Annotated in this window: 57 protein-coding genes and 1 tRNA gene (2 of these 58 running past the window's edge); 43 read left to right on the top strand and 15 right to left on the bottom strand. The window is 64.3% G+C overall.

Annotated features, from left to right (window positions below):
• On the top strand, window positions 1-979 hold the 3' portion of the coding sequence (locus tag JL811_RS09270) for a sensor histidine kinase (protein ID WP_202688324.1). 446 nt of this gene lie to the left of the window's left edge; only the last 979 of its 1425 coding nucleotides appear in the window; the start codon falls outside the window, past its left edge; it ends in the stop codon at window positions 977-979.
• A complete protein-coding gene (locus JL811_RS09265) occupies window positions 933-1565 on the top strand; it encodes a response regulator transcription factor (RefSeq protein WP_202688323.1) in 633 nt (210 codons plus the stop codon). Before JL811_RS09270 ends, JL811_RS09265 begins: the two co-directional genes overlap by 47 nt.
• Window positions 1566-1653: 88 nt before the next feature.
• Here the strand turns inward: JL811_RS09265 and JL811_RS09260 are convergent, their stop codons facing one another.
• From JL811_RS09260 to JL811_RS09245, 4 genes are all read right to left on the bottom strand, one after another.
• On the bottom strand, window positions 1654-3045 hold the full coding sequence (locus tag JL811_RS09260) for a TRAP transporter large permease (protein ID WP_202688520.1): 1392 nt from the start codon (window positions 3043-3045) through the stop codon (window positions 1654-1656).
• 5 nt (window positions 3046-3050) lie between these two features.
• Window positions 3051-3602, bottom strand: a complete 552-nt coding sequence (locus JL811_RS09255; RefSeq protein WP_337924737.1) for a TRAP transporter small permease subunit — start codon at window positions 3600-3602, stop codon at window positions 3051-3053.
• Window positions 3603-3738: 136 nt separating this feature from the next.
• Complete coding sequence (locus JL811_RS09250; RefSeq protein ID WP_202688322.1) at window positions 3739-5250, bottom strand: xylulokinase; 1512 nt, start codon at window positions 5248-5250, stop codon at window positions 3739-3741.
• Entirely contained in the window at window positions 5247-6041 is a 795-nt protein-coding gene (locus JL811_RS09245) for an HpcH/HpaI aldolase family protein (protein WP_202688321.1), read from the bottom strand. Before JL811_RS09245 ends, JL811_RS09250 begins: the two co-directional genes overlap by 4 nt.
• Window positions 6042-6382: 341 nt before the next feature.
• Between JL811_RS09245 and JL811_RS09240 the strand changes: the two genes are divergently transcribed.
• Together JL811_RS09240 and JL811_RS09235 are read left to right on the top strand one after the other, a co-directional pair.
• Complete coding sequence (locus JL811_RS09240; RefSeq protein ID WP_202688320.1) at window positions 6383-7480, top strand: TRAP transporter substrate-binding protein; 1098 nt, start codon at window positions 6383-6385, stop codon at window positions 7478-7480.
• A 178-nt stretch (window positions 7481-7658) separates the two neighbouring features.
• Entirely contained in the window at window positions 7659-8336 is a 678-nt protein-coding gene (locus JL811_RS09235) for a hypothetical protein (RefSeq protein ID WP_202688319.1), read from the top strand.
• On the opposite strand, the gene JL811_RS09230 is transcribed toward JL811_RS09235, so the two are convergent.
• The gene (locus JL811_RS09230; RefSeq protein WP_202688318.1) at window positions 8308-9153 is read right to left on the bottom strand and encodes an alpha/beta fold hydrolase; all 846 of its coding nucleotides are present in this window, start codon (window positions 9151-9153) and stop codon (window positions 8308-8310) included. The genes JL811_RS09235 and JL811_RS09230 overlap by 29 nt on opposite strands.
• The gene (locus JL811_RS09225) at window positions 9150-9836 is read right to left on the bottom strand and encodes a haloacid dehalogenase type II (protein ID WP_202688317.1); all 687 of its coding nucleotides are present in this window, start codon (window positions 9834-9836) and stop codon (window positions 9150-9152) included. The genes JL811_RS09230 and JL811_RS09225 overlap by 4 nt, the downstream gene beginning before the upstream one ends.
• Before the next feature lie 117 nt (window positions 9837-9953).
• Here JL811_RS09225 and JL811_RS09220 point away from each other — a divergent pair, with 117 nt between their 5' ends.
• Both JL811_RS09220 and lysM read left to right on the top strand, forming a co-directional pair.
• On the top strand, window positions 9954-11732 hold the full coding sequence (locus JL811_RS09220; protein ID WP_202688316.1) for an ABC transporter transmembrane domain-containing protein: 1779 nt from the start codon (window positions 9954-9956) through the stop codon (window positions 11730-11732).
• 119 nt (window positions 11733-11851) lie between these two features.
• A complete protein-coding gene (gene lysM / locus JL811_RS09215; protein ID WP_202688315.1) occupies window positions 11852-12292 on the top strand; it encodes a peptidoglycan-binding protein LysM in 441 nt (146 codons plus the stop codon).
• 116 nt (window positions 12293-12408) lie between these two features.
• On the opposite strand, the gene JL811_RS09210 is transcribed toward lysM, so the two are convergent.
• A complete protein-coding gene (locus tag JL811_RS09210) occupies window positions 12409-13305 on the bottom strand; it encodes an alpha/beta fold hydrolase (protein WP_337924736.1) in 897 nt (298 codons plus the stop codon).
• 23 nt (window positions 13306-13328) lie between these two features.
• On the opposite strand from JL811_RS09210, the gene JL811_RS09205 reads away from it, so the two are divergent.
• Window positions 13329-13781 carry an NUDIX domain-containing protein gene (locus JL811_RS09205; protein WP_202688314.1) on the top strand — a complete coding sequence of 151 codons (453 nt, stop codon included), beginning with the start codon at window positions 13329-13331 and terminating at the stop codon, window positions 13779-13781.
• 119 nt (window positions 13782-13900) lie between these two features.
• On the opposite strand, the gene JL811_RS09200 is transcribed toward JL811_RS09205, so the two are convergent.
• The 6 genes from JL811_RS09200 to proS all read right to left on the bottom strand — a co-directional run bounded on the left by JL811_RS09200 (window position 13901) and on the right by proS (window position 20590).
• Entirely contained in the window at window positions 13901-14635 is a 735-nt protein-coding gene (locus JL811_RS09200; protein ID WP_202688313.1) for a DUF4145 domain-containing protein, read from the bottom strand.
• A 216-nt stretch (window positions 14636-14851) separates the two neighbouring features.
• Window positions 14852-16807: a DNA topoisomerase IV subunit B gene (gene parE / locus JL811_RS09195; RefSeq protein WP_202688312.1), complete on the bottom strand. Its 1956-nt coding sequence runs from the start codon at window positions 16805-16807 to the stop codon at window positions 14852-14854.
• A 114-nt stretch (window positions 16808-16921) separates the two neighbouring features.
• Window positions 16922-17350 (bottom strand): AAA+ family ATPase, encoded by a 429-nt coding sequence (locus JL811_RS09190; protein WP_237684889.1) that lies wholly within the window; start codon window positions 17348-17350, stop codon window positions 16922-16924.
• A 60-nt stretch (window positions 17351-17410) separates the two neighbouring features.
• Window positions 17411-18478, bottom strand: a complete 1068-nt coding sequence (locus JL811_RS09185; RefSeq protein WP_202688311.1) for an endonuclease/exonuclease/phosphatase family protein — start codon at window positions 18476-18478, stop codon at window positions 17411-17413.
• On the bottom strand, window positions 18459-19157 hold the full coding sequence (locus JL811_RS09180) for a molecular chaperone DjiA (RefSeq protein WP_202688310.1): 699 nt from the start codon (window positions 19155-19157) through the stop codon (window positions 18459-18461). The genes JL811_RS09185 and JL811_RS09180 overlap by 20 nt, the downstream gene beginning before the upstream one ends.
• Before the next feature lie 92 nt (window positions 19158-19249).
• Window positions 19250-20590, bottom strand: coding sequence for a proline--tRNA ligase (proS, locus tag JL811_RS09175; RefSeq protein ID WP_202688309.1), 1341 nt, complete (start codon window positions 20588-20590; stop codon window positions 19250-19252).
• Window positions 20591-20826: 236 nt separating this feature from the next.
• On the opposite strand from proS, the gene JL811_RS09170 reads away from it, so the two are divergent.
• The 17 genes from JL811_RS09170 to JL811_RS09090 all read left to right on the top strand — a co-directional run bounded on the left by JL811_RS09170 (window position 20827) and on the right by JL811_RS09090 (window position 36319).
• Window positions 20827-21234 (top strand): ketosteroid isomerase-related protein, encoded by a 408-nt coding sequence (locus JL811_RS09170; RefSeq protein ID WP_202688308.1) that lies wholly within the window; start codon window positions 20827-20829, stop codon window positions 21232-21234.
• Window positions 21231-21830 carry a GNAT family N-acetyltransferase gene (locus tag JL811_RS09165; protein WP_202688307.1) on the top strand — a complete coding sequence of 200 codons (600 nt, stop codon included), beginning with the start codon at window positions 21231-21233 and terminating at the stop codon, window positions 21828-21830. The genes JL811_RS09170 and JL811_RS09165 overlap by 4 nt, the downstream gene beginning before the upstream one ends.
• A gap of 23 nt (window positions 21831-21853) precedes the next feature.
• Window positions 21854-22729, top strand: a complete 876-nt coding sequence (locus tag JL811_RS09160; protein WP_202688516.1) for a nitrilase-related carbon-nitrogen hydrolase — start codon at window positions 21854-21856, stop codon at window positions 22727-22729.
• A gap of 122 nt (window positions 22730-22851) precedes the next feature.
• Entirely contained in the window at window positions 22852-23070 is a 219-nt protein-coding gene (infA, locus tag JL811_RS09155; RefSeq protein ID WP_202688306.1) for a translation initiation factor IF-1, read from the top strand.
• Between the two features lie 18 nt (window positions 23071-23088).
• Complete coding sequence (locus tag JL811_RS09150) at window positions 23089-23664, top strand: Maf family protein (protein WP_202688305.1); 576 nt, start codon at window positions 23089-23091, stop codon at window positions 23662-23664.
• Between the two features lie 8 nt (window positions 23665-23672).
• Window positions 23673-24713 carry a ribonuclease E/G gene (locus JL811_RS09145; protein WP_202688515.1) on the top strand — a complete coding sequence of 347 codons (1041 nt, stop codon included), beginning with the start codon at window positions 23673-23675 and terminating at the stop codon, window positions 24711-24713.
• Window positions 24710-24898: a DNA gyrase inhibitor YacG gene (locus JL811_RS09140; protein WP_202688304.1), complete on the top strand. Its 189-nt coding sequence runs from the start codon at window positions 24710-24712 to the stop codon at window positions 24896-24898. The genes JL811_RS09145 and JL811_RS09140 overlap by 4 nt, the downstream gene beginning before the upstream one ends.
• A gap of 130 nt (window positions 24899-25028) precedes the next feature.
• On the top strand, window positions 25029-26108 hold the full coding sequence (locus JL811_RS09135) for an AI-2E family transporter (protein ID WP_202688303.1): 1080 nt from the start codon (window positions 25029-25031) through the stop codon (window positions 26106-26108).
• Window positions 26105-26776, top strand: coding sequence for a P-loop NTPase family protein (locus JL811_RS09130; protein ID WP_202688302.1), 672 nt, complete (start codon window positions 26105-26107; stop codon window positions 26774-26776). Before JL811_RS09135 ends, JL811_RS09130 begins: the two co-directional genes overlap by 4 nt.
• Before the next feature lie 88 nt (window positions 26777-26864).
• Window positions 26865-29051, top strand: coding sequence for an RNA degradosome polyphosphate kinase (locus JL811_RS09125; protein WP_202688301.1), 2187 nt, complete (start codon window positions 26865-26867; stop codon window positions 29049-29051).
• A gap of 72 nt (window positions 29052-29123) precedes the next feature.
• Window positions 29124-30704 (top strand): Ppx/GppA family phosphatase, encoded by a 1581-nt coding sequence (locus JL811_RS09120; RefSeq protein WP_202688300.1) that lies wholly within the window; start codon window positions 29124-29126, stop codon window positions 30702-30704.
• 46 nt (window positions 30705-30750) lie between these two features.
• A complete protein-coding gene (locus JL811_RS09115; RefSeq protein ID WP_202688298.1) occupies window positions 30751-31242 on the top strand; it encodes a GNAT family N-acetyltransferase in 492 nt (163 codons plus the stop codon).
• A gap of 243 nt (window positions 31243-31485) precedes the next feature.
• The gene (gene nrdR, locus JL811_RS09110) at window positions 31486-31953 is read left to right on the top strand and encodes a transcriptional regulator NrdR (RefSeq protein ID WP_202688295.1); all 468 of its coding nucleotides are present in this window, start codon (window positions 31486-31488) and stop codon (window positions 31951-31953) included.
• On the top strand, window positions 31950-33032 hold the full coding sequence (gene ribD / locus JL811_RS09105) for a bifunctional diaminohydroxyphosphoribosylaminopyrimidine deaminase/5-amino-6-(5-phosphoribosylamino)uracil reductase RibD (protein WP_202688294.1): 1083 nt from the start codon (window positions 31950-31952) through the stop codon (window positions 33030-33032). The genes nrdR and ribD overlap by 4 nt, the downstream gene beginning before the upstream one ends.
• 102 nt (window positions 33033-33134) lie before the next feature.
• Window positions 33135-34469: an 8-oxoguanine deaminase gene (locus JL811_RS09100; RefSeq protein WP_202688292.1), complete on the top strand. Its 1335-nt coding sequence runs from the start codon at window positions 33135-33137 to the stop codon at window positions 34467-34469.
• 77 nt (window positions 34470-34546) lie between these two features.
• Window positions 34547-34867, top strand: coding sequence for a ribonuclease E inhibitor RraB (locus tag JL811_RS09095; RefSeq protein WP_202688291.1), 321 nt, complete (start codon window positions 34547-34549; stop codon window positions 34865-34867).
• Window positions 34868-35089: 222 nt separating this feature from the next.
• The gene (locus JL811_RS09090) at window positions 35090-36319 is read left to right on the top strand and encodes an MFS transporter (protein ID WP_202688289.1); all 1230 of its coding nucleotides are present in this window, start codon (window positions 35090-35092) and stop codon (window positions 36317-36319) included.
• Window positions 36320-36395: 76 nt separating this feature from the next.
• Here the strand turns inward: JL811_RS09090 and JL811_RS09085 are convergent.
• Window positions 36396-36470 (bottom strand) — tRNA-Thr (locus JL811_RS09085).
• Window positions 36471-36592: 122 nt separating this feature from the next.
• On the opposite strand from JL811_RS09085, the gene JL811_RS09080 reads away from it, so the two are divergent.
• The 3 genes from JL811_RS09080 to JL811_RS09070 are packed head-to-tail and all read left to right on the top strand — an operon-like array spanning window position 36593 to window position 38553.
• Window positions 36593-36802, top strand: coding sequence for a hypothetical protein (locus JL811_RS09080; RefSeq protein WP_202688287.1), 210 nt, complete (start codon window positions 36593-36595; stop codon window positions 36800-36802).
• 9 nt (window positions 36803-36811) lie between these two features.
• A complete protein-coding gene (murA, locus tag JL811_RS09075) occupies window positions 36812-38080 on the top strand; it encodes a UDP-N-acetylglucosamine 1-carboxyvinyltransferase (RefSeq protein WP_202688285.1) in 1269 nt (422 codons plus the stop codon).
• Window positions 38077-38553: a DUF2948 family protein gene (locus tag JL811_RS09070; RefSeq protein ID WP_202688283.1), complete on the top strand. Its 477-nt coding sequence runs from the start codon at window positions 38077-38079 to the stop codon at window positions 38551-38553. The genes murA and JL811_RS09070 overlap by 4 nt, the downstream gene beginning before the upstream one ends.
• A gap of 112 nt (window positions 38554-38665) precedes the next feature.
• Here the strand turns inward: JL811_RS09070 and kdsA are convergent, their stop codons facing one another.
• Entirely contained in the window at window positions 38666-39499 is an 834-nt protein-coding gene (gene kdsA, locus JL811_RS09065; RefSeq protein WP_202688282.1) for a 3-deoxy-8-phosphooctulonate synthase, read from the bottom strand.
• 176 nt (window positions 39500-39675) lie between these two features.
• Here kdsA and JL811_RS09060 point away from each other — a divergent pair, with 176 nt between their 5' ends.
• The 16 genes from JL811_RS09060 to nuoG form a co-directional block, all read left to right on the top strand.
• Window positions 39676-40836 (top strand): isovaleryl-CoA dehydrogenase, encoded by a 1161-nt coding sequence (locus tag JL811_RS09060; RefSeq protein WP_202688280.1) that lies wholly within the window; start codon window positions 39676-39678, stop codon window positions 40834-40836.
• Between the two features lie 49 nt (window positions 40837-40885).
• Window positions 40886-42490, top strand: coding sequence for a carboxyl transferase domain-containing protein (locus JL811_RS09055; RefSeq protein ID WP_202688278.1), 1605 nt, complete (start codon window positions 40886-40888; stop codon window positions 42488-42490).
• Between the two features lie 113 nt (window positions 42491-42603).
• On the top strand, window positions 42604-44586 hold the full coding sequence (locus tag JL811_RS09050) for an ATP-binding protein (RefSeq protein WP_202688277.1): 1983 nt from the start codon (window positions 42604-42606) through the stop codon (window positions 44584-44586).
• A 3-nt stretch (window positions 44587-44589) separates the two neighbouring features.
• Entirely contained in the window at window positions 44590-45477 is an 888-nt protein-coding gene (locus tag JL811_RS09045; protein WP_202688276.1) for a hydroxymethylglutaryl-CoA lyase, read from the top strand.
• Window positions 45455-46237 carry a crotonase/enoyl-CoA hydratase family protein gene (locus tag JL811_RS09040; RefSeq protein WP_202688275.1) on the top strand — a complete coding sequence of 261 codons (783 nt, stop codon included), beginning with the start codon at window positions 45455-45457 and terminating at the stop codon, window positions 46235-46237. Before JL811_RS09045 ends, JL811_RS09040 begins: the two co-directional genes overlap by 23 nt.
• 189 nt (window positions 46238-46426) lie before the next feature.
• Complete coding sequence (locus JL811_RS09035; protein WP_202688273.1) at window positions 46427-46792, top strand: NADH-quinone oxidoreductase subunit A; 366 nt, start codon at window positions 46427-46429, stop codon at window positions 46790-46792.
• Complete coding sequence (locus tag JL811_RS09030; protein ID WP_202688271.1) at window positions 46783-47331, top strand: NuoB/complex I 20 kDa subunit family protein; 549 nt, start codon at window positions 46783-46785, stop codon at window positions 47329-47331. Before JL811_RS09035 ends, JL811_RS09030 begins: the two co-directional genes overlap by 10 nt.
• Before the next feature lie 12 nt (window positions 47332-47343).
• A complete protein-coding gene (locus tag JL811_RS09025; protein WP_202688269.1) occupies window positions 47344-47946 on the top strand; it encodes an NADH-quinone oxidoreductase subunit C in 603 nt (200 codons plus the stop codon).
• Complete coding sequence (locus JL811_RS09020) at window positions 47912-48841, top strand: sulfotransferase (protein ID WP_202688267.1); 930 nt, start codon at window positions 47912-47914, stop codon at window positions 48839-48841. Before JL811_RS09025 ends, JL811_RS09020 begins: the two co-directional genes overlap by 35 nt.
• Window positions 48841-50049, top strand: a complete 1209-nt coding sequence (locus JL811_RS09015; protein WP_202688514.1) for an NADH-quinone oxidoreductase subunit D — start codon at window positions 48841-48843, stop codon at window positions 50047-50049. Before JL811_RS09020 ends, JL811_RS09015 begins: the two co-directional genes overlap by 1 nt.
• A complete protein-coding gene (locus JL811_RS09010) occupies window positions 50049-51176 on the top strand; it encodes an NADH-quinone oxidoreductase subunit E (protein ID WP_202688265.1) in 1128 nt (375 codons plus the stop codon). Before JL811_RS09015 ends, JL811_RS09010 begins: the two co-directional genes overlap by 1 nt.
• Before the next feature lie 3 nt (window positions 51177-51179).
• Window positions 51180-51401: a DUF5337 family protein gene (locus JL811_RS09005; RefSeq protein ID WP_202688263.1), complete on the top strand. Its 222-nt coding sequence runs from the start codon at window positions 51180-51182 to the stop codon at window positions 51399-51401.
• Window positions 51402-51413: 12 nt separating this feature from the next.
• Window positions 51414-52709: an NADH-quinone oxidoreductase subunit NuoF gene (gene nuoF, locus JL811_RS09000; RefSeq protein ID WP_202688261.1), complete on the top strand. Its 1296-nt coding sequence runs from the start codon at window positions 51414-51416 to the stop codon at window positions 52707-52709.
• A complete protein-coding gene (locus tag JL811_RS08995; protein WP_202688259.1) occupies window positions 52706-52996 on the top strand; it encodes a hypothetical protein in 291 nt (96 codons plus the stop codon). The genes nuoF and JL811_RS08995 overlap by 4 nt, the downstream gene beginning before the upstream one ends.
• Window positions 52993-53403, top strand: coding sequence for a DUF5333 family protein (locus tag JL811_RS08990; protein WP_202688257.1), 411 nt, complete (start codon window positions 52993-52995; stop codon window positions 53401-53403). Before JL811_RS08995 ends, JL811_RS08990 begins: the two co-directional genes overlap by 4 nt.
• Before the next feature lie 2 nt (window positions 53404-53405).
• Window positions 53406-55342, top strand: the 5' portion of a protein-coding gene (nuoG, locus tag JL811_RS08985) for an NADH-quinone oxidoreductase subunit NuoG (RefSeq protein ID WP_202688255.1). 73 nt of this gene lie beyond the right edge of the window; only the first 1937 of its 2010 coding nucleotides appear in the window; its start codon is at window positions 53406-53408; the stop codon falls past the right edge of the window.

Below are 55342 nucleotides of genomic sequence, written 5' to 3'. Positions count from 1 at the left end.
CAACCTTCAGGAACGCACCGAACGTCTGGAACGCCGCGACGGGCAAAGCGATGCGATGCGGCTTTTGCTGGTCGCGGTGGTGGGGATCTTCGTGACCGGGGCACTGATGGCGGGCCTGTTGCTGAGCAATATCCGCAGACTGGTGCAGGCGCGCACAGAATTGCAGCGTCATCAGGCGACTTTGGAAGAGAAGATCGAACAGCGCACGCATGCGTTGAAGGAAGCACTGGAGGTCGAGCGCCGCGCCAAGGATGTCTATCGCAGTTTCATCGTGACGGTCTCGCATCAGTTCCGCACGCCGGTTTCGATCATTCATATGATCGCGCAGCGCCAGATCCGGAACGGCGGCGCGGGAATGACCGACGATCTGCGCCGTCGCTTCGTGCGGATATTCGAGGCGGCCGAGCGGCTGGAAAAGCTGATGGGGGCGTTTCTGGATTCCGCCCGGATCGACGGTCGCGCCGGAGAGGCGTCACGCCGCGATCTGGATCTTGGCCGGTTGGTCGAGGATGCGCTGGATCAGATCCGCGCCGCCCATCCCGACCGGGTGATTCTGGCCGAACTCGACCCGGGGCCCCTGAAGGTCGAGGGCGATCCGGTCCTTCTGGAACAGGTCCTGCTGAACCTTCTGACCAATGCCGTGAAATATTCTTCCGCCCCGGCCCCGATCCATGTTTCAACCCGAAGTCAGGGCCGGATTCTGCGTTTCTGCGTCCGCGATCAGGGGGTTGGCGTCCCCTCAGATGCCCAGCTTGCCATCTTTGATCGGTTCTACCGCGCCCCGAATGTTCACCGTCTGCCCGGAGTAGGGGTAGGATTGAGCCTTGCGCGTGATATCGTTGTCCAGCATGGAGGGGTCATAAGTCTGACTTCTCAGGAAGGAGTCGGATCGACATTCACCGTCGCATTGCCGGGGGCTGGAGGCCGCATATATGACGAAGGAGAGCCAGCCGGCGACAATTCTCTGTGTCGAGGATGAGGAAGTCCTGCTTGAGGAATTCGAGGAGGAACTTCTGTCGCGTGGCTATCGGGTTCTGACCGCGACAACCAGCGATGAGGCCGAACAGATCCTGTCGACAACCGCGCCCGATATCGTGCTTTGTGATGTCATGCTGCCGGGGCGCAACGGGTTTGAACTGCTGACCGATCTGCGCCGCGCGGGCCGTCTGTCGGACCGGACCGCCTTTATCTTCGTAACCGCCCTGTCCGATCGCGAACCGCATCTGGAAGGCTTGCGCGCCGGGGCGCATGATTACATCACCAAACCGGTGGATCTGGATCTGCTGCATCTGAAGCTGGAAAACACGCTGGCCTTTGCCAAGGCGCTGCGTGACGGCACAGCCGTCAGTCCGCGCCCCGATGTCCATCTTTCCCCGCGTGAGGAACAGGTGCTGTCCCTGCTGGGGGCGGGGGAGCGGACCGTGGGCATCGCCCATGTGCTTGATATCTCGGAACACACGGTCAATCAGTATATCAAGGAACTCTATCGCAAACTGGGCCTTGGCAACCGCGCCGATGCGGCGCGGGCGGCGATTGCAATGGGTCTGGTCAAACCCTTCCGCTAGGCAGGAAATCGCGCCGAATGCAAAGGGCCGCCCCTGTCGGGACGGCCCCTGACGCCGGATCTGCGCAGGCAGTGTTCAGGGACAGCGATCAGCGATAGACCACCGAAGGCAGCCATGTGACCAGCCCCGGAAAGATGAACAGCAGCGCGATGGCAAGGATCTGCAGCAGCACGAAGGGGATCGCGCCGCGATAGATTTCCATCGTGCTGACCGAATTGGGTGCCACGCCCCGCAGATAGAACAGCGCGAAACCGAAAGGCGGCGTCAGGAACGAGGTCTGCAGGTTCACCCCCACCATCACGCCCAGCCAGATCGGCTCGACCCCCAGTGCCAGCAGGACAGGCGCGGCAATCGGGATCACGATGAAGATGATCTCGAACGTGTCCAGAATGAAGCCCAGCACGAACATGATCATCATGACCACGATCATGGCCCCCATGGCCCCGCCGGGAAGGCCGGTCAGGAATTCCTCAACCAGATTGTCGCCGCCCATCTGGCGGAAGACGATGGCAAAGATCGAGGCCCCGAACAGGATGATGAACACCATCGAGGTGATCGTCGCGGTGCTGATCGCGGTTTCACGCAGGATCGAGAACCGCAACCGACCCCGCAGAAGCGCCAGCAGCGTCGCCCCCACCGCGCCGACCGAGGCAGCCTCGGTTGGGGTGGCGATACCACCAAGGATCGAGCCCAGAACCATCATGATCAGCAAGAGCGGCGGCACCAATGCGGTGATCACCTCGCGCCACAGATGCTTGCGGTCTTCGGGCGCGACCGGGGTCGCGGGGCAGCTTTCAGGATCGGTGATGGCCTTGAAGACGATGAACAGCAGATATAGACCGACCAGCAGCAACCCCGGAATGAAGGCCCCCGCGAACAGGTCGCCGACTGAAACCGAGGTCGGGGCGAAATTGCCCTTGGCCATCTGCACCTGTGCATGGATCCCCGCGATCATGTCGCCCATGAAGATCAGCACGGTCGAGGGCGGGATGATCTGGCCCAGCGTGCCGCTGGCACAGATTACCCCGGTGGCCAGCGTCGGCTTGTATCCGGCCTTGAGCATGGCCGGAAGCGAGATCAGGCCCATGGTGACCACGGTCGCGCCGACAACGCCGGTCGAGGCCGCGAGGAGCGCGCCCACCAGCACGACCGAAATGCCCAGCCCCCCGTTCATATTGCCGAACATCTTGCCCATCGTGGTCAGAAGCTGTTCGGCAATGCGGGATTTCTCCAGCATCACGCCCATGAAGATGAACAGCGGCACCGCGACCAGCACCTCATTCGTCATATAGCCGATATAGCGGCCCGCCAGCGCGCCGAAATTCGACGGATCGAACACCCCGAACCAGATGCCTGCCAGCGCGAAAAGCAGCGAAGTTCCGGCCAGTGTGAAGGCCACTGGAAAGCCCAGCATCAGCATGCCGATGACGCCGAAGAACATGAGACCGGCGAGGATCTCGCCCAGCAGAACGGGGTCCATCACGGTCACTCCTGATCGTATTTGTAGCGGAAATCCTCGGGCACCAGATCCTCGCGTCTCACAAGGATCAGCACCGACCGGATCAGCATCGAAATGCCCTGCAGCGCGATCAGAACGGCAAAGCCAAGGATGAAGCTGCGCAGGATGTAAAGCCCCGGCATCCCGCCAACATTGGCTGAAGGCTCGAACCGAGCCCAGGACCGCATCACATTCGGATAGGCATAGATCCAGATCACGACCATGAAGGGCAGCAGGAACAGACAGACCCCGATTAGATCCATCACCGCACGGCGCCGGTCCGACGCGGTGCGGAAAAAGATATCCACCCGCACATGGTCATTGCGATAAAGCGCGAAGGCGGCCACAGCGGTGAACATCGCGCCATTCAGCCAGACATAAAGATCCTGCATCCAGAGCCGGGTCTGCCCGAAGAAATACCGTTCGATCACCACCCAGAAACAGACCACGAAAATCGCGATGGCCAGCCATGAAAAGGCATGGCCGATGATGATGTTGATGCGGTTGATCGTCCGCATCACCAGTGCAAGTAGCTCCACCTCGGCCCTCCCGTCGCGCGTCCCGTTGGCCGGGCGCGATCTGTGCATTCGCGCTGGCTAGTAAGGCGTCGGCCCCCTGTTTGTCCAGTAATGATTGAGGGGCCGCGCGGGCGGCGGGCCTGTCGGGGGCAGGGGCTCAGCCCTGCGGGGCGTTGCGGCTGCTGCGATCAATCTGTCCGGCCAGATTCCGATAGCGCGCGAAGGCCGCATCATGGATCGCGGTACGGTCAGGATCGGGGCGGAAGGTCGCGCGGATCGTCACCTGCGGAAGCGCCGTGTCGCCCTGCAGTGCCGCGATGGCCAGAAAAGCCGCCCCAAGAGCGGATTCGCCGTGATCGACCAGTTCCAGCGGGCGGTTCAGCACATCCGACAGGATCTGTGGCCAGATGCTGCCGCGTGTCACCCCGCCCGCAAGGCGCATGGCCCTGCCGGGCGGCAGCGGCAGGTCCAGCCGCGCGATACAATCGCGCAGGGAATAGGCGACCCCTTCCATCACCGCGCGCAGGAAATGCCCGCGCCCATGCCCGCCATGCAGCCCCGAGAAAGACCCCCGCATATCGGGGTTCCAATAGGGCGCGCGTTCGCCCTGCAGATAGGGGTGGAACAGCATGCCATCGGCCCCGGGCGGGGTTGCGGCCACCTCGGTATCGGTTTCGGCATGGGAAAGCCCGCCCCAAAGCGCGCGCGCCCATTGCAGCGCCACCGCGCCGGAATTGGTGCCAGCCTGATGGAAATGTCCCGGGCCGGGCGCTTGCGGATAGCACAAAAGCCCCGGACGCGCCGCCGCCGGACCGGGCACAAGGATCGCGGCCGAGGATCCGATCCGCAGAATCGGCGGGGTTGCCTCGGCCCGGCCCGCGCAGGCGGTGATCTCGGCGGCACTGTCCAGCCCGCCGCTGACCACCGGCACGCCCCGGGGCAGGCCGAAGAGGTCGCGACCCCCGCCCGTCTTGCCGACGATGGTGGAGGGCGCGGTTACGGGGGGCAGGGCTTGGGGGGGCAGTCCCGCCAGCGCGGCAAGATCGTGGTCCCAGCCCGCCCCCGATCTGTCACCGGAGCCGGCACCGGTGACAGGCCCGCAATGCAGGTCGCCGCGATGCATCAGCGTGGCCACCGCCGAGGTCAGATCCATCTGCATCTGCCCGGTCAGAAGCCAGATCAGATAATCCTTGCTGCTCAGCAGCATTGTCACCCGGGAAATCGCCTCGGGTTCATGGCGGCGAACCCACATCAGTTGCGGCAGCGTCCATGTGCAGGAGGGCGCGTTGCAGGTGACGCGGCGGATATGGTCGCCATGGCGGGCCTGAAGCTCTGCCACCTCATCGCTGCTGCGCTGGTCGCTCCACAGGATCGCGGGGCGGATCACCGCCCCCGCATCATCCAGCAGAACCGGCAGATGCGCCGCTGAACAAAACCCGATTGCGGCCAACCGGTCCAGCGCATCGGGCGCGCTGGCCTGCAAGTCAGCGATGCAGTCGCGCAGCGCGCGGCACCATTCGGCGGGGTCCTGTTCGCTCCAGCCGATTGCGGGGCGCAGCGTGGGATAGGGGGCCGACGCCTCGGCCAGCACCTGCCCCGCGCTGTCGGTCAGCACGGCCTTCAGGCTGCTTGTCCCCAGATCGAGGCCCAGCCATGTGGGGGCGGTCATTGGTCTTGTCCCCCGGTCCGGTCGGGCAACGCGGCCAGCGCGGCCTTCAGCCCCGATTGCAGCGCGGCAAGGTCGGTTGTCGCCGAAACCAGATGCAGCCCCTGCGGCACCAGCGCGCGGGCCGTGGCCCAGTCAGTGGTCTGGAGACCTGCATATTTGCCATGCCTGCGACAGGCGGCAAGGATTGCCGCGACATGGCCCGCCATTTCGGGCGCGGTCAGATCGGGGTCGATACCGCAGCTGACGCTCAGATCCGAAGGGCCGATAAAGGCCATGTCCACGCCTTCAACCGACAGAATGTCGTCCAGCGCACCCAAGGCGGTGGCGGTTTCGATCTGCACCGCGATCAGGATCTCGGCATTGGCCCGGGCGGTGTATTCGGCGGCGCGCACGCGGGTAAATCCGCTATGGGCGCGCGACAGGCTGACCCCGCGCGACCCCGCGGGCGGGTAATGGCAATACTCCACAATGGCGCGGGCCTGATCGCCGCTTTCGACACGCGGCACGACGACGCCCGCCGCGCCCATCTCAAGCGGGGTCAGAAAGGCATCGCGGCGGATCTCGGGCACGCGGACCAAGGGCTGACAGCGCCCGCCCCGGAACCCGGCGACCATCCCGGCCAGAAGATCGGCACCGTAACTGCCATGCTCCTGATCGAGGATCGCGAAATCCATGCCCGAGGCATCAAGGATCGCGCCCAGAAAGGGGGTCTTGAGTTCCGAGACCATCAGCCCGCGCAACAATGTCCCCGAGGCAAGGGCGGGTTTCATCCAGGGGACGGTGATGGGCATGGGCAGGGTCTTTCGCATCAGGGTCAGCGCGGCGCGGTTGGGTATTTGCGGTCACGGGTTGCGCAGCCATAGCAGGGCAGGGCGCGCAAATCAGCAGCAAATGCCCGCAGAACCGGCAAAAATGCCCGTTGCGACTGCAGACCGCCGCCCGCCTGAGCATGCGGCACCGCCATCAGGGCTTGATCCGGCGGCATCGGCTCGCATAGATGGGGCGGCGAAACAGAAAGCACAGAAAGCCTTGTCACGGGGGGCTGCCGGTCCTCGGGATCGCAGCGCCGGGCGGGGTGGACGGTAACCGGTTCTGCGGGCAGGGTTCCGCAGCTTTTGGGAGGAAGACCAAGATGGACAGACGCTCGTTTCTGAGAACCTCGGCCCTTGGCGGCACCGCCGCTGCGGCCAGCACCCTTGCCGCCCCGGCCGTGGCGCAGGGCCGCATGACCTGGCGCATGGTCACGACCTGGCCGAAAAACTTTCCGGGTCTGGGCGTGGGCGCGCAGCGTCTGGCCGACCGGATCACGGCCGCCAGCGACGGGGCGCTGACCGTTCAGGTCTTTGCCGCCGGTGAGATGGTGCCGCCCTTGCAGGCGCTGGATGCGGTGATCGACCAATCCGCCGAGATGAGCCATGGCGCCGCCTATTACTGGCAGAACAAATCCGTGGGCCTGTCCTTCTTCACCGGCGTTCCCTTCGGCATGACCTCGCGCGAACTGACCGCCTGGGTGCGCCATATGGGCGGGCAGGAAATCTGGGACGAGATCTATGACCAGTTCGGTCTGCAGGGCTTCCTGTCGGGCGATACCGGCACGCAGGCGGGCGGCTGGTTCCGCAACGAACTGACCGGTCTGCAGGATGTGCAGGGCCTGCGCTTCCGCACCCCCGGTCTGGGCGGGCAGGTCTGGCAGAAGATCGGCGCGTCAGTCACCAACCTTGCCGCTGGCGAAATCTTTGCCGCGCTGCAATCGGGCGCGCTGGATGCGGCCGAATTCGTGGGGCCGTATAATGACCTGGCACTTGGTTTCCATCAGGTCTGCAAGCATTACTACACCTCCTCCTTCATCGAGCCCGGCCTTGCGACCGAATGCGTTGTGGACAAGGCGAAGTTTCAGGCGCTGCCTGCGAACCTGCAGGCCATCGTGCGCGATGCCTGTGCTGCGGAATATGACAATGTCGCCGCCGATTTCGCGGCCAATGACCCGCGGGCGCTGCAGACGCTGGTCAATGACCATGGCGTGACGCTGCATTCGGAATTCCCCGAGGATATCCTCGAGGCCGCAGCGAAAGGCGCGCAGGAACTGGTGACGGAACTTCTGGACAGCAGCGATGCGCTGACCAAGAAGACCGCCGAAAGCTTTGTCGAGGCGCTGCGCATCGTGCGTCAGAAGACCGAAGGCACCGATCGCGGCTTTGTCGAGGCGCGCCAGAAATACATCAGCTACTGATCGCAGGCCATCGCGTGACAGTCAGAAGGCCCGGGCATCTGCCCGGGCCTTTTCCATTTCCCGGGTCTTTTCCATCCGGAGTGCCGGAGCGGATGGCACCACCGGTTTGAGTCATGCCTTGTTAAATTCACGCCTTGTTAACCAGACCTGCCGCAGATTTGGCCGGAAGGTGGTGACGATGCGGATGGTTGTGGCAGTTCTGGTCTGGATCGGTCTGGCCACCGCAGGTCAGGCCGGTCCATGGCCCCGGGATCGCGGCGATGGTTTCATCGCGCTGACCACTGACGGCATGCGCCGACAGGTCTATGCCGAGTACGGGATTGGCTTTGATCTGACGCTGGGGGTCGAGGTCACGCAGATCCGCGGCCATGCCTATCCGGTCATTGCGGGCTTTGTCCGCCGCCCGCTCTGGCGGGGAAAGGGGGGCTGGATCCTGTCGATGGAAACCGGTCTGGAATCGCGCGAAAGCCATGCCGCGCGAAGCTGGGCACATATGGCGGGCACGCGCGAACTTGCCGCGCGGGCGGGGCTGTCCTGGGGACGTGGGTTTGAAAGCCGCTGGGGCGATGGCTGGATGGTGGTCGATGCGCAGGTTGAGCGTGTCCTGACCATAGACTGGATTGCCGCGCGCCACAGCGCCAAACTGGACGCGACCATCGGCATTGCGTGGGGGGAACGTCTGAAACTGATGCTTCAGGCGCAGGGATGGATGCGTCAGGGCGGCAGCCCCCTTGTCAGGATCGAACCGGCGGTGGCTTTTCGCCTTGGTCCGGCGCATCTGCTTGCCGCGCCCTCGGTCGGGGTGGTGGGGCCGCGCGATCCGCGGTTCAAGCTGGGTCTGTGGCTTGAGTTCTGACCCGGTCCAGAAAACTTCGCAGCACTGCCAGTGATTCCGGTTCATCCAGAAACGGAATATGCGCGCGGTCCGGCACATCGGCAAAAATCATGTCGGGGCGGCGGTGGCGCATTTCCGCCGCGGTGGCAGGCGTCAGAAGATCCGAATTCGCGCCCCGGATCAGCGCCAGCGGCAGGCCAGCGCAGGCATCAAACAAAGGCCAGAGATCGGCCTCGGGGCCTTTGAAAGCGGCCAGAAACGCCTCGCGCAGTGCCGGGTCATAAGTGATGCGCAGCCCCTTGTCGCTGGCGGTGTAATGCAGCCGTGCCTCGGCCAGCCAGCGATCAAGCGGCACATTGGCAAATCCCGGCATGTTGCGCGGCAGCGCTGCGGCCAGTTCCGCATGGGAACCGGCGCGCGGATTGCGCCCGACATAATCCATGATGCGCTCCAGCCCCGACCGGGCGATCTCGGGGCCGATATCGTTCAGGCAGATGCCTGCCAGACGGTCCTTTGCAGTGGCGGCCAGCAGCATCGCGATCAACCCCCCGCGCGATGTGCCCAGCACCGCCGCCCGCGCCACCCCCAGATGGTCCAGCAGATCCAGCGCGTCGCGCGCCTCTTGCGGCACCGTGTAGCTGGCGGCACCCGTCCGGTCACTTTGCCCGCGCCCGCGATAATCCATGCGGATCAGGCGGCAGGGCGGCAGATGCGGGATCATGTAGTCGAAATCGCCCATCGTCCGCGTCAGCCCTGCCAGACACAGCAGGGGAATGCCCTCCCCCTCATCACGATAGGCAAGGAGGGCACCATCGGCAGCGGTGAAAAAACGGGTCATTGCAACTCCGGCAGGTCGGGGATGGAGGAGAGGTCAGGCAGGATGCGCCCCGGGCGGCCCGGCAGGCGGTCAACGGGCAGGCCCGCGCGCTTGACCCAGACCGTGTTGAAACCAAAGGCGGCCGCCCCGGCGATATCCCAGCCGTTGGAGGAGATGAACAGCCCCGCAGCCGGGGGCAGGCCGAACCGCGCCTCGACCAGCCCGTAAACCTCGGGCGCGGGTTTGAACCGGCCCACACTTTCCACAGAAAGCACCGCATCCAGCCGGTCGCCGATCCCTGCCGAGGCAATGGCGGCCTTCAGCATGGCCGGGCTGCCATTCGACAGGATCGCCGTGGTCAGCCCGCGCGCCTTCAGCCGGGTCAGCATTCCGGGCACTTCGGGATAGGCGGGCAGATGGTCATACAGCGCCAGCAGCCTTGCGCGCAGCCCGTCATCGGCAAGACCCGCCGCCTCCATCGCCCAGTCCAATGCATCGGCGGTCACCTGCGCGAAATCGCAATGGGGGCCGGTGATGGCGCGCTGCCATGTGTATTCCAGCTGCTTGGCCCGCCAGTCCTGCGCCAGACGCGGCCAGCAGGCGGTCAGCGCCGCGCCCCCGGGTTCGGCTGCGGCAAGCCGTGCAGCACCCGCCACATCGAACAGCGTGCCATAGGCATCGAATATGCACAGATCCGGTTTCATGGCCGCAGCCTGTCACAGCGCCGCCATTTGGAAAAGGGGGAGGCGCGGCAATAGCGTCGCTTGCGACAGCGCCCGCCAGCGCCTAAACCCGAACCCGGTCCGCAAGCAGGGGGTGGCATGGCAGACGGGATGAATGAGCAACGCGACAGCTCAAAGCGCGTTGGCGCGTTGCGGGGGCTTCTGCCCTATCTGGCACCCTATCGCGGCCAGACGCTGGCCGCCTTTGGCGCGCTGGTGCTGACGGCCGTGGTGGCCCTTGCCCTGCCTTTGGCCGTGCGCCGTGTGGTCGACGGGTTCAACGAGGATCGCGCGGCGCTGCTGGATCAGTATTTTCTGGCCTCGCTGGCGATTGCGGCGCTGCTGGCCGTGGGAACGGGGCTGCGCTATTTCCTTGTGACCCGGCTGGGGGAACGGGTTGTCGCCGATATCCGCCGCGCGCTGTTCGACCGGGTCATCGGGATGAGTCCTGCCTTCTTTGAACGCATCCTGACCGGAGAGGTCCTGTCGCGCATCACCACGGATACGACGCTGATCCTGTCGGTGATCGGGTCCTCGGTCTCGGTTGCTCTGCGCAATGTGCTTATCCTGCTGGGCGGGCTGGTGGCGCTTATGTTCACCTCGGCAAAACTGACCGGGCTGGTCCTGCTGATCGTTCCGGCGGTCGTGGTGCCGATCATCGTTCTGGGGCGCCGTCTGCGCGCGCTCAGCCGTGAGAATCAGGACTGGATCGCGGTCAGTTCCGGCAATGCCTCCGAGGCGCTTTTGTCGGTGCAGGCGGTGCAGTCCTTCACCCATGAAGCCCCCTCGCGTCGGACCTTCGGCGATGTGACCGAGAAAAGTTTCATTTCGGCCCGCAAGCGCATCGGCACCCGGGCGGTGATGACCGCGATCGTGATCTTTCTGGTCTTCACCGGTGTGGTCGGTGTGTTGTGGATCGGCGCGCGGGATGTGCGCGCGGGGGTGATGTCGCCGGGGGAACTGGTGCAGTTCCTGATCTATGCGGTGATGGTTGCAGGCTCGGTCGGCGCCTTGTCGGAAATCTGGGGCGAATTGCAGCGCGCGGCGGGGGCGACCGAACGGCTGGTCGAATTGCTGACGACGGATGATCCGGTGCAGGATCCGACCCAGCCACTGGCCCTGATCCGTCCTTTGCGCGGTGAGATCCGTCTGGAAGGGCTGCGCTTCCGCTATCCCGCGCGGCCCGAGGTTTCGGCGCTGGACGGGGTGGATCTGCATGTGAAACCCGGTGAGACGGTGGCTCTGGTCGGACCGTCCGGGGCAGGCAAGACCACGATCCTGCAGCTGCTGCTGCGGTTCTATGACCCGCAACAGGGCCGGATCCTGCTGGACGGGCAGGATATCGCGACGCTGGCCCGGTCGGATTTCCGGCGCGAGATCGCACTGGTGCCGCAGGATCCGGTGATCTTTGCCACCACCGCGCGGGAAAACATCCGTTTTGGCCGCCCCGATGCGACGGATGCCGAGGTTGAAACCGCCGCCCGGGCCGCGGCCGCGCATGACTTCCTGACCGCGCTGCCGCAGGGCTATGACAGCTATGTCGGCGAACGCGGGGTCATGCTGTCGGGCGGGCAGAAACAGCGCATCGCCATTGCACGCGCGATCCTGCGCGATGCCCCGGTGCTGCTGCTGGATGAGGCGACAAGCGCGCTGGATGCCGAATCTGAACGCGCGGTGCAGCAGGCGGTTGAGGATTTGTCGAAGGACCGCACGACGCTGGTGGTCGCGCATCGACTGGCCACCGTGAAGAAGGCCGACCGCATCGTGGTTTTCGATCAGGGGCGGATCGTCGCGACCGGCACGCATGAGGAACTGGTCGCCGAAGACGGGCTTTATGCGCGACTGGCACGGCTGCAATTCACCGATGGCGGGATGTGACGGGGGGAAATCGCAGGCTTTCCCCCGTGCCGCGCCAATTGGGTGATTGATCCCGCGCGCATCCCGTCCATACTGCCCCTGTCCGGGCCGTTGCGCCCGTCATTATGTGGGGAATCGATATGGGTATCTGGAGTTTCGTCAAGGATGCGGGCAAGTCGCTGTTCGGCTCAAAGGCCGAGGCGTCCGAATTGCCGCAGGAAACGGTGTTGCAGCAGGAGGTCAAGGATCTGGGGCTGGATGCCAGCGGGCTGGACATCAAGGTGGCCGAGGATGGCAAGGTTGTCGTCTCGGGCAAGGCGGTCAGTCAGGAAATGAAGGAAAAGGTCATTCTTGCCGTCGGCAATGTCGCGGGCGTGGCCGAGGTGCAGGACGACGTGCCCGATACCGAGGCTGCACCGGTCTTTCATACCGTTGTGAAGGGCGACACGCTGTCGGCCATCGCGAAGAAAACGCTGGGTAATGCCAATCGCTATCCCGAGATTTTCGAGGCCAACAAGCCGATGCTGACCCATCCCGACAAGATCTATCCGGGGCAGGTGCTGCGCATCCCGAAATCCTGATCGCAGGTACAGCCAGACCAAAGGCCGGGGCATGGCGGCTCCGGCCTTTTGCGTCATTGGCCTTTTGCGTCAGGGAAGGACCGCGGCGCCGGGGCTACGCAGCCAGAGCCCTTCACCTAGGGCAGTTTGCCCAGCGTGATTTCCACCGATTCCAGAAAGGGCAATCCGGGGTCGAACCGGCCTGATTTCAGGAAATGCAGGATTTGCGCGATCACGGTGGGGTTGTTCATCATGAAAGTGTGGGTGACCGGCAGGACCAGATGATCGGTCATGCCTTCGGCCTTCGTGTTTTCAACCGAAACCTTGCCATCATCCGCGCCGGGGATCAGCGCCGAGGCGGCGGGATTCATCGTGCGGTCGCCCGCGATCACCCCAAGGCTGAAATCCACCGGCGGCAGGCTGGCGGGGAAACTGCCCGGCCCGGTGCCCAGCTGTTCCCCCGCAGGTCCATGCACCCATTCGAAGGGCGCGAAATCGGACAGAAGATCAACCAGTTCGGACCCGCCATTGGGCGGGGCCAGCATGACGACATGGCCCAGTTCCGAGCCGCGTTCCTGCGTATCGTGATGCACCAGCCAGGCGCGGACCAGAATCCCGCCCATGGAATGCGTCACGAAATGGACCGGCAGCCCGTTGCATTCGGCGATGGCCCGGCCGACATGGTTTTCCGCCAGATCCGCGATATCATTGCTGGTCGAGGGATAGCCCCGGTTTACGACGCGGTAGCCCTGCGCTGTCAGTGCGGCCTCCATCCCGAGGAAGGAATTTTCGGTCCGGGCCAGCCCGTGCAGCAGCACGACACAGGCGGTGGGGGCGGGGGCATCAGATGCGTGGTCCTTGCCCACCAGCGCCTCACCCCGTTCCATCACGCCGGTCAGGATGTCGCCCAGATCGGTTTGCGCCGCCAGCGGCAAGGCGGCAAGGGTCAGCGCCAGAGGAAGCAGCAGGTTTTTCATGGTGCAAATATAGGCCGCGCGCGCCGATCCGCAAAGCGGGTGCTGGACAAACGTCACGTCACTTGCCAGCGTGTCACCCCATGACCGCCCGAAGCCCCTCCCCGCGCCTTGCCGTCCGCGCCCTGATCCTGCATCAGGACCGGCTGTTGCTGGTCAATGCCTATGCGGGGGGCGTGTCGGACCTGTGGTGCGCGCCGGGGGGCGGGGTGGAGATGCATTCAAGCCTGCCCGAGAACCTGATCCGTGAGGTGGCCGAGGAAACCGGGCTGCAGATTGAGGTGGGCGATCCTGCGCTGGTCAATGAATTCCACGCGCCGGGGCGGCCCTTTCATCAGGTCGATCTCTACTTCCGCGCCCGGATCGTTGCGGGGGAGTTGTCTGACGACTGGCGCGACCCCGAGGGGGTGGTGACCGAGAGGCGGTTTTTCAGCCGGGAGGAAATGCGGGGGATAAGGTTCAAGCCGGACAGCCTGATTGAGGCGGCCTGGGGGGAGGGGGTGTTGTATGATCCGCTGGAGGTGATTGTGCGGTGAGGGGGGGAAATTTGACCATTGTTATCGCGCCCGGGGGCGATCCGGTCCTGTCAGGTAGCTGTGCGGGACGAAGGGCGCGGTCAGTTCATAAATGCTTATGAGGCGGCGGCGATTCGTATTTATGCTCCATCGGGTGCTGAAATGCTCTTACGAAGTGTCTCTTTGGATGTGGCGACCTCCTTTAATGCCGAGAGACGGTGTTCCCGCCTAGCTCTGGCGATATACCACTCATCAAAAAGCATTTCCGTCAGATTTATTAATAGCCTCGCTTCTTCGGCGTCTACGGGGATGATGACACTGATGTCCTTTTCCATATGTGCGCCAATGTTTCCTATTGATCTAATGCTATCAATGGCTTCAATGCTTTCATCTGATACACCCTTTGGGGCAATGTCTTGATCTAGAAGCCGCTTTAGTTCTGCAATTTCAGCATACAGAGTTGGCTTCGCGATCTGGCAGAAGTCACGGATCATGCCTTGAAGACATCTGCGTATTAAGGTGGCAGCGGCCTTAGGGCTGAGGTCTGCAATCAAACATGCTTCGGTATAGTCTTCTCGAATTGATAAAGGAATATAGTCAGGTAATGGACGTGCGGTCCCCCGAGGTAGCAGATTCCAAGTATAGAGTTTACCCACTATTTTGTAGGTCTGGCTTGGGGTCGTGGCCACTTTTACCAAACTAGCGCTAAGTGAGGTTTTCCTGCAGGGCGGATTGACGCAGCAGATCGCTTGATAATCGAGGCCAATTGATCCCTCGGCGTTATCTCCGATGTGAAATTTACTAAGGATACGATGGATCTGATCACGTTGAATGATCTGTGCTGTCTGGCAGTATGGGCAGGTGAAATTCATCATTGCCTCGCAGGCTGCGTTAAAGTCTGGGTGCCACCACGATTTACGGCGCGGCGGTGCTGCTAACAAGTGGTGGGATATACAGCCTACACGGCCTCTTCGCGGATTGCCATTTTCACCTCTTCAGCTTGCTTGGATGCAAGCTGGCATACATTGCTACCGTCTGCTCTGGCCGCCAATCCGTCCTTCAAACACCTTGTGCCAGCTACCACCCCCCCCTCACAAATCCACATCCTCCACAAACCGCGCATTCTCCTGAATATACTGGAACCGCAATTCCGGTTTCTTGCCCATCAGCCGTTCCACCAGATCGCCGGTTTCGCCGGGTTCATCCTCATCAATGCTGACGCGGATCAGCTTGCGGGTGGCGGGGTCCATCGTGGTTTCCTTCAGGTCCTTGGCATCCATTTCGCCAAGCCCCTTGAAGCGCTGCACGTCGATCTTGCCCTTGCCGCCCAGACCCTTGGCCAGCCACAATTCCTTTTCCGCCTCATCGGGCACATACATGCGCCGCGCGCCTTGTGTCAGGCGGTACAGCGGCGGGCAGGCCAGATAAAGATGCCCCTTGTCGATCAGGGGCCGCATCTGGGTGTAGAAAAACGTCATCAGCAGCGCCGCGATATGCGCGCCATCGACATCGGCATCGGTCATGATGATGATCTTTTCATAGCGCAGATCATCCAGCTTGAACCTTGTGCCCATACCGACGCCAAGCGCCTCACAGATATCGCGGATCTCGGCATTGTCGCCCAGTTTCGACGAGGCCGCGCCCAGCACGTTCAGGATCTTGCCCTTGAGCGGCAGCAGCGCCTGTGTTTCGCGGCGGCGTGCGCCCTTGGCCGATCCGCCTGCGGAATCGCCTTCCACGATGAAAAGTTCAGTGCCCTCGCGGTTCTTTGCCGTGCAATCGGTCAGTTTTCCGGGCAGGCGCAGCTTTTTCGTCGCTGACTTGCGCGCGGTTTCCTTTTCCTGACGGCGGCGCAGGCGTTCCTCGGCGCGCAGCACCAGAAAATCAAGGATAGCACCCGCCGATTTCGTATCCGCCGCCAGCCAGTTGTCGAAATGGTCGCGCACAGCGCCCTCGACATATTTCGCGGCTTCCTCGGTCGACAGCCGGTCCTTGGTCTGGCCCACGAATTGCGGCTCGCGGATGAAGCAGGAGACCAGCGCGCAGCCCCCGGTCAGCAGATCCTCGCGCGTGATCTGCTCGGCCTTGCGGTTCTTGACCAGATCGCCATAGGCCCGGATGCCTTTCAGGATCGCGGCCCAGAAACCGGCCTCATGCGTGCCGCCCTCGGGCGTGGGCACGGTGTTGCAATAGGACTGGATGAACCCGTCGCGCGAGGGCGTCCAGTTGATCGCCCATTCGACCGAGCCGGGAACGCCGAACTTTTCCTGAAACTGCACCTTTCCGGCAAAGGGGCGGTCGGCATAGGTCGTGGCCTTTTCCATCGTGTCCGACAGGTAATCGGCCAGACCGCCGGGAAAGTGGAACACCGCCTCAAGCGGGGTTTCGCCATCATTGACGGCGGATTTCCAGCGGATTTCCACGCCCGAGAACAGATAGGCCTTGGAGCGCACCATCTTCAGCAGCCGCGCGGGCTTCAGTTGCAGCGAGCCGAAAATCTCGGCATCGGGATGGAACAGCACCGTGGTTCCGCGCCGGTTGGGGGCGGGGCCGACCTTTTCGACCGGGCCCTGCGGGATGCCACGCGAAAAGCTTTGCCGGTAAAGTTCGCGGTTGCGCGCGACCTCAACCACCATCACATCCGACAGCGCATTGACGACCGAGGCGCCGACGCCGTGCAACCCGCCCGAGGTTTCATAGGACTTGCCCGAAAACTTGCCGCCCGAATGCAGCGTGCACAGGATCACCTCAAGCGCGGATTTGCCGGGGAATTTCGGATGCGGGTCAATCGGGATGCCGCGTCCGTTATCGCGGACCGTCACCGAATGGTCGGCGTGAAGTTCAATCTCGATGCGGTTGGCATGGCCTGCCACGGCCTCATCCATCGAGTTGTCCAGCACTTCCGCGACCAGATGATGCAGCGCGCGTTCATCCGTGCCGCCGATATACATGCCCGGACGTTTGCGGACAGGTTCCAGCCCTTCCAGCACCTCGATAGAGGAGGCGTCATAGCTGTCTTGCGCCGCGGAAAGAAGGTCATGGGCCATGCGGATTGCTCGATTCTTGTTTTTGGTCTGTCAGGGCAGGATTAGACCATCCGCACCGCCAAGGCGCAAGCGGTGGTAGGGGCAAAGCCGGAAACGCCGTGTTGCGGGTCGCGCCTAAAGGTCGATCTGGGGTGGTTCCAGTGGTGCGGGATCGGCCGGTGCGGGGCGCTGCGGCGCGGACGGAACATCGGGCGGCGGCGGGGCGCCGGGTTTGCGCCGGATGATGATATCGCCATTGGGCAGCCGTTCGGGCGGGTCGTAATGGCGCACATCGCCCAGAAGTTCCGCAAGGTCGCGCGCGATGGGTTCCAGTTCCTGCAACGCGCGGCCCATTTCATCCAGCGCCGGTTCCATGTCGCGCAAGAGACCTTCGAACAGTCGCCGCAGCCCTTGCCCGATCAGGCCGGGGTCGGGTTCCTGTTCCACCTCGGGCGTGGGCAGGATCGGGCCGTCCTGCGCCATGACAGGGGCGGCGGGCAGGGCGAGTGCCGCACAGAGCAGCAGAGAGGGCAGGGGCAGCAGGGAGGGCAGCGGGTGTTTCATTCCCGGAATATGGGAAGCGCCGCGCCGCATTTCCAGACAGCGGGGCCGCATCACTGCCGATCAAAGGTCAATGCTGACCGGGAAATGGTCGGAGGCCGTCAGCAGCGCCTCGCGAAGATCGGGGTTCTGCCAGCAATCCGGATCATTCAGCGGATGCCAGATGCGCCAGCGCGGGCCGGTCGCGGCCAGATCGGCGCTGACCAGAATGAAATCCAGAAGCGCCTCGAAATAGCGTTTTTCGCGATCCAGCCAGAACCGCGCCGTGCTGGCCGACAGCCCGATCCGTGATTGCAGTGCCAGTTCCGCATGGGGTTCGCGCAGGCGCAGGCCGGGATCTTCGTGCAGTCCCATGACGATCTCGACGCCCGACTGGCCGAACAGCTTTTCATATTCATCAAGCCCCGGCCCGTCATTGAAATCGCCCAGCACGATCAGGCTGTCACCGCTTTCCAGATGGCGGCGCGCGCGCTGGCGCAGCCACAGGCATTGCGCCAGTTGCTTGCGTCGGTTCTCGATGCCGATGCGCATGGCCTCATCGGGGCTGCGGGCACCATGCGGGGCCTTGGATTTGGCATGCACCCCGATCAGGCGGATAGCGCGCCCCCCGGCCTGCAAAGCCAGTTCCAGGGGTGGTTTGGAAAAGCTGATCCGCTCGGGCTGTGCATCGGCATTCAGGTCATGGCGGAACACCCCGTCGAAACGCGGAATATCCGATGGGTCGGCATGCAGCGGATCGGTGCCTTGCGGGTCATGCCGGACGCCTATGCGGTCAGGATCGAACAGAAAGGCAATCTCCTGTTCCGTGTCGCTTTGAAACCCGATCAGCGCGCGGCGGGCGCGCAGGCCGAAATGCCGTGCGAATCCGTCCAGCGCGCGGGTCGTGCTGCGTTTGCGGCTTTGGTCCGGGGCCTCGACAATCAGGATGCCATCGGCATCCAGCGCGGTGAAGACGATCCCCAGCGCGCCCAGTTGCTCGCCCCGGCTGATCCCGTGCCGGGCCGAGCGTTGGCTGTCGGGCAGCATCAGCCCGTCATCATCGAACAGCGCATTGAACCATTCGACATTATAGGTGGCGATGCGCAGACGGGGCGGGGCCTTCGCCCCGGCCTCAGGCCGCTTGCTGGCCATTGATTTCGGCCCAGGCTGCATTGACCGCGATCAGGCGGCGTGAGGCAAGCTGCACAGCCTCGGGCGGCACGCCCCGCGCAATCAGGCGGTCGGGATGGCTGTCCAGAACCGCCTGTTTCCACGCCGCGCGTGCCTGATCGCGGCTGGCGCCTGCCGGCAAGCCCAGAATTTCATAAGGATCGCGGGGCGCGCCCTCGACAAAGCGCGCGCGCATGGCGCGGAAACAGGGTTCCCCCAGCCCGAAGATCATCGCGACCTCATGCAGAAAGGCGTCTTCGGCGGGATGGAAATTGTCATCGGCCATGGCGATGTGGAACAGCGCCTCAAGCACGTCGATCAGCACGCGATTGTCATCGGTACCGAACATGGCGCGGATCTTGCGGGCATAGGCGTCAAAGCCCGCCACATCCTGCCGGGCAAGATCGAAGACGCGGGCGGCATTGGCCTCTTCGTCAGGCGGAATCACGAACAGACGGCGGAACATCGCGACCTCGCCGCGTGTCACCTGACCGTCGGCCTTGGCCATCTTGGCCCCCAGCGCGATGACGGCGATGGTGAACCCGACCGAACGTTCGGCGCAAACCCCGCCTTCGCCGCGCAGGCGGTCGAACACCGCAGCCAGCCCTTCACCGGCGGCAAGGGCAGACAGGGCAGCGGCAATGCGGGACCAAAGCGACATGGACCAATCTTATCCGCTCATTCCGGTGCTGTCAGGCGGGGAAATGGTCGCATGACCCGCCTGTGATGCGGGCCATGCGGCAGGGTGCCGGATCAGGGGTGATCGGCATAGATCGCGCCAATCCGCGCGATGGCCTCTTCGGGCGTCATTTCCTCGCTGATGCCGCTGCGGCGCGAGGTCAGTTCGACCTTGCCCGCTGCCAGTCCGCGCGGCCCGACCGTGATGCGCCAGGGCAGGCCGATCAGGTCCATCGTGGCGAATTTCGCGCCTGCTCGTTCGTCGCGGTCATCATAAAGCGGATCAAGTCCGCCCAGTTTCAGTGCCTTGTAAAGCGCTTCACAGGCGGCATCCGTGCCGGCATCGCCCTGTTTCAGGTTCACGATACCGCAATGGAAAGGGGTCACGCCTTCGGGCCAGATGATGCCCTTGTCATCATGGCTGGCCTCGATGATGGCACCCAGAAGGCGGGACACACCGATGCCGTGGCTGCCCATCTCGACCGGAACGCGGCTGCCATCGGCGGTGACGACCGTGGCGCCCATCGCCTCGGAATATTTGGTGCCGAAATAGAAGATCTGGCCAACTTCGATACCCCGGCCCACCTTGCGGTGTTCCTCGGGGATCTGGTCGAAGACATCTGCGTCATGCGTCTCATCGGTGCGGGCGTAAAGCGTGGTGAACTCGTTGCAGACAGCTTCCACCTCGGCGCGGTTGTCGAAATCGACCTCACGGCTGCCCAGTTTCAGCGCCGTCACGCGGTCATCATAGAAGACTTCCGATTCGCCGGTCTGCGCCAGCACCAGAAATTCATGGGTATTGTCGCCCCCGATGGGTCCCGAGGCCGCGCGCATCGGAATCGCGGTCAGGCCCATGCGCTCATAGGTGCGCAGATAGCTGACCATATGGCGGTTATAGGCATGAAGGGCGGCATCGCGGTCGACGTCGAAGTTGTAGCCGTCCTTCATCAGGAATTCGCGGCCCCGCATCACGCCGAAACGCGGACGCACCTCATCGCGGAATTTCCACTGGATGTGATACAGCGTCAGCGGCAGATCCTTGTAGCTGTTCACATGACTGCGGAAGATGTCGGTGATCATCTCCTCATTCGTGGGACCATACAGCAGGTCGCGCTTGTGGCGGTCCTGGATTCGCAGCATTTCCTGCCCGTAATCGTCATAGCGCCCGGATTCGCGCCAGAGGTCCGCCGGTTGCAGCGTCGGCATCAGAAGCGGGATATGCCCAGCGCGGATCTGTTCCTCATGCACGATCTGTTCGATCCGGCGCAGCACCTTGAACCCCAGCGGCAGCCAGGAATAGATCCCCGCCGCCTGCTGCTTGATCATGCCCGCGCGCAGCATGTAGCGGTGGCTGACGATCTGGGCTTCGGCAGGGTTTTCCTTGAGGACGGGCAGAAAGTAGCGCGACAGACGCATGGGCGGGCCTCGTTTTCAGGCGTTTCGGGCAGGTCGTTTCGCCCGTTCCTAGCGGGTTGCCCCCTGGCAGGCAAGCCGCGCCGCCACCCTGCACGGGCGCATAAGGGTGGTGCGCCGTGTCGCAAGGACGGTGCAGGCGGTCGGGCCGGGGCTGGACAGCGTCGCCGCCCTGTCGCCATATGCGGCCAAACCGGCCCGCATGAAGGGGCCGCGACCGCGATGAAAGGAAACCCGCCATGTCCGCCGATGACGCCAGCAAGACCATCGCCGCCTATTACGCCGCCTTCAACGCCGCCGATCCTGACGCCATGCTGGCGCTGGTCACCGAAGATGTGGAACACCGCGTCAATGAGGGCGGGATCCGCCTTGGCCGCGCGAAATTCGCCGAGTTCTGCGCGCATATGGGGGTCAGCTATCACGAGGAACTGAAGGATATCATGATCTTCGCCAATGAGGACGGCACGCGGGGGGCGGCGGAATTCACTGTGCATGGCGAATATCTGCAGACCGACCCGGGCTTGCCCGAGGCGAAAGGGCAGACATATATCCTGCCCGCCGGGGCGTTTTTCGATCTGCGCGGTGACCGGATTTCACGGGTGACGACCTTCTACAATCTCAATGACTGGATCGCGCAGGTCAAATGACCGGGTCCGGGGAGATATCGGTCCGCACCCTGACCGGTTCGGCGCTTGAGGCCGCATTGGACGATGTGGCGGTGCTGCGCATCGCGGTGTTCCGCGACTGGCCTTATCTTTACGACGGGTCACTGGACTATGAGCGCCGCTATATGGAAAGCTATCGCAACAGCGCGGGTGCGATCGTCGTGGGGGCCTTTGACGGGGCACGGCTGGTCGGGGCGGCAACCGGCACCCCGATGGAAGATCACGCCGGTGAATTCGCGGCGGCCTTTGCGCCCATGGGGATCGCGTTGCAAGACATCTTCTATTGCGCGGAATCGGTTTTGATGCCGCAATATCGGAGCCGGGGGATCGGGCATCGCTTTTTTGATGAGCGCGAGGCCCATGCCGCCGCGCTGGGGCGGCGCCATGTCGCCTTCTGCTCGGTCCTGCGCCCTGATGATCATCCGATGCGCCCCAAGGGGGCGCGCAGCAATGATGCCTTCTGGCGCAAGCGCGGCTATGCGCCCTTGCCGGGTGTGATGGCGGAATTTTCATGGACCGATCTGGGCAAGGCGGCAGAGACGAAAAAGCTGCTGCAATTCTGGATGCGCACATTGTAAGGGGCCTGCCGATGACATCGAAGATCCGCATTGCCACCGCTGCCTATCCGCTGACCGAATTCGGCAACTTTGCCGATTACACCGCCAAGATGGACCAATGGGTTGCCGATGCGGCGGGGCAGGGGGCGGATCTGCTGGTCTTTCCCGAATATGGCGCCATGGAACTGGCCAGCCTTGGCGGCCGCGCGGTGTCAGAGGATATCGAGGCCGCCCTGCACGAGGCCGCGCGCCACGGACCTGCGGTGACGGCACATCTGGCGGGGCTCGCGTCACGGCACGAGGTGCATATCCTTGGCCCCTCTGCGCCGGTCTTTGCCGATCCTTCTCCGGGCAGTCGTCCGGTGAACCGTTCGGTACTTTATGGTCCTGACGGGGTGATCGGCCATCAGGACAAGCAGATCATGACGCGGTTCGAACGCGAAATCTGGACTGTCGTGCCGGGAACCGGGGGGCTGCGCGTGTTCGACACTCCGGTCGGGCGGCTGGGAATCCTGATCTGCTATGACAGCGAATTCCCGCTTCTGGCGCGGCATCTGGCCGAGGCGGGGGCCGAGATCCTTCTGGTGCCCTCCTGCACCGACAGTCTTGCCGGGTTCACCCGGGTGCAGGTCGGATCCATGGCGCGGGCGCTGGAAAATCAATGCATTGTGGTGCAATCCCCCACCGTGGGCCTTTGCGATTTCTGTCCTGCGGTGGATGAGAATGTGGGTGCTGCCTCACTCTACGGGCCGCCCGACCGGGGTTTTCCTCCCACCGGGATCATCGCGCAGGGCGGGCTGGACCGGCCCGGCTGGACCCTTGCCGATATCGATCTTGCCGCGATTGCCGAAGTGCGCCGCGATGGCGGCGTTCTCAACCACCGGCACTGGGCCGAACAGGCCCTGCGTCTGGGGCGATAGCGGCCCTGTCGGGAACAAGCGGCGGGCGGCTGTGTATTTGTGCTTGAAAATCCGGGAAATCGAGCGCATTTACCCGGCGATGCCTGCGCCCATGCGCGGGCGCAACCCATTTCGGAGAGACCATGGCCAAGGAAGACATTCTCGAATTCCCCGGTGTCGTCAAGGAACTCCTGCCGAATGCGACATTCAGGGTCGAACTTGAGAACGGCCATGAACTGATCGCAACGATGGCAGGCAAGATGCGGCAAAACCGCATCCGCGTTCTGGCAGGCGACAAGGTGCAGGTGGAAATGACCCCCTATGACCTGTCAAAGGGCCGCATCAATTATCGCTTCAAGTAAGCGGCGCGCGTCGGTCCCATGCGCCTGATCCTTGGTTCCGCCAGCCCGCGACGGCGCGATCTGCTGGCGCAGATCGGCGTTGTGCCGGATGCGATCCTGCCCCCGGATATCGACGAGGATCCGCTGAAGGGCGAATTGCCCCGCGTCTATTGCGCCCGGATCGCGCGGGAGAAAGCTGCGGCCGTGCAGGCCGGGCCGGGTGATCTGGTGCTGTGCGCCGATACCACCGTGGCGCTTGGCCGCCGGATCATGGGCAAGCCGCGCGATGCGGCCGAGGCGGCACAGTTCCTGCTGGCTCTTGGCGGGCGGCGCCATTCCGTCATCACCGCCATTGCACTGCGCCGGGATGGGCAGATGTGGACGCGTGAGGTCGTGTCGGCGGTTAAGATGAAACGGCTGTCAGATGGCGAACTCAACGCCTATTTGGCCAGTGGCGACTGGCAGGGCAAGGCCGGGGGCTATGGCATTCAGGGCATGGCCGGGGCCTTCATCCCGTGGATTTCCGGGTCTTTCACTGGCATCATGGGCCTGCCTGTGGCCGAAACGGCGGCAATGCTGGCAGCGGCGGGCTGGCCGGTCTGGAGGGCGGAATGACGCGCGGTATGCAGGGGCGGGTGATCCTGCTGGATGAGATCGGCGAGCGTGAGGTTGCGGCCCTGCTGATCGATGGCCGGCTTGAAGAATTGCTGGTCGATCCGTCTGATGATCGCCCGCTGACCGGCGCGATCTACCGCGCGATTGCCGACCGCCCGATGAAGGGCATGGGCGGCATGTTCGTCAAACTGCCCGGCGCCAGCGGCTTTCTGCGCCAGACCGACGGGCTGGCACCGGGGCGTCCGGTGCTGGTTCAGGTCACCGGACCGGCGGAACCGGGCAAGGCGGTGCCTGTCACGACGCGGCTTTTGTTCAAGTCGCGCCATGCCATCGTGACGCCGGGCGCGCCGGGGCTGAACATCTCACGCCGGATCCGCGACAGCGAGATCCGCGCCACGCTTGAGGCGTTGGCGGTTGCGGGGATGGCGGGCGCGGATGCAGGGCTGGGGCTGATCCTGCGATCTGCCTGCGAGGGTGCCGAAGCCGATGAGATTGCCGGGGACATCGCCCAGATGCGCGGGCTGGCCGAGGCGGTTCTGGCCGATCTTGTGGGCGGGCCGGAACTGCTGGTTGAGGGTGCGGGCGCGCGGGATACCGCATGGCGTGACTGGGCCGAACCGGCCCCCGATGCCGTCGAGGACCGCAAGGGCTGCTTTGCCGATCACGGCGTCGAGGACATGATCGAGGCGCTGCTTGGCCCCCGCGTGGATCTGGACGGCGGGGCGCATATGATGGTTGAACCGACGCGCGCGCTGGTTGCGGTGGATGTGAATACCGGGGGCGACAGTTCCCCCGCTGCCGGGCTCAAGACCAATATCGCCGCCGCACGGGAATTGCCGCGCCAGTTGCGGCTGCGGGGCTTGGGCGGGCAGATCGTGGTCGATTTCGCCCCGATGCCGAAGCGCGACCGCGCGGTTCTGGATCAGGTGCTGCGCGCGGCCTTCAAGGGGGAGGCGGCCGAGACCAATCTGGCGGGCTGGACGACGATCGGCCTTTATGAACTGGTGCGCAAACGCGACCGCGCGCCGCTGGCCGAGGTGCTGGCATGAGTTGTCCGATCTGCGCCAAGCCGGGTGATCCGGCCTATCGCCCCTTCTGTTCGCGCCGCTGCGCCGATATCGACCTTGGCCGCTGGCTGAAGGGAAGCTATGCGATCCCGTCCGATGACCCGGTTGAGGCGGAAGACCTGCAGAACATTTCCCCCGAGGCCGATGAGCGCAAGCGCCCGCATTAGGCGGCAGCGGATCGGGCGGGGCTGATGACATCGGGCGCGGCACGCCATCGGAACAGGGACTTGCACTGACCGGACCCAAGGGTGATATGAGGGCAGGGACCCCGTTCTGCCGGTCCTGAAAGGGGCATTCATGGCACTTCCGGTCCGACAGCAATTTCTGTATTGGGGCATCGCCGCCATCGCCATTCTGGCATTGCTCTGGCTGCTGGGGCCGGTCATGGCGCCCTTCCTGTTCGGCGGGGCCATTGCCTATTTTCTGGATCCGGTCGCGGACCGCCTGCAACGGCTGGGTCTTGGCCGCATCATGTCGACAGTGGTGATCTCGCTTGCCATGCTGATCGTCGTCGTGCTGCTGGTGATCGCGGTGATTCCGACGCTGGCCCAGCAATTGACCCAGCTTGTGAACGCGGCCCCCGAGATTTTCACGCGGCTGCAGGATTTCGTCAATGCCCGCTTTCCCGACATGATGGCGGATGACGGCCCGGTGCGGGAGGCGTTCAAGACCATTGGCGACACGATCAAGGAACGCGGCGGTGAACTGGCGGGCACGCTGTTTTCTTCGGCGCTTGGGGTCATCAACGCGGTGGTCTTCATTGTGGTCGTTCCGGTCGTGGCCTTCTATCTGCTGCTGGACTGGGACCGCATGGTGGCCCGCATCGACAGCCTGCTGCCGCGCGACCATGCGCCGACGATCCGCTTTCTGGCGCGTGAGATCGACCGCGTGCTGGCAGGCTTCGTGCGCGGACAACTCAGCGTCTGTCTGGTGATGGGGCTGTTCTATTCCATCTCGCTGATGCTGGCGGGTCTGCAATTCGGGCTGGTGGTCGGCGCGATTGCCGGGGCGATCACCTTCATTCCCTTCATCGGGGCCATCATCGGCGGCGCGCTGGCCATTGGGCTGGCGCTGTTCCAGTTCTGGGGGGACTGGGTGTCCATCGGCATCGTCGCGGGCATCTTCGCCCTTGGCCAGTTTCTTGAAGGCAATATCATCACCCCGCGTCTGGTGGGGGATTCGGTGGGCCTGCATCCGGTCTGGCTGCTTTTTGCGCTTTCGGCCTTTGGTGCGGCCTTCGGCTTTGTCGGCATGCTGGTCGCGGTGCCGGTTGCAGCGGCCATCGGCGTGCTGGTCCGCTGGGGCATCGGGGAATACGAGACCTCGATGCTGTATCGCGGACATGCACCGGACGAGACTTCGGAGCCCGAGGGGTGACACGACAGCTGGCCTTTGACCTGCCGCACCGCACGGCGCGGGGGCGGGAGGATTTCTTTGTATCCGGCGCCAATGCAGCCGCGCTGGCGGGGCTGGATGGCTGGCGTGACTGGCCCGAGGGTCGGATGCTGCTGATCGGGCCGGAAGGTGCCGGCAAAACGCATCTGGCCCATGTCTGGGCGGATGCAAGCGGGGCGCGCATCATCGCGGCGGCCAGCCTGCCGGGGCAGGATCTGCCCGCGCTGGCCGAAGGGCGCGCGCTGGTGGTCGAGGATGCCGACCGCATCGGCGGCGCTTCCGCGGCCGAGGATGCGCTGTTTCACCTTTACAACATCGCCGCGGCAGGGCGCGTGGCGCTGCTGATCACCGCGCGCGGCCCGGTGCCGGGCTGGGGTCTGCGACTTCCCGATCTGCAAAGCCGCATGCAATCCATGGCGCAGCTTGCCTTGCAGCCCCCCGATGACGCCCTGCTGGCCGCCGTTCTGGTCAAACTCTTCGCCGATCGGCAACTGGCAGTTCCGGCCTCGCTGATACCCTATCTGCTGGCGCGGATGGAGCGCAGCCTTGCCGGCGCGCGCGCGCTGGTCGCGGCGCTGGACCATGGGGCGTTGGCCGCAGGCGGGGCCATCACACAGAAGCTTGCCAAGCGCGTTCTGGGCGGCGAATGATCGGGGCAGGAACGGTCAGGGCAGACAAAGATCCGGGCAGGGCTGGACCGTCACCGGCCCGTTACAAAGGGCGCTTACGCAGCAGATCATGACACAGGCAGATTTCCTCAAGGCTCCGTTCTCCGCTCCCGCTGATCTGCCCGAGGCAGAGACGCAGGGACCGAAGCGTTTTTTCAACCGTGAACTCAGCTGGCTCGCCTTCAACTGGCGGGTGCTGGAAGAGGCATCAAATCCGTCGGTCCCCTTGCTGGAACGGCTGCGCTTCCTGTCGATCTCGGCCACCAATCTGGATGAGTTCTATACGGTCCGCGTGGCCGGTCTGCGCGCCCTGATCCGGAGCGGCAAGACCGCGGTTTCCGAGGATGGCCGCAGCCCTGCCGAACAGCTGGCGCTGATCAATGAGGACGCGCGGCGGCTGATGCAGAATCAGCAGATCGTGTTCAACCGTCTGAAGAAAGAGATGGAAGGGCAGGGCATCTCGATCCTGACCCGGTCGAAACTGACCAGCCGCGACCTGAAGCATCTTGAGGACCACTTCATCAACAAGGTTTTCCCGGTCCTGTCGCCGCTGGCCATTGACCCGGCGCATCCCTTTCCCTTCATTCCCAATACCGGCTTTTGCCTTGCGCTGGAGCTTGAGCGCAGTTCGGACCGCCGTGCGCTGCAGGCGCTGCTGCCGATCCCGCAGCAGATTGCACGATTCGTGGCCTTGCCCGCCAAATCCGGCGAAAACCGCTTCCTGCCGCTGGAAGAGCTGTTGCTCTTGCATCTGAGCATGCTGTTTCCCGGCTATTCGGACCGGGGTCATTGCAGTTTCCGCGTGTTGCGCGACAGCGATCTGGAGGTCGAGGACGAGGCCGAGGATCTGGTCCGCGAATTCGAGACCGCCCTGAAACGCCGTCGCCGGGGGGAGGTGATCCGCCTGAAGATGTCGGCGGGCGCACCTGCGGACCTGCGCGCGATGATCATGGAAGAACTGGACGTCACCGCCGCCGATATGGTCGAGGTGCGCGGCCTTCTGGGGGTTGCCGATCTCAAGGAACTGGTGCTGGGGGATCGCAAGGATTTGCTTTGGCCGCCCTTCGCCCCCCGCGTGCCGGAACGGGTCACCGATCATGACGGCGACATGTTTGCCGCGATCCGTCAGAAGGACATGCTGCTGCATCACCCCTATGAGACCTTCGACATGGTAGTGCGCTATCTGGAACAGGCGGCGCGCGATCCGGATGTTCTGGCGATCAAGCAGACCCTTTACCGCACCAGCGCCGAAAGCCCCGTTGTGGCCGCCCTTTGTGAGGCCGCCGAGGCGGGGAAATCCGTGACCGCACTGGTTGAGTTGAAGGCGCGTTTCGACGAGGCCGCCAATATCCGCCAGTCGCGGCGGCTGGAGCGGGCGGGTGCGCATGTGGTCTACGGGTTCATGAACCTGAAAACCCACGCCAAAATCTCTACCGTCGTGCGGCGGGAGGGCGACAATCTTGTCACCTATACCCATTACGGCACCGGCAATTACCACCCGATCACCGCGCGGATCTATACGGATCTGAGCTTTTTCACCTGTGACGGGGCTTTAGGGCGGGATGCAACGAAGGTGTTCAACTATCTTTCGGGCTATGTGCAGCCCGAGGGGCTGGAAAACCTTGCCATCGCGCCGACCACGCTGAAGCCGAGGCTTCTGGAACTGATCGCGGCCGAGGCCGATCATGCCCGGGCAGGGCGTCCGGCGGAGATCTGGGTCAAGGTCAATTCGCTGGTCGAACCCGATGTGATCGACGCGCTTTATGCAGCCAGTGCTGCCGGTGTGCGCATCAGCCTTGTGGTGCGCGGCATCTGCGCGCTGCGCCCCGGCATCAAGGGCCTGTCCGAGAATATCCGCGTGAAATCGGTCGTCGGGCGCTATCTGGAACACAGCCGCATCGTCTGTTTCGGCAATGGCGGTGGCTTGCCCTCGAAAAAGGCGCGGGTCTTCCTGTCTTCGGCGGACTGGATGGGGCGCAACCTGACGCGGCGGGTGGAAACGCTGGTCGAGGCGCATAACCCCACCGTCAAGGCGCAGATCGTCAGCCAGATCATGGCCGCCAATATGGCGGATGAGGCGCAAAGCTGGATCCTGCATCCCGATGGACGCTATGAGCGCAGCCTGCAACCCACTGAAGGCACGCTGTTTTCATGTCACCGCTTCTTCATGGAAAACCCGTCGTTGTCGGGGCGCGGAACCGCCGGGGCCAAGGATGTGCCGCGACTGGCCCATTCGCGTGACGAAAACACCGGCTAGGCCGTCGGGGAAGGCGTTGACGCTGCCGCTGCGACGCGGCATCGTCGGCGCGGATCCAAAGGAGGCTTCACCATGGCCAGCAAGACCGAAACCGCGCCCGAAACGGGCGAGGACTATGACTGGTCTGCCGAGGATGGGCCCTTTCTGAAACCGCTGTTTGACGATCCGTCGGCCCGCGCGCTCAGCCGGGTCGGGGTTGTCGATGTCGGCTCGAACTCGGTCCGGATGGTGGTCTTTGACGGGGCCGCCCGCAGCCCTGCCTATTTCTACAATGAAAAGCTGATGGCGGGGCTGGGCAAGGGGCTGGCCGAAACCGGACGGCTGAACCCCGAAGGCCGCGAACGCGCCCTGATCGCGCTGCGCCGTTTCGCGCTGCTGGCCGAAGGCATGGAGATCGCGCCGCTGACCTGTGTCGCCACCGCCGCCGTGCGCGAGGCCGAGGACGGCCCCGAATTTCAGGCGCAGGTCGAGGCCGAAACCGGGCTGCGGCTTTGGGTCATCGACGGCAAGGAAGAGGCACGGCTTTCGGCACAGGGCGTTCTGCTGGGCTGGCCCGAGGCCAAGGGGATTGTCTGCGATATCGGCGGCAACTCGATGGAACTGGCGCGGATCGGCAATGGCAAGGTGGGCGCGCGCGCCTCATCCCCGCTGGGGCCGTTCCGTCTGCAGCAGATCGAGGGCGGGGCCGAAAAGCGCCGCGCGGTGATCGACCGGGTGTTGCGGCGGCTGAAAGACATCATCAAGCCCGAGAATGACCGGATCTATCTGGTGGGCGGTTCATGGCGGGTCATCGCCCGGCTGGATATGGAGCGGCGCAACTATCCGCTGACCGTGCTGCATGAATACCGCATGACGCCGAAATCCGTGCTGGCGACGATCGACTGGATTGCCGCGAATGATCCGGCAATTCTGCGCGCCCGCACCGGCACCTCGGCCGAACGGATGGAACTGGTGCCGCTGGCCTGTGAGATGCTGCGCGAACTAATCCGGGTCTTTCAGCCGAAAGAGATCGACGTTTCTTCCTACGGGATCCGCGAGGGGCTGCTTTATGAACAGATGCCCGAACGGCTGCGCGCCCGCGATCCGCTGATCGAGGCGGCGCGCGCCGCTGAACAGACCTCGGCCCGGCTGCCGGGCTTTGGCAAGAAGCTGTACAATTTCCTGCTGCCGATTTTCGGCAATGAACCGCCCGAGCGATTGCGGCTGATCAAGGCGGCCTGTCTTTTGCATGACACGACATGGCGCGCCCATCCCGATTACCGCGCCGAGGTCTGTTTCGACAATGCGACCCGCGCCAATCTGGGCGGGCTCGATCATCGCGGAAGGGTCTTTCTGGGGCTTTCGCTGCTGCACCGCTACAAGAATTCCCGGTCGGGCACGCGGCTGGAATCGCTGTTCCAGCTTTTGCAGGACGATGAGATCCGGCAGGCCGAGGTGCTGGGCAAGGCCATGCGGTTCGGCGCGATGTTTTCAGCCAAGGGGCCGGAAAGTGCCGGGCATCTGCGCTGGCTGGCAAAGAAGAAGGTGCTGGAACTGACACTGACCCCGCTGGGCGTCGGACTTTACGGTGAGGTCACGCAGGCGCGGTTCCGGTCGCTGGCCAGCGCCATGGGGGGCACGCCCAAGGTGGTTCTGCCCGGGGCAGAAGGCTGAGAATGCGCTTTGGCGTCTTGCTGATGCCCGGCACCGGGGCTGCGATATGATCCGTGCGGCGGCTGCGGCGGATGGTGCCGCCATCTTGCGGATCTGGAACCCGGTGATTCGCTATACGGCGGCGACCTTCAACAACGTTGAAAAAACCGGCGATGAGATCGGGGAGCTGCTGGCGGCCAAGGCCGGGGCCGGGCAGCCGTTCCTGCTGGCCGAAGAGGCGGGGCAGGTGCTGGGTTTTGCGACCTATGGCGCATTTCGCGGCGGCGTCGGCTATCGCCGCATTGCCGAACATACGATCCTGCTGGACCCATCCGCGCATGGGCGCGGGCTGGGACGCGCGTTGATGGCGACGCTGGAAACGGTGGCGCGGGGGCAGGATATCGCCTCATTGATGGGCGGGATCAGCGGTGAGAACACCGCCGGAATCGCCTTTCACCGTGCCCTCGGATTTCAGGAGGTGGGGCGCATCCCGCAGGCAGGCTGGAAATTCGGGCGCTGGATGGATCTGGTACTGATGCAGAAGATCCTGTCGGCCTGAACGGACGGATGGGGCGGGAAGGGGGCGCTGCCCCCTTGCCCCTGCGGGGCTCACCCCCGAGGTATTTGGGCAAGGTGAATGGATGGAATTGAGTCCCATGGGCCACAGGTCCGCTGTGGATATGTGGTGGCCGGCAGAATGACCTACCCAAGACTTCGGGGGGAACCTATAGTTCCGGCATAAGCAGGGGGGCGAACCCCCGCATCTGAGGCGGGACAAAAGACAAGGAAGGGGAAACAGCCGATGCGCTGCCCATTTTGTGGAAATATCGACACGCAGGTAAAGGATTCACGGCCTGCCGAGGATCATGTCTCGATCCGACGGCGGCGGTTCTGTCCGGCCTGTGGCGGGCGGTTCACGACCTATGAACGGGTGCAGTTGCGTGATCTGGTGGTCATCAAATCATCCGGCAAGCGGGAGGATTTCGACCGGACCAAGCTGGAACGCTCGATCCGCATCGCGCTGCAGAAGCGACCCATCGACCCTGAACGGGTGGATCAGATGATTTCCGGCATCGTGCGGCGGCTGGAAAGTCTGGGCGAGACGGATATTTCGTCGAAAGTGATCGGCGAGATCGTGATGGAAAGCCTGGCCCGGATAGACACCGTGGCCTATGTGCGCTTTGCCAGCGTTTACAAGAACTTTCAGGCGGCGGATGATTTCGACAAATTCGTTTCCGAACTGCGCCCCGGCCCTGCCGTCGAGGAATGACCGGGGATGAGGCCCATATGGACCACGCGCTGCGGCTTGCGGCGCGGGGTCTGGGGCGCGTCTGGCCCAATCCGGCGGTTGGCTGTGTGATCGTGAAAGACGGCCGCGTGATCGGGCGCGGCTGGACGCAGCCGGGCGGGCGGCCTCATGCCGAACGCCGGGCGCTGGATATGGCGGGCAGCGCCGCGCGTGGCGCTACCGCCTATGTCACGCTGGAACCCTGCGCCCATCACGGCAAGACCCCGCCCTGTGCCGAAGGGCTGATCGCGGCGGGTGTTGTGCGGGTGGTTTCTGCCCTGACCGATCCCGACCCGCGGGTTTCCGGGCGGGGTCATGCGATGCTGCGCGCGGCGGGGATACCCGTGACCGAAGGGCTGCGGGAGGCCGAGGCGCGGCAGTTGAATGCGGGATTTCTGAAACGGATCGGGCAGGGACTGCCCTTTGTCACGCTGAAACTGGCAACCACGCTGGACGGGCGTATCGCGACCGCATCCGGCGAAAGCCGCTGGATCACGGGGCCGCAGGCACGGCGCGCGGTTCATGCGATGCGGCTGTCGCATGATGCGGTGATGGTGGGGTCGGGCACGGCACTGGCCGACGATCCCGATCTGGGGGTGCGCGAACTGGGGGCTGTGGCGCAGCCGGTGCGCGTGCTGTTCGACGGCGCCCTGCGGCATGATCCGCAAAGCCGTCTGGGGCGTCTGGCTGCCGGTGCCCCGGTCTGGGTGCTGCATGGAGAAGGTGCCGCAACGCAGGGCTGGGAGGCAACGGGCGCAAGGTTGTTCGCCCTGCTGCAAAGCGGCGGGCATCCCGATCTGCGTGCCGCGCTGACGGCGCTGGCCGCCGAAGGGATCACCCGGGTGTTCTGTGAGGGCGGCGCGGGCCTGGGTGCTGCGCTGGTCCGGGCCGGGCTGGTGGATGAGTTGGTGCTGTTCAACGCGGGCCGTCTGATCGGGCAGGAGGGGCGCGCGGCGCTGGGGCCGCTGGGGCTGGAGGCGCTGCGCGACGCCCCGCATCTGCGCCTGAAAGAGTTTCGCGCTATCGGCGAAGATATCCTGTCGGTCTGGCGCTTTTCCTGACAGGGGCAGGCTGTTAGTCTGATCCCTGCCGCGCGAGTCCTTCACCCCTGTTCTGTCGCGTAAGGCTGAAACCTGCCGAACAGGGTGAAAGAAGGGGCGCAAATGTCTGAAATCCTGATCAGAAATGCAGATACGATTCTGACCGTTGATGCGGCGGGGACCGAACTTGCCGGGGCCGATCTGCGCATCCGGGACGGGGTGATCGCGGAACTGGGCCACGGGTTGGAAACCGCAGGCCGGGTGATCGAGGCCCGGGGCTGCGTGGTCACGCCGGGGCTGGTGAACACGCATCACCATCTTTACCAGACGCTGACCCGTGCCGTGCCGGGTGGTCAGGACGCGCTGCTGTTTGGCTGGCTGAAGACGCTTTATCCGATCTGGGCGCGGTTCGGCCCTGAGGAAATGTTTGTCTCGGCGCAGGCGGGGCTTGCGGAACTGGCGTTGTCGGGCTGCACGATGACCTCTGATCACCTTTATCTTTATCCCAACGGCGCGCGGCTGGATGACACGATTGCCGCGGCGCAGGAGGTGGGGCTGCGCTTCCATCCCACGCGCGGCGCGATGAGTATCGGGGAAAGCGCGGGGGGGCTGCCGCCCGACGCTCTGGTGGAGCGGGAGGCGGCAATTCTGGAGGATTGCATCCGGGTGGTCGATGCCTTCCACGATCCGCGCCCCGGCGCGATGGTCCGGGTGGGTATTGCGCCCTGTTCGCCCTTTTCGGTCAGTCGTGACCTGATGCGAGAGGCGGCATTGCTGGCCCGCGACAAGGGCGTGATGCTGCATACCCATCTGGCCGAGAATGACGAGGACATCGCCTATAGCCTTGCCAATTTCGGCTGCCGCCCGGGCCAGTATGCCGAGGATCTGGGCTGGACCGGGCCGGATGTCTGGCATGCGCATTGCGTGAAGATCGACGCGCAGGAGATTGATCTGTTTGCCAGATCACAAACCGGGGTGGCGCATTGCCCCTGTTCGAACTGTCGGCTGGGCTCGGGGATTGCGCCGGTGCGGGCGATGCGTGACCGGGGCGTCAAGGTCGGGCTGGGGGTCGATGGCTCGGCCTCGAACGATGCCGGAAACCTTGTGGCCGAGGCGCGGCAGGCGATGCTGTTGCAGCGCGTGGCGCAAGGCGCGGATGCGATGTCGGCGCGTGAGGCGTTGGAAATCGCGACCCGGGGCGGGGCGCAGGTTCTGGGCCGCACCGATTGCGGCAGTCTGGACCTTGGCAAGCGGGCGGATATCGCGGTCTGGGATGTCTCGGGCGTTGAGAGCGCCGGAAGTTGGGACAAGGCGGCGCTGCTGCTGGCCGGTCCGACCCGGGTTCGCGATCTGTTTGTCGAGGGAAAGCAGGTGGTTGCGGGCGGGGTTCTGACCACGGTTGATCTTCCCCTGCTGGTCGAGCGGCAAAACCGGCTGGCGCGCCGGCTGATGGGATAAGGCCCGCGCCGCCCGGCCCTTGCCAATCTGCGTGATCCGTCGCATCAGAGGGGACAGGACCAAGCCGGGAGGCGGATATGAGCCATGATTACGCAGCGCAGCGCGCCGAGACCTTCGAGACCTTCGAGGAGATCGGCAAGATCGAGGATCTGCCAGCCCGGGCCGTGGTGAATTTCCTGTTTCTGGCCGATGATCTGGATGCGCCCTTTGCCAAGGTCGAAAAGGCGCTGAAGGCAGCGGGATTCGAGACAAGGCTGGATGAGGATGGCGAGACGCTGGAGGCCCGGATCGGCCCCATTGCGATTACCGCCACGGCAATCTGGACCGAGGAGGAGCGCGCAACGAAGATCGCGCTGCCCTTCGGGTTTGAGCCCGATGGCTGGGAATTGCTGGAGTGATCCCGCGCGGCCCGACCCGGTTCAGCGCGGGCTGATTTAGGGCCGCCATTCGCTGCCCTTCTATCGGCCCTGCCATTGGCGACGGGGCGGATGTGACGAAACCGACCCCTGATGCGTCTTGCACGTGATTGAAGACCCTTGCGAATCGCGCCACAGAGGACAGGCGTGATCATGGATTCTGGATAAGCCGGATCCATCGCCCCGCCACAGGCCAATGTCCCGATGTTCACACCGCGCAGTCCGCTATACCTGACCCATTCGCCCACGCCGAGGGTCGAGCATTTTGCGCTTCTGTCATCATTGGAGGCGGGCATCCGGGGCGTGTTGCTGTCGGTGATGCCGCTGGTCCTGTATCGCGCCTTTCAGGATGCGGGGCTGGTTTCGGGGATCTATTTCACGGTCGGGATCATCTCCTTGGTCTGCGGGATGATGGTGCCCTGGCTGACGCGGTTCGTGGCGCGGCGCTGGGTTTTCACGCTGGCGGGGCTGCTGTACCTATGCGGCATGGGGCTGGCGTTGACCGGGGTGCCGGAGCTCAAGGCCGTGGCGCTGATGGTCAATGCGGTCGGCACGGTCACCTTTTCGGTCTGCCTCAATGCCTATGTGCTGGATTATATCGGGCGTGCCGAACTGGGCCGCAATGAAAGCATGCGCATGGTCTACAGTGCCGCCAGCTGGATGATCGGGCCGGTGCTGGGGGTCTGGCTGCTGAACTGGTGGGAACCCGCGCCCTTCATCCTTGCCTCCTGTTTTGCCGTGGCGCTGATCGCGGTGTTCTGGAAACTGCGGCTGGGCAATGGCAAGCAGATCGCAAGGGCGAAGGGGCCCGCACCCAACCCGCTGGCCTTTCTGGGGCGGTTTCTGGATCAGCCTAGGCTGATCGCAGGCTGGCTTTTCGCGGTGATCCGGTCCTGCGGCTGGTGGGTCTATGTCGTTTATCTGCCGATCTACGCAATCCAGAACGGGCTGGGGGAAACCATCGGCGGCATTGCGCTCTCACTGTCAAATGCGCTGCTGTTCGCCACCCCCCTGATGCTGCGGCTGGTGCATCGCTTTTCTGTGCGCGCGGCGGTGCGGATGACTTTTGCGTTCTGTGGAGTGCTGTTCGTAGTGGCCTGGATTGCGGCGCCCGTGCCCTGGGCGGTTGTGGCCACGCTGATGCTGGCCTCGATCGGGCTGGTCATGCTGGATGTCTGCGGCAGCCTGCCCTTCCTGATGGCGGTGAAACCCTCGGAACGGACCGAGATGGCGGCTGTCTATTCCAGTTTCCGCGATGTCTCGGGGATTCTGACGCCCGGTGTCGCCTGGCTGGTGCTGCTGGTTTCCCCGGTGGCGGGGGTCTTTGCCGCCTGCGGCCTGGGCATGGGGGTGGCCTTCGCCATCGCCGGGCGGCTGCATCCCAGACTGGGCGCCAGCCGTGCCCCAGCAGACGCGGAAAAGGCGGCGGCCTGAAGAACAAGGGGCTGCGCGGGAACAGGACTGTGCCGCGCAGGTTTCAAATTCTGAATTGAATTCACAGGGGTTAGGATGGTGCTGTGAGAGAGGATTGAACTCTCGACCTCACCCTTACCAAGGGTGTGCTCTACCACTGAGCTACCACAGCATCTTGATGTCGCGAGGGTCCGTCCGGGCCGTTTCGCGTCATGTGGCGGCTGATTAATTGGAAACTCCGGACCATGCAAGGGCAATCTGGACCCTTTTTTGCCGCTGCGCTACAGAGGGGACATGACGCAGGAAGAAAGACCGCCGACAGCGCCCGGAACCAAGGGGCAGGCACCGGGAAAACCCGGTGCGGCCAAGGCTGCCGACACGCGGGAAGGGCGGCTCAGGGCGGCGCTGAAGGCCAATATGGCGCGGCGCAAGGCACAGGCAAGGGCGCGGTCGGGGGACAATGACACCCCCGGCGGGGCCGATCACACAGATAGCACAGAGTAGGGCAGGACGATGGATTCGATAGTGGTGCGGGGCGGCGGGGCGCTTCAGGGTGAGATCCCGATTGCAGGGGCCAAGAATGCCTGTCTGACACTGATGCCCGCGACCTTGCTGACCGAAGAGCCGCTGACGCTGACCAATGCGCCGCGACTGTCGGATATCCGCACGATGACCCAGCTTCTGGGCAGTCTGGGGGCCGAGGTGGCCAGCCTGCAATCGGGGCAGGTGCTGGCCATGTCCAGCCATGACATCCACAATCATACGGCGGATTACGATATCGTCCGCAAGATGCGCGCCTCGATTCTGGTGCTGGGGCCGATGCTGGCGCGGGACGGCCATGCCATCGTTTCCTTGCCCGGCGGTTGCGCCATCGGCGCGCGGCCCGTTGATCTGCATCTGCGCGCGCTGGAGGCGATGGGGGCCGAACTGGACCTGCGCGACGGGTACGTCCATGCCAAGGCCCCCGGCGGGCGGCTGAAAGGCGCGGTTTTCGAATTTCCCATCGTCTCGGTCGGCGCGACCGAAAATGCGCTGCTGGCCGCGACGCTGGCGCGCGGCACGACCGTTCTGAAGAACGCCGCGCGCGAACCCGAGATTGTGGATCTGGCGCAATGCCTGCGCCGGATGGGCGCGCAGATTGAAGGCGAGGGAACATCGACCATCACCATTCAGGGGGTGGACCGTCTGGGCGGGGCGACCCATCCGGTGGTTGCCGACCGGATTGAGCTGGGCACCTATATGCTGGCCCCCGCGATCTGCGGCGGTGAAGTTGAGCTTCTGGGCGGGCGGATCGAGTTGCTGGGCGCTTTCTGCGAAAGGCTGGATGCGGCGGGGATCACGGTTGAGGAGACGGCGCGCGGGCTGAAGGTCGCGCGGCGCAATGGCCGGGTGCGGGCGGTGGATGTGGTGACCGAACCCTTCCCCGGCTTTCCGACCGATCTGCAGGCCCAGATGATGGCGCTGCTTTGCACCGCTGACGGGGTGTCGGTGCTGGAGGAACGGATTTTCGAGAACCGCTTCATGCATGCGCCCGAACTGACCCGCATGGGCGCGCGGATCGAGGTGCATGGTGGCACGGCGACAGTGACCGGGGTGGACCGGCTGCGCGGTGCGCCGGTGATGGCGACCGACCTGCGGGCCTCGGTCAGTCTGATCCTTGCCGGGCTGGCCGCCGAGGGAGAAACCGTGCTGAGCCGCGTCTATCACCTTGATCGCGGCTATGAGCGGGTCGAGGAAAAACTGCGCGCCTGTGGGGCAAAGATCGAACGGATCGCAGCATGACGGACGCCTCCTACGCCGACGGGGCCGAACGCCCGCTTGCCTTTCTGGTGCAGGATGCCGGGGATCTGACCGTGCTGTCGGCCCTGCTGCAGGATGCGGTGCTGACCGTTGCCGATCTGCGCCATATCGCCAGATCTCGGGAATTTGCGCTGCTGGCCAATCGCTTTCGCTGGGAGGACCGGGAGGCCGCCACGCGCGAGGGCCGCGCGTTCGAGCGGGTGCGCACGATGGTCCTGTTCCGCGATGTGATGGCCGTGCGTTCGCAAGGACTGCCCCGGGGGGATGAAGATACGGTTCTGTCCATCCTGTCGCTGGAATTCGAGCCGGGCGAAGACGGCACCGGTGCGGTCATCCTGACACTGGCGGGCGACGGGGCGCTGCGACTGGAGGTCGAAGCGTTGAACGCCACGGCGCGGGATGTGACCCGGCCCTATCGCGCGCCCTCGGGCAAGGCGCCGGATCACGGGGCGTAGCACGGTCGAAGGCTGAGGGGCGCTGCCCCTCGCCGCCGGTGGCGGCTCACCCCGAGGTATTTTTGCCCCAAGGTATTCTTGCAAGGTTAATGGGGCAGGCGCGCGTGGCGCGTCAGATGCGGCCCTTGACCAGTGCATCAATCGCGGCAAGCGAGGTCAGCAGCGCCCCCAGTTCCGACAGCGGCACCATGTTCGGCCCGTCCGAGGGTGCGCGGTCGGGGTCGTCATGGGTTTCGATGAAGACACCCGCAACCCCCACCGCCACGGCAGCGCGCGCCAGCACCGGCACGAATTCCCGCTGCCCGCCAGTCGATCCGCCCTGACCGCCCGGTTGCTGCACCGAATGGGTGGCGTCGAAGATCACCGGGGCGCCGGTTTCGGCCATGATCGGCAGGGCGCGGAAATCGGTGACAAGCGTATTGTAACCAAACGAGACGCCGCGTTCGGTCAGCAGAAGGTTCGGATTGCCCGATCCGGTGATCTTGGCCGCGACATTCTTCATGTCCCAGGGGGCCAGAAACTGCCCTTTCTTGACATTGACCACCCGCCCGGTTTGCGCAGCGGCGATCAGCAGATCGGTCTGGCGGCACAGAAAGGCCGGGATCTGCAGGATATCGCAAACTTCGGCGACGGGCGCGCAATGTGCGGCTTCATGCACATCGGTCAGGACTGCAAAGCCGTGCTTCTCCTTGATCTCGGCAAAGACCTCCATGGCCCGGGCCATGCCGATGCCGCGCGCGCCCGACAGGCTGGTGCGGTTGGCCTTGTCGTATGAGGCCTTGAACACCGCGCGCTGGCCGGTCGCGGCGGTGATCTCGGCAATGGCGGCGGCCATCTCCAGCGCATGATCGCGGCTTTCCATCTGGCAGGGGCCAAGGATGAAGGCCAGCGGCCCGGCATTGTCGAAGGTCACAGTGCCTGCCCGTACCTGTCTTGCCGGTTCCATGGCGATCCTTTCCGATTGGCTTCGGCGCCGGGGATGCAGCACCTCTTTCCTGCCGGTGCCGCAGCGGGGCGGCGTTGTCAATCTTTGCAGTCGGGCGTTTCAAATTGATTTGACGTCGGGGGGGCGCATCGGGTATTAAATGAACATACGTTCAATTCCTGGGAGGGGGTAGCGCGATGTTCACGGAATCCATGCAGTTCGATCTGGGCGAGGATGTTTCGGCCCTGCGCGACATGGTGCATCGCTGGGCGCAGGAACGGGTCCGGCCAATGGCCGCCGAGATTGACCGCAGCAATGAATTTCCCGCCGTGCTCTGGCAGGAAATGGGGGATCTGGGCTTGCTGGGCATCACAGTGCCCGAGGAATATGGCGGCGCGGGCATGTCCTATCTTGCCCATGTCGTGGCGATCGAGGAAATCGCCCGCGCTTCGGCCTCGGTTTCCCTGTCTTACGGTGCGCATTCCAATCTTTGCGTCAACCAGATCAAGCTGAACGGCACCGAAGCGCAGAAACAGCGTTATCTGCCGGGGCTGGTTTCGGGCCGCAATGTCGGCGCGCTGGCGATGTCCGAGGCCGGGGCCGGGTCGGATGTCGTGTCGATGAAGCTGCGCGCGGAACGGCGCAACGGCCATTACCTGCTGAACGGCACGAAATACTGGATCACCAATGGCCCCGATGCCGATACGCTGGTGGTCTATGCCAAGACCGATCCCGGGGCGGGCAGTCGGGGCATCACCGCCTTCATCGTGGAAAAGTCGATGAAGGGATTCTCGACCAGCCCGCATTTCGACAAGCTGGGAATGCGCGGATCGAACACGGCCGAGCTGATTTTCGACGATTGCGAGGTTCCTTTCGAGAATGTTCTGGGTGAGGAAGGGCGCGGCGTCCGCGTGTTGATGTCGGGGCTGGATTACGAACGGGTCGTGCTGTCGGGGATCGGCACGGGTATCATGGCCGCCTGTCTGGATGAGGTGCTGCCCTATCTGCGTGAGCGGCGGCAATTCGGCCAGCGCATCGGGGATTTCCAGCTGATGCAGGGCAAGCTGGCGGATATGTATGTCGCGCTGAATTCGGCCCGGGCCTATGTCTATGAGGTCGCGCGCGCCTGCGACCGGGGCGCGGTCACGCGGGCCGATGCGGCGGGATGTGTGCTTTATGCCAGCGAACAGGCCATGGTGCAGGCGCATCAGGCCGTGCAGGCCATGGGCGGGGCAGGATTCCTGAACGATTCCGCCGTCAGCCGTCTGTTCCGCGATGCCAAGCTGATGGAGATCGGCGCAGGCACGTCTGAAATCCGCCGGATGCTGGTGGGCCGTGAACTGATGGGGCGGGAATGAACCCGCGCCTGCCACCCTGTGATGATCCCCGGTGCCGAAGGACCAAGACATGAAGCTGACGTCGCAGATACTGACCGGATCCGAACCCTTCCGCGCCAATCGCGCCGCGCATCTTGAGGCGCTTGAGGTCGTCGCGGCCGCCGCCGCGCTTGCCGCAGCGGGCGGCGGGGAAAAGGCGCTGGCCCGTCACATCGGACGCGGCAAGATGGCGCCGCGCGACCGGGTGGCGGGGCTGCTGGACGCCGGATCGGCCTTTCTGGAAATCGGGGCCACCGCCGCCCATGGGATGTATGACGGGGCGGCGCCTTCGGCAGGGGTGATCGCCGGGGTGGGGCGCGTTTCGGGGCAGGATTGCATGATCGTTTGCAATGATGCCACGGTGAAGGGCGGCACCTATTACCCGATGACGGTCAAGAAACACCTGCGCGCGCAGGAGATCGCGGCAGAATGCCATCTGCCCTGTCTCTATCTTGTCGACAGCGGCGGCGCAAACCTCCCCAATCAGGATGAGGTGTTCCCTGACCGTGACCATTTCGGGCGTATCTTCTACAATCAGGCCCGCATGTCGGCGGCGGGCATTCCGCAGATCGCCGTTGTGATGGGCTCCTGCACCGCAGGCGGGGCCTATGTGCCCGCCATGTCGGATGTGACGATCATCGTGAAGGATCAGGGCACGATCTTTCTGGCAGGGCCGCCACTGGTCAAGGCTGCCACCGGTGAGGTGGTCAGCGCCGAGGATCTGGGCGGCGGCGATGTGCATACGCGTCTTTCCGGCGTGGCCGATTATCTGGCTGAGGATGACGCCCATGCGCTGGCGCTGGCGCGGCGCGCGGTCGCCAATCTGAACCGGACCCGGCCCGCAAGCGTGCAATGGCAAAGCCCTGAGGATCCCGCCTATGACCCCGAGGAAATCCTGGGTGTCGTTCCCGCCGATCTGCGCAGCCCCTATGACATCCGCGAGGTGATTGCGCGGCTGGTCGATGGCTCGCGCTTTGATGAATTCAAGGCGCGGTTCGGGGAAACGCTGGTCACCGGCTTTGCCCATGTCATGGGCTGCCCGGTGGGGATCATCGCCAATAACGGCGTGCTGTTTTCCGAGGCGGCGGTGAAGGGGGCGCATTTCGTCGAATTGTGCAGCCAGCGCAACATCCCGCTGGTTTTTCTGCAGAACATCACCGGCTTCATGGTGGGACGGAAATATGAGAATGAGGGCATCGCCCGGCATGGCGCGAAACTGGTGACGGCGGTGGCCACGACCAATGTGCCGAAGATCACGATGCTGGTCGGTGGCAGTTTCGGGGCGGGCAATTACGGCATGGCGGGCAGGGCCTATTCGCCGCGCTTTCTGTGGACATGGCCCAACAGCCGGATTTCGGTCATGGGGGGGGCGCAGGCGGCGGGGGTTCTGGCCACGGTGCGGCGTGACGGGATCGAACGGGCAGGCGGTACATGGACCGAGGCCGAGGAGGCCGAATTCAAGCGCCCCACCGTCGAGATGTTCGAACGCCAGTCGCATCCGCTCTACGCCTCGGCGCGGCTTTGGGATGACGGAACCATCGACCCGCGCCGGTCGCGGCAGGTGCTGGCTTTGTCCCTGCGGGCCGCCCTGAATGCCCCGATCGAGCCGACGCGCTTCGGCCTGTTCCGGATGTAGCCCATGCGCATGACCCGGACCTTATCCCGCGCCCCCTTTCACCTGTTTGCAAATATCCTCCGGGGGTGCGGGGGTGGAAAACCCCTGCTTCGCCGCCAGAACGAGGGCTGCCCATGTTCCGCAAGATCCTGATCGCCAATCGCGGCGAAATCGCCTGCCGGGTGATCCGTTCCGCGCAATCCCTGGGCGTGGCCTGCGTCGCCGTCCATTCCGATGCCGATGCGGATGCCTTGCATGTGACGCTGGCCGATGAGGCCATGCCCATCGGCGGCGCGCGTCCGGCAGACAGCTATCTGAAAGGCGATGCGATTATCGCCGCGGCGTTGGCCACGGGGGCCGAGGCGATTCACCCCGGCTATGGCTTTCTGTCTGAAAACCCCGATTTCGTCGAGGCTGTGACGGCAGCGGGGCTGGTTTTCATCGGGCCGCCCGCCGATGCGATCCGGGCCATGGGGCTGAAGGATGCGGCCAAGGATCTCATGGCGCGCGCAGGCGTGCCGGTGGTGCCGGGCTATCAGGGGGCAGAGCAATCCCCCGAACGGCTGGTGCAGGAGGCCGAAACCATCGGCTATCCGGTTCTGATCAAGGCCGTGGCGGGGGGCGGTGGCAAGGGCATGCGCCGTGTCGACCGGGCCGGGGATTTCGCTGCGGCGCTGGCCTCGGCCAAGGGCGAGGCCGCGACCGCCTTTGGCAATGACCGCGTGCTGATCGAGAAATATGTCGAAAAGCCGCGCCATATCGAGGTGCAGGTCTTTGGCGACGGCACGAATGCCGTGCATCTGTTCGAACGCGATTGCAGTCTGCAGCGCCGTCATCAGAAGGTGATCGAGGAGGCCCCGGCCCCCGGCATGACGCCCGAGATGCGCGCGGCCATGGGGGGGGCTGCGGTGCGCGCCGCCGAGGCCATCGGATACAGTGGCGCAGGCACGGTGGAATTCATCGTCGACGCCTCTGACGGGCTGCGCGTTGACCGCTTCTGGTTCATGGAGATGAACACGCGGCTTCAGGTCGAACATCCCGTGACCGAGGCGATCACCGGCATCGACCTTGTCGAATGGCAGCTGCGCGTCGCGGCAGGCGAACCCTTGCCCCTGCGGCAGCAGGATCTGGCGATCCAGGGCCATGCTTTCGAGGCGCGGCTTTATGCCGAGGATGTCCCGGCAGGGTTCCTGCCTGCAACGGGACGGCTGGCGCATCTGGCCTTTCCGGCGGGCGTGCGGGCCGATAGCGGGGTGCGGGCGGGCGATACGATCAGCCCCTGGTATGATCCGATGATCGCCAAGATCATCACCCATGGTGCGACCCGCGCCGTCGCGCTGCGGCAGCTGGAACGCGGGCTTGCGGGCACTGAGGTGGCGGGCACAGTGACCAATCTGGCCTTCCTTCACGCGCTGTCCCGGCATGAAGGCTTTGCTTCGGGCGATGTCGATACCGGGCTGATCGCGCGGGATCTGGACGCCCTGACCGCCACGCCCCCGCGCGACCATCTGACCTGCGCGGCCGAGGTCACGGCGCTGCTGGCCGCCGCCGCTCTGCCCGGCGATGCGCTGGCGGGATTCACGATTTGGCAGCCCATGGGATGGATAGTGAGCCTTGCGGGACCGGAGGGGGAGGTCAGCGGGCGCATCACCCTTGCGGCGCCGAACCGCGCGCAGGTGGAACTGGGCGGGCAGTTGTTCCTTGCCGAACGGGCGGGCCTTGTCACTTACCCGGCAAGCGGCTGGTCGGTCGAGGGCCGTGCGCCGATGAAGGTGGTGACGGATGGCGCGCGGCTGCATGTGCTCCTGCCCGAGGGGCGGCCGGTTCTGGTGCTGGACCGGATCGACCCGCTGGACCGTCAGACGCAGGCCGGGGTGGGGGGGGATGTGACGCTTTCCCCGATGCCCGGATTGGTGAAATCGGTGCTGGTTGCGGCGGGTGACGTTGTGGCTGCGGGCGACCGTCTGGCCGTGCTGGAGGCGATGAAGATGGAACATACGCTGACCGCGGCGCGCGATGGCGTGGTGGCCGAGGTTCTGGTTGCCGTGGGCGCGCAGGTCGAGGCCGGGGCAGCACTGATCCGGCTGGAAGCTCTGTCCGGGGACGGGGAGGGCTAGGCCGTGGAGACCGTCGAAATCTATGAGGTCGGGCCGCGCGACGGGCTGCAGAATGAAAAGCGCCCGATCCCCACGGCGGAAAAGATCGCGCTGATCGACTGCCTGTCTGGCGCGGGGTTCCGGCGGATCGAGGTGGCGAGCTTTGTTTCACCGAAATGGGTGCCGCAGATGGCCGACGGGGCGGCGGTGATGGCGGGCATCCGACGCGCGCCGGGCATTGCCTATGCCGCGCTGACCCCGAACCTGAAAGGGTTCGAGGCGGCGGCGCTGGCCCGGGCCGATGAGGTGGCAATCTTCGCCTCGGCCTCGGAAGGGTTCAGCCGCGCCAATCTGAACGCGACGATTGCCGAAAGCCTGGACCGATTTGCCCCTGTCGCGGCGGCGGCCCTTGCGCATGGGATCGCGCTGCGGGGCTATGTCTCCTGCGTGACCGATTGTCCCTATGACGGGCCGGTGCCGCCGGGATCGGTGGCGCGGGTTGTGGCCGCGCTGCGCGACATGGGCTGTCATGAGGTCAGCCTTGGCGACACCATCGGGCAGGGCCGCCCCGAAACCATCGACGCCATGCTGGCCGCCGTGTTGCAGGAAATGCCACCCGCGCGGCTGGCAGGGCATTACCACGACACCAATGGCCGCGCGCTGGAGAATATCGATGTCTCGCTGGCACGCGGGCTGCGCGTCTTCGATGCGGCGGTCGGCGGGCTGGGGGGCTGCCCCTATGCGCCGGGGGCGGCGGGCAATGTCGCGACCGGCGCTGTGGCGCGGCATCTGGCGGGGCAGGGCTGGCAGACGGGGCTTGATCTGGCAGTGATGGACCCGGCGGAGGCACTGGCGCAGGCGATGCGGCGCGGATCAGCAGAGGGCGGACATGGCTCAGACAATCACGATTGAAACCGATGCGCGCGGGGTCGCGACCCTGACGCTGAACCGGCCCGACAAGCGCAATGCGCTGTCCTCGGATATGATGGATGATCTGACGGCGGCAGCGGCGGATCTGGGGGCCGATCCGGCAGTGCGGGTCGTGGTGCTGACCGGGGCGGGTGATACCTTCTGCGCGGGCGGTGATCTGGACTGGATGCGCGCGCAGGTGGCGGCAGATGATGACACCCGCGCGGCCGAGGCGCACCGGCTGGCCGGGATGCTGCGTGCGCTTAACGAATTGCCCAAACCCCTGATCGGTGCGGTGCAGGGGCAGGCCTTTGGCGGCGGCATCGGCATGATGTCGGTCTGTGATGTGGCCATCGGATCCACGGGCGCGCGGTTCGGGTTGACCGAAACCCGTCTGGGGCTGATCCCGGCCACCATCGGCCCCTATGTCGTTGCCCGCATGGGGCAGGCCATGGCACGGCGGGTTTTCATGTCGGCCCGGCTTTTCGATGCGGAGGAGGCCGTGCAACTGGGCCTGCTGGCGCGCGCGGTGCCAGCGGATGATCTGGCCGCTGCGGTCGAGGCCGAGGTGATCCCCTATCTGTCTTGCGCGCCGGGGGCGGTGGCCGAGGCCAAGGCCCTGATCCGCGATCTGGGCGGGCTGTCGGCCGAGGCTGCAATTGACCATTCGGTATGGGCCCTTGTCGCCCGCTGGCAAGGCGATGAGGCAGCCGAGGGAATCGCGGCCTTCTTTGCAAAACGCAAGCCCGGCTGGGTGCGCTGAGCTTTTCGTGCCGCATTGCAGAAGAATTTTGGTATACCATCGCATACATGCGGCTTTTGCGCGCTTTTGAAGGCTGCTCTGGCATCCGCCTTCGGTTGACCCCGACAGGGGGGCAGAGTAAACGGAGCCAAAGAACAGTCTGCCCGGCAGCGGCAGAGGCAAGCATGTCGCCAGCGATAGGAGCCCCTTGTGGACGAACTTCTCCGGGAATACCTGCCGATTCTGATTTTCCTCGCGATTGCGGTCGGGTTGGGGCTGGTGCTGATCCTTGCAGCCCTGGTGCTTGCGGTGCGCAGCCCGGACCCTGAAAAGGTGTCGGCCTATGAATGCGGCTTCAACGCCTTTGACGATGCGCGGATGAAGTTCGACGTGCGGTTCTACCTCGTCTCGATCCTGTTCATCATCTTCGATCTGGAAGTGGCGTTCCTGTTCCCCTGGGCCGTGGCCTTCGGGGAGGTCAGCATGACCGCCTTCTGGTCGATGATGGTTTTTCTGGGCGTGCTGACGGTCGGGTTTGCCTATGAATGGAAGAAGGGGGCGCTGGAATGGGAGTGACGTCAAATCCGCTGCAGACCGGGGTCAACACCGCCGGGGCAGACCGTGAGGTCGCGACGCAGGCGCTCAACAGCGAATTGCAGGACAAGGGGTTTCTGCTGACCTCGACCGAGGATGCGATCAACTGGGCGCGCAACGGGTCGCTGCACTGGATGACCTTCGGTCTGGCCTGCTGCGCGGTCGAGATGATCCATGTCGCGATGCCGCGCTATGATGTCGAACGCTTCGGCACCGCGCCGCGCGCCAGTCCCCGCCAGTCGGATCTGATGATCGTGGCGGGCACGCTGACCAACAAGATGGCCCCTGCGCTGCGCAAGGTCTATGACCAGATGCCCGAACCGCGCTATGTGATCTCGATGGGGTCCTGCGCCAATGGCGGCGGCTATTATCATTACAGCTATTCGGTGGTGCGCGGCTGTGACCGGATCGTGCCCGTCGATATCTATGTGCCCGGCTGCCCGCCCACGGCCGAGGCGCTGCTTTACGGTATCATGCAGTTGCAGCGGAAGATCCGCCGCACCGGCACTCTGGTCCGCTGAGGAGGCCCGCCCATGTCCGAAGCCTTGCAAGAGCTTGCCGCCCTGATCGAGATGCGCCGCCCCGATGCGGTGGTCAGAACCAGCGTCGCCTTTGACGAGTTGACGATCGAGGTGCTGCCGGCCTTTCTGGTGCAGATGGTCGAATTGCTGAAAACCGATGCGACCTGCCGTTTCTCGACGCTGGTCGATATCACGGCGGTTGATCACCCAGCCCGGCCCGCGCGGTTCGACGTGGTCTATCATTTCCTGTCGATGTATCGCAATCAACGCATCCGCCTGAAGATCGCGCTGCATGAATCCGAGATGGTGCCCTCGATCACGCCGGTCTTTCCGGCGGCCAACTGGTTTGAGCGGGAAGTGTTCGACATGTTCGGCATCCTGTTCACCGGCCATCCCGACCTGCGCCGCATCCTGACCGATTACGGCTTTCGCGGCCATCCGCTGCGCAAGGATTTCCCGACCACCGGCTATACCGAGGTGCGCTATGACGAGGCGCAGAAGCGCGTCGTCTATGAGCCGGTGAAACTGGTGCAGGAATACCGGCAGTTCGATTTCATGTCCCCCTGGGAAGGCGCGCAATATGTGCTTCCCGGTGATGACAAGGCCAAGGGCTGATCCGGTGGCGGGCGGTCCGACAATCCTTTTGTGTGTGGGGGCGACGAAGGCAGGGACAACCTGGCTTTACAACCACTTGTCGGCGCATCCCGACTGCCATCTGCGCGCGATCAAGGAACTGCATTACTTTGACACGCTGGAAAGCGGTGCCTTTGAGCGGCAGTTGAAGGTGCATACCGGTTTCGCGCAGAAACTGATGCGGCAGGTGGACAAGGCCAAAGGCGCGTCGCGCGACCGGGCCTTGCAGAAGCTGGCCGATGTGAATGACTGGGCCGAGGTTCTGGATCGGCGGTGTGAGGATATTCCGGCCTATCTGGCCTATCTTGAGGGCGGGCGCGGCGCGCGGCCTGTGATGGCCGATATCACGCCTTCCTATGGAATGCTGCCCGAGGCGCGGCTGCGCGGCATGGCCGGGATGGCCCCGGATGTGCGGTTCCTGTATCTGCTGCGCGATCCTGTTTCGCGGCTGTGGAGCCAGGTGCGCATGATGGCGGCCCGGGCGGCAAGGGCCATGGATTCCGTGCCCGATCTGGCCTTTGCCATGCTGGATGACGTGCTGGCGGGACGCCGCAAGGGCGCGCTGGAACGGGGTGATTATGCCGCAACGCTGGAACGGCTGCGCGCGGTGGCAGCCCCCGGTCGTCGTCTTGTGCTGTTTCAGGAGGAACTCCTGTCCCTGCCGGGGCTGTCGCGGCTGTGCGACTGGCTGGACATCCGCAGCGCCCCCGCCGATTTTGGCACGCGGGTTCTGGCGGGGCCGGAACTTGCGATGCCCGAGGCGCAACGGGCTCGCGCCCGGTCGATCCTGCGGCCGCAATATGAATATGTCGCGCGTCACTATGCCGAAAGACTTCCGGCAAGCTGGCGGCGGAACATGGGTGAGGATGTGACATGATGGATGGCAGCTTCGACGACGCCCGCACCGGGGAACAGAAGATCCGCAACTTCAACATCAACTTCGGCCCGCAACATCCTGCGGCCCACGGCGTTCTGCGTCTGGTGCTGGAGCTTGACGGCGAGATTGTCGAACGCTGCGATCCACATATCGGCCTGCTGCATCGTGGCACCGAAAAGCTGATGGAAAGCCGCACCTATCTGCAGAACCTGCCCTATTTCGACCGGCTGGATTATGTTGCGCCGATGAATCAGGAACACGCCTGGTGTCTGGCCATCGAAAAGCTGACCGGAACGCTTGTGCCGCGCCGCGCGCAGATCATCCGCGTTCTGTACTCCGAGATCGGCCGTGTGCTGAACCATCTGTTGAACGTCACCACGCAGGCGATGGATGTGGGCGCGCTGACGCCGCCGCTCTGGGGCTTCGAGGAACGCGAAAAGCTGATGGGCTTTTATGAACGCGCCTCGGGGGCGCGGCTTCATGCGGCCTATTTCCGTCCAGGCGGGGTGCATCAGGATCTGACCCCCGAACTGATTGAGGATATCGACATCTGGGCGCAGGAATTTCCGCGCGTTCTGGATGATATCGAAGGGCTGCTGACCGAGAACCGCATCTTCAAGCAGCGCAATGCCGATATCGGCATCGTGAGTGAGCAGGAGATCCTCGACTGGGGCTATTCGGGTGTCATGGTGCGCGGATCGGGCCTTGCATGGGATCTGCGCCGCGCGCAGCCCTATGAATGCTATGACGAATTCGACTTCCAGATCCCCGTCGGCAAGAATGGCGACTGCTATGACCGTTACCTTGTGCGCATGGCCGAGATGCGGCAATCGACCTCGATCATCCGTCAGGCCTGTGAAAAACTGCGCAAGGAACCGGGTGAAGTTCTGGCGCGCGGCAAGATCACCCCGCCCAAACGCGGTGACATGAAAACCTCGATGGAGGCTCTGATCCATCACTTCAAGCTGTATACCGAGGGCTTCCACGTTCCGGCGGGTGAGGTTTATGCCGCTGTCGAGGCGCCCAAGGGCGAATTCGGTGTCTATCTGGTGGCCGATGGCACGAACAAACCCTACCGCGCCAAGATCCGCGCGCCGGGTTTCCTGCATCTGCAATCCATGGACCATATCAGCAAGGGGCATCAACTGGCTGATGTCGCTGCCATCATCGGCACGATGGATGTCGTGTTCGGGGAGATCGACCGCTAATGCTTCGCCGTCTTCACAAGGAACAGCCCAGCCATTTCGCCTTCACCCCCGCCAATCAAGAATGGGCAGAGGGCCAGATCTCGAAATATCCCGAGGGCCGTCAGGCCTCGGCGATCATTCCGCTTTTGTGGCGCGCGCAGGAACAAGAGGGCTGGCTGAGCCGCCCGGCAATCGAACATGTCGCGGGAATGCTGGGCATGGCCTATATCCGGGCGCTGGAAGTGGCGACCTTCTACTTCATGTTCCAGCTTCAACCTGTTGGTTCTGTTGCGAATATCCAGATTTGCGGGACCACGTCCTGCATGATCTGCGGCGCCGAGGATCTGGTTGCCGTCTGCAAGGAAATGATCTCTCCCTTGCCGCATACCCTGTCGGCGGATGGCAAGTTTTCCTGGGAAGAGGTTGAATGTCTGGGGGCCTGTTCCAATGCGCCCATGGCCCAGATCGGCAAGGATTACTATGAGGATCTGACGCCCGACACCCTGCGCGATCTGATCACCCGCTTTTCAAAGGGTGAGGTTCCGCTGCCCGGTCCGCAGAATGGCCGCTACGCATCCGAACCGCTGTCGGGCCTGACCAGCCTGAAGGATCATGAAAAGGGCCGCATGGACCATAACGGATCGGTTCAACTGGCTGTCGATCTCGGCGACACGGTCAAGCGCATCGACGGAACCGAGGTGCCGATCCTGACGCCTTGGCTGGGCAAACCTGCGGATCCGTCGAAAGGCGGGCCGAAACAGGCCGAGCCGAAGCCGGGGAAGGGCGTGCCCGCAGATGAGACCGGCATCACCGTGCAGGAGGCCCCGGCCAAATCCAGTGCCAAGCCCGTGGATCAGGCGGTCAGCACCGCCGAGACGACGCATGTGTCTTCCGATGCCGACCGTCCTGCGGGGCTGAAATCGGCGCGCGGCGGCAAGCCGGATGACCTGAAGCTTATCAAGGGGGTCGGGCCCAAGCTTGAAGAACTGTGCAACAGCCTGGGCTTCTATCATTTCGATCAGATCGCGAACTGGACCGGGGCCGAGGTGGCCTGGGTTGATGAGAATCTTGAAGGGTTCAAGGGCCGTGTCACCCGCGACGACTGGGTGGCGCAAGCCAGGGTTCTGGCCAAGGGCGGGGTGGTCTGACCGATGCGCACCGACCCCGATCATGACCGCATTCTGGCCCGCAAGGCGCGACTTGTCGCCTTTGTGATTGCGGGCACGATGCTGGTCTGGCTGGGGGCGCAATGGATTGGCGGGCGGATCGGACTGGAGGCGCGTTTTGCCTTTCTGTTCGATTTTGCCGCTCTGGCTGCGTTCTTCTGGGCGCTGGTCGTGACATATCAGATCTGGCGCGCGCGTCAGGGGTGAAGGAGAGAGCAGATGCTCAAGGATCAGGACCGCATCTTTACCAATCTCTACGGGATGCATGACCGCTCTCTTGCCGGGGCGAAGCAGCGGGGCCATTGGGATGGCACAGCCGAGATCATCGCGCGCGGGCGCGACAAGATCGTCGAGCAGGTCAAGGCCAGCGGCTTGCGCGGCCGGGGCGGGGCGGGCTTTCCCACGGGGCTGAAATGGTCGTTCATGCCGAAAGCATCGGACGGACGGCCCGCCTATCTGGTCATCAATGCCGACGAATCCGAGCCGGGCACCTGCAAGGACCGTGAGATCATGCGGCATGATCCCCATACGCTGATCGAAGGGGCGCTGATCGCGTCCTTCGCGATGGGGGCGAATGCCTGCTACATCTACATTCGCGGCGAATATATCCGTGAACGTGAGGCGCTGCAGGCGGCGCTGGACGAATGCTATGACGCGGGTCTGCTGGGCAAGAATGCCGCGAAATCCGGCTGGGATTTCGATTGCTATCTGCATCACGGTGCGGGTGCCTATATCTGCGGCGAGGAAACCGCGCTGCTGGAAAGCCTTGAAGGCAAGAAGGGCATGCCCCGGATGAAGCCGCCGTTTCCGGCAGGGGCGGGGCTTTATGGCTGTCCGACCACGGTGAACAACGTGGAATCCATCGCCGTTGTGCCGACGATCCTGCGGCGCGGGCCGGAATGGTTTGCCGGTTTTGGCCGCCCGAACAATGCGGGCACCAAACTGTTCGGCATTTCGGGCCATGTGATGAACCCCTGTGTGGTCGAAGAGGCGATGTCCATTCCGCTGAAGGAATTGCTGGACCGCCATTGCGGCGGGGTGCGCGGCGGCTGGAAGAACCTCAAGGCCGTGATCCCGGGCGGGTCATCCGTGCCTCTGCTGACGCAGGCGCAATGCGACGATGCGATCATGGATTTCGACTGGCTGCGTGAACAGCGTTCCGGCCTTGGCACGGCGGCTGTGATCGTGATGGATCAGTCCACCGATGTCATCAAGGCGATCTGGCGGCTGTCGAAATTCTACAAGCACGAATCCTGTGGCCAGTGCACGCCCTGCCGGGAAGGCACCGGCTGGATGATGCGGGTGATGGACCGTCTGGTGCGGGGTGAGGCCGAGGTCGAGGAAATCGACATGCTGATTTCCGTCACCAAACAGGTCGAAGGCCATACGATCTGTGCGCTTGGCGATGCGGCGGCCTGGCCGATCCAGGGCCTTGTGCGCGCTTTCCGCGAGGAGATCGAGGACCGCATCAAGGCGAAGAAAACCGGGCGCATGGGGGCAATGGCGGCGGAATGAATCAGCAGGCCGTTCCTCTGACACTTTCGGCATTGGCGCTGGCCGCCTGTGTGCCTGCGGTGGCGCCTGTCGCCCCGGGGCCCGTCATGCTGGACGGTGTCACCTATGAGGTGACGCGCCGCCCGTCGCAGGCGGTGCTGGTGCGGCGGCTGGACCGGCCGTTCCAGAACTGGGAAGGGATGGAGGCCCGTCGCGCGGCAGACCGCTTCTGTCAGGGTCGGGCCAACAGCTCGATCCGCGACCGGTTTGTCGGCGATGGCTGGCTGATCGTGGAGGGCTGCGCATGAGGGCGACCGCACGGATGGCGGTTCTGGCGCTGATGGCGGGGCTTGCGGCACCGCTGGCGGCGGATGCGCGCAGTTTGCGTGATGTCAGGGCGGTGGATGACGGGCTGACGGTGGTTGCCATCGGCAATGCGATCCGCAAAACCTGCCCGCAGATCGAGGCGCGGCGGTTGCGCGCCATGGGTTATATGCGCGGCCTTGCCGATCTGGCCCGGCAGGCCGGGTTCTCGGAAGAGGAAATCCGGGCCCATGTCGAGGACCGGGCCGAAAAGGCGCGGGTCAAGGCTGCTGCGGCGGCGTATCTTGCCGCGCAGGGCGCGAAAGAGGGTGATGTCCCGGGCCATTGTGCCGCAGGACGCGCCGAAATTGAACGTAACAGCCAGGTCGGCCGTTTACTGAGGGTGAACTGACCATGAGCAACCTCAAGAAAATCATCATCGACGGGATCGAAGTCGAGGTTGACGGCGCGATGACGCTGATCCAGGCCGCCGAAGTAGCGGGCGTGGAAATCCCGCGTTTCTGCTATCATGAGCGTCTGACGATTGCCGGCAACTGCCGCATGTGTCTGGTCGAGGTCGTGGGCGGCCCGCCGAAACCGGCGGCAAGCTGCGCCATGCAGGTGCGCGATCTGCGCCCGGGGCCGGAAGGCCAGCCGCCGGTGGTCAAGACCACTTCGCCGATGGTCAAGAAGGCCCGCGAGGGCGTGATGGAGTTTCTGCTGATCAACCATCCGCTGGATTGCCCGATCTGCGATCAGGGCGGCGAATGCGATCTGCAGGATCAGGCCATGGCCTACGGCGTCGATTTCAGCCGCTTTCGCGAGCCCAAGCGCGCCACCGAGGACCTGAACCTTGGCCCGCTGGTTGCGACCACGATGACGCGCTGCATTTCCTGCACCCGCTGCGTGCGCTTCACGACCGAGGTGGCGGGCATCACCCAGATGGGCCAGACCGGGCGCGGCGAGGATGCCGAGATCACCAGCTATCTGAATGAGACTCTGTCCTCGAACCTGCAGGGCAATATCATCGACCTTTGCCCCGTCGGGGCGCTGACCTCAAAACCCTATGCCTTCACCGCGCGGCCCTGGGAACTGACCAAGACCGAAACCATCGACGTGATGGACGCGCTTGGATCGAACATCCGCGTCGACACCAAGGGGCGCGAAGTCATGCGCATCCTGCCGCGCAACCATGATGGCGTTAATGAGGAATGGATTTCCGACAAGACGCGTTTCGTCTGGGACGGTCTGCGGCGGCAGCGGCTGGACACGCCCTATATCCGCGAAAACGGCAAGCTGCGCCGCGCCGGATGGGATGAGGCGCTGAAGGCAGCGGCGGCAGCTATGAAGGGTCGCAAGCTGGCCGGTCTGATCGGCGATCTGGCCCCGGCCGAGGCGGTGTTCAGCCTCAAGACGCTGCTGGAAGGGCAGGGCGGCAAGGTCGAATGCCGCACCGATGGCGCGAAACTGCCCGCAGGCAACCGGTCAGCCTATGTCGGCACGGCGACGATCGAGGAGATCGACAGCGCAAAGACGATCTATCTGGTCGGCACCGATCCGCGCAATGAGGCGGCGGTGCTGAATGCGCGGATCCGCAAGGCATGGCTGCGCGGCGCAAAGGTCGTGCTGATCGGGGCGGCGGCAGATCTGACCTATGATTACGACCATCCGGGCACGGACCGTGCCGCGCTGGTGAAACTCGCCGCATCGGCCAAGACCGAAGAGGGCGCGGTGGTGATCCTGGGCCAGGGTGCCCTGCGGGAGGCCGATGGCGAGGCCGTCCTGAGCCAGACCATGAAGGCGGTCGAGGCGATGGGCGCGAAACTGCTGATCCTGCATGGTGCTGCCTCGCGCGCAGGGGCGATGGATCTGGATGCGGTTACTGATGGCGGGCTGTCGGCCGCGCTGGACGGGGCCGAGGTGATCTACAATCTGGGGGCCGATGAGGTGGAAATCGCCCCGGGGGCCTTTGTGATCTATCAGGGCAGCCATGGCGACCGGGGCGCGCATCGCGCCGATATCATTCTGCCTGCCGCCGCATGGACCGAGGAAAACGGGTTGTTCGTCAATACCGAAGGGCGTCCGCAACTGGCAATGCGCGCCGGTTTCGCCCCCGGCGAGGCGAAAGAGAACTGGGCCATCCTGCGCGCGCTTTCGGCCGAACTGGATGCGAAACTGCCTTGGGACAGCCTTGCCGCGCTGCGCGGCCGGATGGTGGCTGCGGTGCCGCATCTGGGCGCGATTGACGAAGTGGCCGAAAACGAATGGTCGCGCATTCCGCTGCGGGAACCGGCACGGGCCGATTTCCAGCCCGGCCTGCGTGAGTTCTACCTGACCAATCCCGTCGCCCG

It is taken from the genome of Szabonella alba (assembly GCF_016765775.1).
Classification (GTDB): Bacteria; Pseudomonadota; Alphaproteobacteria; order Rhodobacterales; family Rhodobacteraceae; genus Szabonella; species Szabonella alba.
Note: the sequence above shows the minus strand (reverse complement) of the source record. Positions and strands in the feature narration are given on the sequence as shown.

Bases quoted from the DNA above. Each gene is read 5' to 3' on its own strand.
- JL811_RS09040 (WP_202688275.1), top strand. From the start codon at position 45,455: ATGGCTCAGACAATCACGATTGAAACCGATGCGCGCGGGGTCGCGACC.
- JL811_RS09080 (WP_202688287.1), top strand. From the start codon at position 36,593: ATGACGCAGGAAGAAAGACCGCCGACAGCGCCCGGAACCAAGGGGCAG.
- JL811_RS09260 (WP_202688520.1), bottom strand. From the start codon at position 3,045: ATGGACCCCGTTCTGCTGGGCGAGATCCTCGCCGGTCTCATGTTCTTC.
- JL811_RS09170 (WP_202688308.1), top strand. From the start codon at position 20,827: ATGTCCGCCGATGACGCCAGCAAGACCATCGCCGCCTATTACGCCGCC.
- nuoF (WP_202688261.1), top strand. From the start codon at position 51,414: ATGCTCAAGGATCAGGACCGCATCTTTACCAATCTCTACGGGATGCAT.
- JL811_RS09230 (WP_202688318.1), bottom strand. From the start codon at position 9,153: ATGACCCGTTTTTTCACCGCTGCCGATGGTGCCCTCCTTGCCTATCGT.
- JL811_RS09120 (WP_202688300.1), top strand. From the start codon at position 29,124: ATGGCCAGCAAGACCGAAACCGCGCCCGAAACGGGCGAGGACTATGAC.
- JL811_RS09185 (WP_202688311.1), bottom strand. From the start codon at position 18,478: ATGGCCAGCAAGCGGCCTGAGGCCGGGGCGAAGGCCCCGCCCCGTCTG.
- JL811_RS09030 (WP_202688271.1), top strand. From the start codon at position 46,783: ATGGGAGTGACGTCAAATCCGCTGCAGACCGGGGTCAACACCGCCGGG.
- parE (WP_202688312.1), bottom strand. From the start codon at position 16,807: ATGGCCCATGACCTTCTTTCCGCGGCGCAAGACAGCTATGACGCCTCC.
- JL811_RS09115 (WP_202688298.1), top strand. From the start codon at position 30,751: ATGATCCGTGCGGCGGCTGCGGCGGATGGTGCCGCCATCTTGCGGATC.
- JL811_RS09220 (WP_202688316.1), top strand. From the start codon at position 9,954: ATGGCAGACGGGATGAATGAGCAACGCGACAGCTCAAAGCGCGTTGGC.
- JL811_RS09225 (WP_202688317.1), bottom strand. From the start codon at position 9,836: ATGAAACCGGATCTGTGCATATTCGATGCCTATGGCACGCTGTTCGAT.
- JL811_RS09100 (WP_202688292.1), top strand. From the start codon at position 33,135: ATGTCTGAAATCCTGATCAGAAATGCAGATACGATTCTGACCGTTGAT.
- JL811_RS09265 (WP_202688323.1), top strand. From the start codon at position 933: ATGACGAAGGAGAGCCAGCCGGCGACAATTCTCTGTGTCGAGGATGAG.
- JL811_RS09135 (WP_202688303.1), top strand. From the start codon at position 25,029: ATGGCACTTCCGGTCCGACAGCAATTTCTGTATTGGGGCATCGCCGCC.
- JL811_RS09090 (WP_202688289.1), top strand. From the start codon at position 35,090: ATGTTCACACCGCGCAGTCCGCTATACCTGACCCATTCGCCCACGCCG.
- proS (WP_202688309.1), bottom strand. From the start codon at position 20,590: ATGCGTCTGTCGCGCTACTTTCTGCCCGTCCTCAAGGAAAACCCTGCC.
- JL811_RS09245 (WP_202688321.1), bottom strand. From the start codon at position 6,041: ATGCCCATCACCGTCCCCTGGATGAAACCCGCCCTTGCCTCGGGGACA.
- JL811_RS09150 (WP_202688305.1), top strand. From the start codon at position 23,089: ATGCGCCTGATCCTTGGTTCCGCCAGCCCGCGACGGCGCGATCTGCTG.
- JL811_RS09015 (WP_202688514.1), top strand. From the start codon at position 48,841: ATGGATGGCAGCTTCGACGACGCCCGCACCGGGGAACAGAAGATCCGC.
- JL811_RS09235 (WP_202688319.1), top strand. From the start codon at position 7,659: ATGCGGATGGTTGTGGCAGTTCTGGTCTGGATCGGTCTGGCCACCGCA.
- JL811_RS08995 (WP_202688259.1), top strand. From the start codon at position 52,706: ATGAATCAGCAGGCCGTTCCTCTGACACTTTCGGCATTGGCGCTGGCC.
- JL811_RS09070 (WP_202688283.1), top strand. From the start codon at position 38,077: ATGACGGACGCCTCCTACGCCGACGGGGCCGAACGCCCGCTTGCCTTT.
- kdsA (WP_202688282.1), bottom strand. From the start codon at position 39,499: ATGGAACCGGCAAGACAGGTACGGGCAGGCACTGTGACCTTCGACAAT.
- JL811_RS09205 (WP_202688314.1), top strand. From the start codon at position 13,329: ATGACCGCCCGAAGCCCCTCCCCGCGCCTTGCCGTCCGCGCCCTGATC.
- JL811_RS09095 (WP_202688291.1), top strand. From the start codon at position 34,547: ATGAGCCATGATTACGCAGCGCAGCGCGCCGAGACCTTCGAGACCTTC.
- JL811_RS09180 (WP_202688310.1), bottom strand. From the start codon at position 19,157: ATGTCGCTTTGGTCCCGCATTGCCGCTGCCCTGTCTGCCCTTGCCGCC.
- JL811_RS09050 (WP_202688277.1), top strand. From the start codon at position 42,604: ATGTTCCGCAAGATCCTGATCGCCAATCGCGGCGAAATCGCCTGCCGG.
- ribD (WP_202688294.1), top strand. From the start codon at position 31,950: ATGACCGGGGATGAGGCCCATATGGACCACGCGCTGCGGCTTGCGGCG.
- JL811_RS09020 (WP_202688267.1), top strand. From the start codon at position 47,912: ATGTGCTTCCCGGTGATGACAAGGCCAAGGGCTGATCCGGTGGCGGGC.
- nrdR (WP_202688295.1), top strand. From the start codon at position 31,486: ATGCGCTGCCCATTTTGTGGAAATATCGACACGCAGGTAAAGGATTCA.
- JL811_RS09250 (WP_202688322.1), bottom strand. From the start codon at position 5,250: ATGACCGCCCCCACATGGCTGGGCCTCGATCTGGGGACAAGCAGCCTG.
- JL811_RS09240 (WP_202688320.1), top strand. From the start codon at position 6,383: ATGGACAGACGCTCGTTTCTGAGAACCTCGGCCCTTGGCGGCACCGCC.
- lysM (WP_202688315.1), top strand. From the start codon at position 11,852: ATGGGTATCTGGAGTTTCGTCAAGGATGCGGGCAAGTCGCTGTTCGGC.
- JL811_RS09140 (WP_202688304.1), top strand. From the start codon at position 24,710: ATGAGTTGTCCGATCTGCGCCAAGCCGGGTGATCCGGCCTATCGCCCC.
- infA (WP_202688306.1), top strand. From the start codon at position 22,852: ATGGCCAAGGAAGACATTCTCGAATTCCCCGGTGTCGTCAAGGAACTC.
- JL811_RS09165 (WP_202688307.1), top strand. From the start codon at position 21,231: ATGACCGGGTCCGGGGAGATATCGGTCCGCACCCTGACCGGTTCGGCG.
- JL811_RS09005 (WP_202688263.1), top strand. From the start codon at position 51,180: ATGCGCACCGACCCCGATCATGACCGCATTCTGGCCCGCAAGGCGCGA.
- JL811_RS09125 (WP_202688301.1), top strand. From the start codon at position 26,865: ATGACACAGGCAGATTTCCTCAAGGCTCCGTTCTCCGCTCCCGCTGAT.
- murA (WP_202688285.1), top strand. From the start codon at position 36,812: ATGGATTCGATAGTGGTGCGGGGCGGCGGGGCGCTTCAGGGTGAGATC.
- JL811_RS09025 (WP_202688269.1), top strand. From the start codon at position 47,344: ATGTCCGAAGCCTTGCAAGAGCTTGCCGCCCTGATCGAGATGCGCCGC.
- JL811_RS09010 (WP_202688265.1), top strand. From the start codon at position 50,049: ATGCTTCGCCGTCTTCACAAGGAACAGCCCAGCCATTTCGCCTTCACC.
- JL811_RS08990 (WP_202688257.1), top strand. From the start codon at position 52,993: ATGAGGGCGACCGCACGGATGGCGGTTCTGGCGCTGATGGCGGGGCTT.
- JL811_RS09060 (WP_202688280.1), top strand. From the start codon at position 39,676: ATGTTCACGGAATCCATGCAGTTCGATCTGGGCGAGGATGTTTCGGCC.
- JL811_RS09190 (WP_237684889.1), bottom strand. From the start codon at position 17,350: ATGAAACACCCGCTGCCCTCCCTGCTGCCCCTGCCCTCTCTGCTGCTC.
- JL811_RS09145 (WP_202688515.1), top strand. From the start codon at position 23,673: ATGCAGGGGCGGGTGATCCTGCTGGATGAGATCGGCGAGCGTGAGGTT.
- JL811_RS09055 (WP_202688278.1), top strand. From the start codon at position 40,886: ATGAAGCTGACGTCGCAGATACTGACCGGATCCGAACCCTTCCGCGCC.
- JL811_RS09200 (WP_202688313.1), bottom strand. From the start codon at position 14,635: ATGATGAATTTCACCTGCCCATACTGCCAGACAGCACAGATCATTCAA.